This window comes from Thioalkalivibrio sp. AKL8 (assembly GCF_000380525.1).
Classification (GTDB): domain Bacteria; phylum Pseudomonadota; class Gammaproteobacteria; order Ectothiorhodospirales; family Ectothiorhodospiraceae; genus Thioalkalivibrio; species Thioalkalivibrio versutus.
Window position 1 is genome coordinate 510456 of the sequence record NZ_AQYF01000009.1, and the last position, 56511, is coordinate 566966.

The 56511-nt window shown below is 66.8% G+C and carries 55 protein-coding genes and 2 tRNA genes (2 of these 57 running past the window's edge); 15 read left to right on the forward strand and 42 right to left on the reverse strand.

The genetic code is table 11. The features are described from left to right. Window positions 1-770 carry the 3' portion of a RibD family protein gene (locus G335_RS0111730; RefSeq protein ID WP_018176872.1) on the forward strand. The gene continues 16 nt to the left of window position 1, outside the view, so the window shows 770 of its 786 coding nt (coding positions 17-786); its start codon lies off the left edge, out of view; it ends in the stop codon at window positions 768-770. Between the two features lie 52 nt (window positions 771-822). On the opposite strand, the gene thrC is transcribed toward G335_RS0111730, so the two are convergent. From thrC to alaC, 3 genes are all read right to left on the reverse strand, one after another. After that, window positions 823-1965: a threonine synthase gene (gene thrC, locus G335_RS0111735; RefSeq protein WP_026304833.1), complete on the reverse strand. Its 1143-nt coding sequence runs from the start codon at window positions 1963-1965 to the stop codon at window positions 823-825. A gap of 39 nt (window positions 1966-2004) precedes the next feature. Then, window positions 2005-3318, reverse strand: coding sequence for a homoserine dehydrogenase (locus tag G335_RS0111740; protein WP_018176874.1), 1314 nt, complete (start codon window positions 3316-3318; stop codon window positions 2005-2007). Between the two features lie 73 nt (window positions 3319-3391). Continuing rightward, window positions 3392-4615 (reverse strand): alanine transaminase, encoded by a 1224-nt coding sequence (gene alaC, locus G335_RS0111745; protein ID WP_018937712.1) that lies wholly within the window; start codon window positions 4613-4615, stop codon window positions 3392-3394. A 189-nt stretch (window positions 4616-4804) separates the two neighbouring features. Between alaC and G335_RS0111750 the strand changes: the two genes are divergently transcribed. Next, window positions 4805-5179, forward strand: coding sequence for an Mth938-like domain-containing protein (locus G335_RS0111750; RefSeq protein ID WP_018176875.1), 375 nt, complete (start codon window positions 4805-4807; stop codon window positions 5177-5179). Window positions 5180-5234: 55 nt separating this feature from the next. On the opposite strand, the gene rpoS is transcribed toward G335_RS0111750, so the two are convergent. Genes rpoS through surE form a run of 5 tightly spaced genes read right to left on the reverse strand, consistent with a single transcriptional unit; the run spans window position 5235 to window position 9176 of the window. Next, window positions 5235-6311 carry an RNA polymerase sigma factor RpoS gene (gene rpoS, locus G335_RS0111755; protein ID WP_018176876.1) on the reverse strand — a complete coding sequence of 359 codons (1077 nt, stop codon included), beginning with the start codon at window positions 6309-6311 and terminating at the stop codon, window positions 5235-5237. 23 nt (window positions 6312-6334) lie between these two features. Then, on the reverse strand, window positions 6335-7105 hold the full coding sequence (locus tag G335_RS0111760) for a peptidoglycan DD-metalloendopeptidase family protein (RefSeq protein ID WP_018176877.1): 771 nt from the start codon (window positions 7103-7105) through the stop codon (window positions 6335-6337). Between the two features lies 1 nt (window position 7106). After that, window positions 7107-7691 (reverse strand): YqaA family protein, encoded by a 585-nt coding sequence (locus G335_RS0111765; protein ID WP_018145816.1) that lies wholly within the window; start codon window positions 7689-7691, stop codon window positions 7107-7109. Between the two features lie 59 nt (window positions 7692-7750). After that, window positions 7751-8416 carry a protein-L-isoaspartate(D-aspartate) O-methyltransferase gene (locus tag G335_RS0111770; protein ID WP_018169643.1) on the reverse strand — a complete coding sequence of 222 codons (666 nt, stop codon included), beginning with the start codon at window positions 8414-8416 and terminating at the stop codon, window positions 7751-7753. Beyond that, on the reverse strand, window positions 8406-9176 hold the full coding sequence (surE, locus tag G335_RS0111775) for a 5'/3'-nucleotidase SurE (protein ID WP_018176878.1): 771 nt from the start codon (window positions 9174-9176) through the stop codon (window positions 8406-8408). Before surE ends, G335_RS0111770 begins: the two co-directional genes overlap by 11 nt. 110 nt (window positions 9177-9286) lie before the next feature. Here surE and G335_RS0111780 point away from each other — a divergent pair, with 110 nt between their 5' ends. The 3 genes from G335_RS0111780 (at window position 9287) to G335_RS0111790 (ending at window position 11359) form a co-directional block, all read left to right on the forward strand. Beyond that, window positions 9287-9844 carry a Smr/MutS family protein gene (locus G335_RS0111780; protein WP_018176879.1) on the forward strand — a complete coding sequence of 186 codons (558 nt, stop codon included), beginning with the start codon at window positions 9287-9289 and terminating at the stop codon, window positions 9842-9844. 252 nt (window positions 9845-10096) lie between these two features. Next, a complete protein-coding gene (locus G335_RS0111785; RefSeq protein ID WP_018176880.1) occupies window positions 10097-10705 on the forward strand; it encodes a DUF3365 domain-containing protein in 609 nt (202 codons plus the stop codon). Window positions 10706-10927: 222 nt separating this feature from the next. After that, a complete protein-coding gene (locus G335_RS0111790; RefSeq protein WP_018169641.1) occupies window positions 10928-11359 on the forward strand; it encodes a PAS sensor domain-containing protein in 432 nt (143 codons plus the stop codon). Between the two features lie 7 nt (window positions 11360-11366). Here G335_RS0111790 and truD read toward each other — a convergent pair whose 3' ends face one another. Genes truD through mrcB form a run of 5 tightly spaced genes read right to left on the reverse strand, consistent with a single transcriptional unit; the run spans window position 11367 to window position 18015 of the window. Beyond that, a complete protein-coding gene (truD, locus tag G335_RS0111795) occupies window positions 11367-12422 on the reverse strand; it encodes a tRNA pseudouridine(13) synthase TruD (protein WP_018176881.1) in 1056 nt (351 codons plus the stop codon). A gap of 14 nt (window positions 12423-12436) precedes the next feature. Next, complete coding sequence (gene tsaB / locus G335_RS0111800) at window positions 12437-13120, reverse strand: tRNA (adenosine(37)-N6)-threonylcarbamoyltransferase complex dimerization subunit type 1 TsaB (protein ID WP_018176882.1); 684 nt, start codon at window positions 13118-13120, stop codon at window positions 12437-12439. Beyond that, entirely contained in the window at window positions 13111-15072 is a 1962-nt protein-coding gene (locus G335_RS0111805) for an ATP-dependent DNA helicase (protein WP_018176883.1), read from the reverse strand. The genes tsaB and G335_RS0111805 overlap by 10 nt, the downstream gene beginning before the upstream one ends. 19 nt (window positions 15073-15091) lie before the next feature. Next, complete coding sequence (locus G335_RS0111810; RefSeq protein WP_018176884.1) at window positions 15092-15664, reverse strand: tetratricopeptide repeat protein; 573 nt, start codon at window positions 15662-15664, stop codon at window positions 15092-15094. Continuing rightward, window positions 15661-18015 carry a penicillin-binding protein 1B gene (gene mrcB / locus G335_RS0111815; protein WP_155986720.1) on the reverse strand — a complete coding sequence of 785 codons (2355 nt, stop codon included), beginning with the start codon at window positions 18013-18015 and terminating at the stop codon, window positions 15661-15663. The genes G335_RS0111810 and mrcB overlap by 4 nt, the downstream gene beginning before the upstream one ends. A 140-nt stretch (window positions 18016-18155) precedes the next feature. Here mrcB and G335_RS0111820 point away from each other — a divergent pair, with 140 nt between their 5' ends. From G335_RS0111820 to G335_RS0111835, 4 genes are all read left to right on the forward strand, one after another. Beyond that, on the forward strand, window positions 18156-19718 hold the full coding sequence (locus G335_RS0111820; RefSeq protein ID WP_018176886.1) for a bifunctional aminoglycoside phosphotransferase/ATP-binding protein: 1563 nt from the start codon (window positions 18156-18158) through the stop codon (window positions 19716-19718). A gap of 117 nt (window positions 19719-19835) precedes the next feature. Then, window positions 19836-20636: a hypothetical protein gene (locus G335_RS0111825; protein WP_018176887.1), complete on the forward strand. Its 801-nt coding sequence runs from the start codon at window positions 19836-19838 to the stop codon at window positions 20634-20636. Beyond that, window positions 20614-21165 (forward strand): C40 family peptidase, encoded by a 552-nt coding sequence (locus G335_RS0111830; protein WP_231368507.1) that lies wholly within the window; start codon window positions 20614-20616, stop codon window positions 21163-21165. The genes G335_RS0111825 and G335_RS0111830 overlap by 23 nt, the downstream gene beginning before the upstream one ends. Window positions 21166-21264: 99 nt before the next feature. Next, a complete protein-coding gene (locus G335_RS0111835) occupies window positions 21265-21783 on the forward strand; it encodes a DUF302 domain-containing protein (RefSeq protein WP_018145830.1) in 519 nt (172 codons plus the stop codon). A 115-nt stretch (window positions 21784-21898) separates the two neighbouring features. On the opposite strand, the gene secF is transcribed toward G335_RS0111835, so the two are convergent. The 5 genes from secF to queA form a co-directional block, all read right to left on the reverse strand. After that, window positions 21899-22846, reverse strand: a complete 948-nt coding sequence (gene secF, locus G335_RS0111840) for a protein translocase subunit SecF (RefSeq protein WP_018145831.1) — start codon at window positions 22844-22846, stop codon at window positions 21899-21901. Between the two features lie 14 nt (window positions 22847-22860). Continuing rightward, window positions 22861-24729 (reverse strand): protein translocase subunit SecD, encoded by a 1869-nt coding sequence (gene secD, locus G335_RS0111845; RefSeq protein ID WP_018176889.1) that lies wholly within the window; start codon window positions 24727-24729, stop codon window positions 22861-22863. 21 nt (window positions 24730-24750) lie between these two features. Further along, on the reverse strand, window positions 24751-25080 hold the full coding sequence (yajC, locus tag G335_RS0111850) for a preprotein translocase subunit YajC (RefSeq protein ID WP_018145833.1): 330 nt from the start codon (window positions 25078-25080) through the stop codon (window positions 24751-24753). 83 nt (window positions 25081-25163) lie between these two features. Next, window positions 25164-26279 carry a tRNA guanosine(34) transglycosylase Tgt gene (gene tgt, locus G335_RS0111855; protein ID WP_018145834.1) on the reverse strand — a complete coding sequence of 372 codons (1116 nt, stop codon included), beginning with the start codon at window positions 26277-26279 and terminating at the stop codon, window positions 25164-25166. Then, window positions 26269-27345, reverse strand: coding sequence for a tRNA preQ1(34) S-adenosylmethionine ribosyltransferase-isomerase QueA (queA, locus tag G335_RS0111860; RefSeq protein WP_018176890.1), 1077 nt, complete (start codon window positions 27343-27345; stop codon window positions 26269-26271). The genes tgt and queA overlap by 11 nt, the downstream gene beginning before the upstream one ends. A 104-nt stretch (window positions 27346-27449) precedes the next feature. On the opposite strand from queA, the gene G335_RS0111865 reads away from it, so the two are divergent. Then, window positions 27450-27536 (forward strand) — tRNA-Leu (locus G335_RS0111865). Window positions 27537-27604: 68 nt separating this feature from the next. Next, window positions 27605-27680: transfer RNA gene (locus G335_RS0111870), tRNA-Thr, on the forward strand. Window positions 27681-27731: 51 nt separating this feature from the next. Here G335_RS0111870 and G335_RS0111875 read toward each other — a convergent pair. From G335_RS0111875 to G335_RS0111905, 7 genes are all read right to left on the reverse strand, one after another. After that, window positions 27732-28295, reverse strand: a complete 564-nt coding sequence (locus tag G335_RS0111875; RefSeq protein WP_018145836.1) for an RDD family protein — start codon at window positions 28293-28295, stop codon at window positions 27732-27734. A gap of 85 nt (window positions 28296-28380) precedes the next feature. Next, window positions 28381-28875: a tRNA adenosine(34) deaminase TadA gene (gene tadA / locus G335_RS0111880; protein WP_018145837.1), complete on the reverse strand. Its 495-nt coding sequence runs from the start codon at window positions 28873-28875 to the stop codon at window positions 28381-28383. Beyond that, window positions 28865-29374 (reverse strand): glutathione peroxidase, encoded by a 510-nt coding sequence (locus G335_RS0111885; RefSeq protein ID WP_018145838.1) that lies wholly within the window; start codon window positions 29372-29374, stop codon window positions 28865-28867. The genes tadA and G335_RS0111885 overlap by 11 nt, the downstream gene beginning before the upstream one ends. Beyond that, entirely contained in the window at window positions 29371-30042 is a 672-nt protein-coding gene (locus tag G335_RS0111890) for a membrane integrity-associated transporter subunit PqiC (RefSeq protein WP_026182119.1), read from the reverse strand. The genes G335_RS0111885 and G335_RS0111890 overlap by 4 nt, the downstream gene beginning before the upstream one ends. Window positions 30043-30046: 4 nt before the next feature. Beyond that, entirely contained in the window at window positions 30047-31060 is a 1014-nt protein-coding gene (locus G335_RS0111895; protein WP_018145840.1) for an MlaD family protein, read from the reverse strand. Next, window positions 31057-31860, reverse strand: a complete 804-nt coding sequence (locus G335_RS0111900) for an ABC transporter ATP-binding protein (protein ID WP_018176891.1) — start codon at window positions 31858-31860, stop codon at window positions 31057-31059. Before G335_RS0111900 ends, G335_RS0111895 begins: the two co-directional genes overlap by 4 nt. Window positions 31861-31863: 3 nt before the next feature. Then, window positions 31864-33012: an MlaE family lipid ABC transporter permease subunit gene (locus tag G335_RS0111905; RefSeq protein ID WP_018176892.1), complete on the reverse strand. Its 1149-nt coding sequence runs from the start codon at window positions 33010-33012 to the stop codon at window positions 31864-31866. A 121-nt stretch (window positions 33013-33133) separates the two neighbouring features. On the opposite strand from G335_RS0111905, the gene G335_RS0111910 reads away from it, so the two are divergent. From G335_RS0111910 to G335_RS0111920, 3 genes are read left to right on the forward strand one after another with little or no spacing between them, the layout of a single operon-like run. Then, window positions 33134-34072 (forward strand): MoxR family ATPase, encoded by a 939-nt coding sequence (locus tag G335_RS0111910; protein WP_018145843.1) that lies wholly within the window; start codon window positions 33134-33136, stop codon window positions 34070-34072. Beyond that, window positions 34054-35076: a DUF58 domain-containing protein gene (locus tag G335_RS0111915; RefSeq protein WP_018145844.1), complete on the forward strand. Its 1023-nt coding sequence runs from the start codon at window positions 34054-34056 to the stop codon at window positions 35074-35076. Before G335_RS0111910 ends, G335_RS0111915 begins: the two co-directional genes overlap by 19 nt. A 44-nt stretch (window positions 35077-35120) precedes the next feature. After that, on the forward strand, window positions 35121-37127 hold the full coding sequence (locus G335_RS0111920; protein WP_018176893.1) for a transglutaminaseTgpA domain-containing protein: 2007 nt from the start codon (window positions 35121-35123) through the stop codon (window positions 37125-37127). A gap of 115 nt (window positions 37128-37242) precedes the next feature. Here G335_RS0111920 and iscR read toward each other — a convergent pair whose 3' ends face one another. The 17 genes from iscR to leuC form a co-directional block, all read right to left on the reverse strand. Next, the gene (gene iscR / locus G335_RS0111925; RefSeq protein WP_018145846.1) at window positions 37243-37722 is read right to left on the reverse strand and encodes a Fe-S cluster assembly transcriptional regulator IscR; all 480 of its coding nucleotides are present in this window, start codon (window positions 37720-37722) and stop codon (window positions 37243-37245) included. A 362-nt stretch (window positions 37723-38084) separates the two neighbouring features. Next, the gene (locus G335_RS0111930; RefSeq protein WP_018176894.1) at window positions 38085-38672 is read right to left on the reverse strand and encodes a L,D-transpeptidase; all 588 of its coding nucleotides are present in this window, start codon (window positions 38670-38672) and stop codon (window positions 38085-38087) included. Window positions 38673-38685: 13 nt separating this feature from the next. Continuing rightward, window positions 38686-40194 (reverse strand): amidophosphoribosyltransferase, encoded by a 1509-nt coding sequence (purF, locus tag G335_RS0111935; RefSeq protein WP_018145848.1) that lies wholly within the window; start codon window positions 40192-40194, stop codon window positions 38686-38688. A gap of 95 nt (window positions 40195-40289) precedes the next feature. After that, window positions 40290-40841, reverse strand: a complete 552-nt coding sequence (locus G335_RS0111940) for a CvpA family protein (protein ID WP_018145849.1) — start codon at window positions 40839-40841, stop codon at window positions 40290-40292. Between the two features lie 82 nt (window positions 40842-40923). Continuing rightward, the gene (locus G335_RS0111945; RefSeq protein WP_018145850.1) at window positions 40924-41523 is read right to left on the reverse strand and encodes an SPOR domain-containing protein; all 600 of its coding nucleotides are present in this window, start codon (window positions 41521-41523) and stop codon (window positions 40924-40926) included. A gap of 110 nt (window positions 41524-41633) precedes the next feature. After that, window positions 41634-42971, reverse strand: coding sequence for a bifunctional tetrahydrofolate synthase/dihydrofolate synthase (folC, locus tag G335_RS0111950; RefSeq protein WP_018145851.1), 1338 nt, complete (start codon window positions 42969-42971; stop codon window positions 41634-41636). A gap of 8 nt (window positions 42972-42979) precedes the next feature. Continuing rightward, a complete protein-coding gene (gene accD / locus G335_RS0111955) occupies window positions 42980-43945 on the reverse strand; it encodes an acetyl-CoA carboxylase, carboxyltransferase subunit beta (protein ID WP_018145852.1) in 966 nt (321 codons plus the stop codon). 36 nt (window positions 43946-43981) lie between these two features. Next, a complete protein-coding gene (gene trpA / locus G335_RS0111960) occupies window positions 43982-44815 on the reverse strand; it encodes a tryptophan synthase subunit alpha (RefSeq protein WP_018145853.1) in 834 nt (277 codons plus the stop codon). Beyond that, window positions 44812-46020, reverse strand: a complete 1209-nt coding sequence (gene trpB, locus G335_RS0111965; RefSeq protein ID WP_018145854.1) for a tryptophan synthase subunit beta — start codon at window positions 46018-46020, stop codon at window positions 44812-44814. The genes trpA and trpB overlap by 4 nt, the downstream gene beginning before the upstream one ends. Next, a complete protein-coding gene (locus tag G335_RS0111970) occupies window positions 46007-46648 on the reverse strand; it encodes a phosphoribosylanthranilate isomerase (protein WP_018145855.1) in 642 nt (213 codons plus the stop codon). The genes trpB and G335_RS0111970 overlap by 14 nt, the downstream gene beginning before the upstream one ends. A gap of 71 nt (window positions 46649-46719) precedes the next feature. Beyond that, window positions 46720-47571 (reverse strand): tRNA pseudouridine(38-40) synthase TruA, encoded by an 852-nt coding sequence (gene truA, locus G335_RS0111975; RefSeq protein ID WP_018145856.1) that lies wholly within the window; start codon window positions 47569-47571, stop codon window positions 46720-46722. Between the two features lie 11 nt (window positions 47572-47582). Continuing rightward, the gene (locus tag G335_RS0111980; RefSeq protein WP_018176895.1) at window positions 47583-48245 is read right to left on the reverse strand and encodes a hypothetical protein; all 663 of its coding nucleotides are present in this window, start codon (window positions 48243-48245) and stop codon (window positions 47583-47585) included. Between the two features lie 197 nt (window positions 48246-48442). Further along, on the reverse strand, window positions 48443-50920 hold the full coding sequence (locus tag G335_RS0111985; protein ID WP_018176896.1) for a FimV/HubP family polar landmark protein: 2478 nt from the start codon (window positions 50918-50920) through the stop codon (window positions 48443-48445). Window positions 50921-51029: 109 nt separating this feature from the next. Further along, window positions 51030-52055, reverse strand: coding sequence for an aspartate-semialdehyde dehydrogenase (locus tag G335_RS0111990; protein WP_018145859.1), 1026 nt, complete (start codon window positions 52053-52055; stop codon window positions 51030-51032). Window positions 52056-52232: 177 nt separating this feature from the next. Beyond that, the gene (gene leuB / locus G335_RS0111995; protein WP_196799820.1) at window positions 52233-53306 is read right to left on the reverse strand and encodes a 3-isopropylmalate dehydrogenase; all 1074 of its coding nucleotides are present in this window, start codon (window positions 53304-53306) and stop codon (window positions 52233-52235) included. A gap of 399 nt (window positions 53307-53705) precedes the next feature. Further along, on the reverse strand, window positions 53706-54353 hold the full coding sequence (leuD, locus tag G335_RS0112005; RefSeq protein WP_018145861.1) for a 3-isopropylmalate dehydratase small subunit: 648 nt from the start codon (window positions 54351-54353) through the stop codon (window positions 53706-53708). Window positions 54354-54356: 3 nt separating this feature from the next. Further along, entirely contained in the window at window positions 54357-55769 is a 1413-nt protein-coding gene (gene leuC, locus G335_RS0112010; RefSeq protein WP_018176897.1) for a 3-isopropylmalate dehydratase large subunit, read from the reverse strand. 347 nt (window positions 55770-56116) lie between these two features. On the opposite strand from leuC, the gene G335_RS0112015 reads away from it, so the two are divergent. Continuing rightward, window positions 56117-56511 carry the 5' portion of a LysR family transcriptional regulator gene (locus G335_RS0112015; protein WP_018176898.1) on the forward strand. It continues 484 nt past the right edge of the window, so the window shows 395 of its 879 coding nt (coding positions 1-395); it begins with the start codon at window positions 56117-56119; its stop codon lies off the right edge, out of view.

Here is a 56511-nt window from a genome sequence, read left to right on the forward strand (position 1 = left end):
TAACCGAGGAGCAGGCCTGGCGCTGGCTGCTGGCACAGCGGGCCGATCCCGGGTGCTGCCCCCTGCCCGGCCCCCTGGCACCGGGTGCCCACGAGCTGCTGGATCTCTACGGCCCGATCGTCGAGGCCCCCAGCATCACCGTGGCCCAGCTCGGCCAGAGCCTGGACGGGCGCATTGCCACCGCGAGCGGCAAGTCGCACTACGTCACCGGCCCCGAGGACATCGAGCGCCTGCATCGCCTGCGGGCCCTGGTCGATGCCGTGATCGTCGGCGCCGGCACGGTCGTGGCCGACGACCCCCGCCTGACCGTGCGCAAGACCGAGGGCCCCAACCCGGTCCGCGTGATCCTGGACCCCGATGGCCGCATTCCCGCTGATGCCCATGTCTTTCGCAATGCCGAGGTCCGGACCATTGTCCTGCACGCGGCCGGGTATGGACCCTGCGGCCTGCCCGAGCATGTCGAATGCCTGGAGATGCCCACCGGGACCGACGACCGCTTCGACCCCGCCAGGATCCGCGGCCAACTCGCGGAAATGGGCCTGCATCGCCTGCTGGTCGAAGGCGGCGGCCAGACGGTCTCGCGCTTTCTCGAGGCGGATACCCTGGACCGGCTGCACCTGACCATTGCGCCCATGCTGATCGGCTCCGGGCGTCCGGGTGTGACCCTGCCGGAGATCGATTCGCTGGATCAGGCGTTACGCCCGCCTTGCCGTATCTTCCGCCTCGGCGGCGACACCCTGTTCGACCTGGACCTGCGCAGCAAGCCCTGACCCGACCCAGATTCGTTCGCCGCCATCGCGTCACGCGCGATGGCGGGGCACCTCAAACCAGGTTGTCGCGGATCGCGCGCGAGACCGCGTCCAGCTCCGCCGGGACCTTGGCTGGCTGAACCACGCTCTGGGCGATGGCTGTATCCGGGTCCTTCAGGCCGTTACCCGTAAGGGTGCACACCACGGTGGAGCCTTCCGGGATCTTGCCCTCGCGGATGTCGCGCAGCGCACCGGCCAGCGACGCGGCTGAAGCCGGTTCGCAGAACACGCCTTCCTTTTCCGCCAGCAGCTTCTGCGCAGCAAGAATCTCGTCGTCCTGGCACTCGTCGAACCAGCCACCGGATTCCTCGCGGACCTTCCAGGCCATGTCCCAGGACTGCGGATGGCCGATACGGATCGCGGTCGCCACGGTGTCCGGGTTATCGACCATCGCGCCACGCATGAACGGTGCGGATCCCGCCGCCTGATAGCCGACCATGTGCGGACGGTTACCCACCATGCCGCCACCGGCGTACTTGCAGTGGCCCTTGCAATAGGAACAGGCGTCGGTCACGTCGTCGCTGCTCTTGGCCGCCATCTCGCTGTACCCGATCCAGTGCGCGGTGATGTTCCCCGCGTTGCCCACCGGCAGGCAGTGGTAGTCCGGGGCGCGGCCCAGCTCCTCGACGATCTCGAAGGCGGCCGTCTTCTGGCCTTGCAGGCGATAGGGGTTCACCGAGTTCACCAGCGTCACCGGCGTATTGGAGGCAACCTCCTTGACCAGACGCATGCCGTCATCGAAGTTGCCCTCGATCTGGATCACCGTGGCGCCGTGCATCATCGCCTGGGCGAGCTTGCCCAGGGCGATCTTGCCGTCCGGGATCACCACGAACGCGGTAATGCCCGCACGCGCCGCATACGCGGCGGCAGCGGCCGAGGTGTTGCCGGTGGAGGCGCAGACAATCGCCCGCGAGCCTTCCTCGATGGCCTTGGTCACGGCCATGGTCATCCCCCGGTCCTTGAACGATCCGGTCGGGTTCAGCCCCTCGAACTTGACGTAGATCTCGACCTCGCGCGTGAGCTCGCGCGGGATGTTGTTCAGACGGATCAAGGGCGTGTTGCCCTCGCCCAGCGAGATGATGCGCGTGTCGTCGTGTACCGGCAGGCGGTCACGGTAGCGCTCGATCAGTCCGGTATAGCGATGTCCAAAGGCCATGGTGTTCTCTTCGTCGTTGCGAAAGGGATAGAGCGTCAACTAGCGCGCCAGTCCTTCCATGCGGATACGGGTAATCGGGGTCAACAGGTGATCCAGGGCCTCGATCGCGGCAATCGCCTCGTTCATCGCACCCTCGCGGACCTTGTGCGTCAGCATGATGATCGTGGCCTCGCCGCGCTCCGGGTCCGGCTCGCGCTGCAGGATCGCCTCGATGCTGATGCCGTGCTCGCCCAGGATCCGGGTAATGTCGGCCAGCACGCCGGGGCGGTCCTGGGTGCGCAGGCGCAGGTAGAAGGAGGTCTCCACCTCGGCAAGATCCAGCACCGGTTTGTCCGACAGGGCATCCGGCTGGAACGCCAGATGCGGCACGCGGTTCTCGGGATCGGTGGTCAGGGCGCGCACCACGTCGACCAGATCGGCCACTACTGCGGAGGCGGTCGCCTCGGCCCCGGCCCCGGCGCCGTAATAAAGCGTCGGGCCGACGGCGTCGGCATGCACCAGCACGGCGTTCATCACGCCGTCGACGTTCGCGATCAGCCGGCGCTCCGGGATCAACGTCGGATGCACCCGCAGCTCGTAGCCCTTCGGCGTCCGCCGGGCGATGCCCAGGTGCTTGATGCGATAGCCCAGTTCCGCGGCGAAGCCGACATCCTCGCGGGTGATATCGCTGATCCCCTCCACCGCGACACGGTCGAACTGGAGCGGGATACCGAAGGCAATCGAGGCCAGGATCGCCAGTTTGTGCGCGGCGTCGATCCCCTCCACGTCGAAGGTCGGATCGGCCTCGGCATAGCCCAGTGCCTGGGCCTCGGCCAGCACGTCCTCGAAGTCACGACCCTTGTCGCGCATCTCGCTGAGGATGAAGTTACCGGTACCGTTGATGATCCCGGCCAACCACTCGATCTGGTTGCCAGCGAGACCCTCGCGGATCGCCTTGATGATCGGGATGCCACCGGCGACTGCCGCCTCGAAGGCCACCATCACGCCCTTCTCCTGGGCGCGCTCGAAGATCGCGTTGCCATGCAGCGCGATCAGGGCCTTGTTGGCGGTGACCACGTGCTTGCCCGCGTCAATCGCGGCCAGTACCAGGCTCAGGGCGAGATCCGTCCCGCCCATCAGTTCGACGACGACCTCGACCTCCGGATCGTTGACGACCTCGGCCGGATCGGTGGTCAGGCGGATCTGCGAGCAATCGCATTCGCGCTCGCGCTGGATGTCGCGCGCGGCGGCCGCCACGACCTGAATGTCGCGACCCGCGCGGCGAGCGATCTCCGTGCCGTTGCGCGCGAGCACGTTGATCGTGCCGCAGCCGACAGTTCCCAGTCCCAGAATTCCGATCTTTACCGGCGTCATAGCCTTGCTGTCCTTGACGTCGGGCACCAGCGGCGCCCCGTGTTCATTGCGTTGAGGGTCTGCGGCGGTCGAACTAGCTGCCCGAACCCGGATTTTCCTCGGAGGCGTCGGCCAGGATCGAGTCCGCGCGGAACATCGCCTTGATCCCGCGCAGGGCCTGGCGCGTACGCTGCTCGTTCTCGATCAGGCTGAAGCGCACGTGGTCGTCTCCGTAGTTGCCGAAACCCACCCCCGGCGAGACCGCCACCTTGGCGTCGCTCAGCATTTTCTTGGCGAACTCCAGCGAGCCCATCTCGCGGTAGGGCTCGGGGATCGGCGCCCAGACGAACATGGTCGCCTTCGGCTTCTCGACCTGCCAGCCGAGCTTGTTCAGCCCCTCGCAGAGGACATCACGGCGCACCCGGTAGAGCTCGCGAATCTCCTCCACGCAGTCCTGCGGGCCCTCCAGCGCCGCGATTGCGGCGACCTGGATGGGGGTGAAGGTGCCATAGTCCAGATACGACTTGATCCGCGCCAGCGCCGCAACCAGGGTCGCGTTGCCGCACATGAAGCCGACGCGCCAGCCCGGCATGTTGTAGGTCTTGGACAGGGTGTAGAACTCCACCGCAATGTCCTTCGCCCCCGGCACCTCGAAGATCGAAGGCGCCTTGTAGCCGTCAAAACTGATCTCGGCATAGGCCAGGTCGTGCACAATCCAGATGCCATGTTCCTTGCAGATCGCCACGACCCGCTCGAAGAACTCTCGATCCACGCACTGGGTGGTCGGATTCGCCGGGAAGTTGAGGATCAGCATCTTCGGCTTCGGCCAGGAGTCCTGGATCGCCCGCTCCAGCTCGGCGAAGAAGTCGACATCCGGCGTCAACGGCACATGGCGCACATCCGCGCCGGCAATCACACAACCATAGGGATGAATCGGATAGGCCGGATTCGGCACCAGCACCGCATCGCCCGGCCCCAGGGTCGCCAGCGCAAGGTGCGCCAGACCTTCCTTGGAACCGATGGTCACGATCGCCTCGGTCTCCGGGTCCAGATCGACATCGAACCGGGTCTTGTACCAGCGCGTGATCGCCCGGCGCAGCCGCGGGATGCCCTTGGACACGGAATAGCGGTGGGTATCGCCGCGCTGCGCCGCCTCGCACAGCTTGTCCACGATGTGCTGTGGCGTCGGCTGATCCGGGTTGCCCATGCCGAAGTCGATGATGTCCTCGCCGCGGGCGCGGGCCTCGGCCTTCAACTGGTTCACGATGTTGAAGACGTAGGGCGGGAGGCGCTCGATACGGGGAAAGACGTCGGTCACGGATTCTGGGTCCTGGTTGGGGCCTTGGGGAACGCTTTGCAGGGCCAAAACGGCCCCTCCGGATGCCGCACCGGAAAGCGCGCCAAAGTATAACCCGGGCCCCCGGCTGTCAACGAACCGAGGTTCGGACACCCCGCCGGACGGGGATGGCATCTTGAGCCTTTCGCGGGCTCGGAGTAGCGTAAAGGGATGCTGTTTTCCGAAGTCACCAGCGAAGACTCCTACATCGTGACCGGCTACGAGTCGGGGCGCGTCGGAATCAACCAGATTGCGCACAGCCGCAGCCTGATCGTGCGCCCGCACGAACTGCGCACCGACTGGCCAGTCGACTCGGTCGAACAACTGGGCGTGGATCACCTGCAAGCAATACTGGACGCGCCGCCCGAGGTCCTGCTAATCGGCACCGGTACGGTCCAGCAATTCCCGGACCGCGCGGTCTGGCGTCATCTGCGCTCGCAGGGCCTGGGGGTGGAGATCATGGACACCGCGGCCGCCTGCCGCACGTACAACCTGATCATGGCCGAGGGCCGCGACGTCGTCGCCGCCCTGATCATTAACGGATAAGCGACACGTCATCCTCCAGCAAAGTGGAGGGCTCGGGCGCTTTTCGGCAACCCGCTCAGGAACGCGGCAGGACCTCGTCGCCCTTCATTCCACGCGACTCCAGTAGCTTGCGCAGCCGCTTCAGCGCATCCATCTGAATCTGCCGCACCCGCTCCCGGGTCACGCCGATCTCCGCCCCCACCTGCTCCAGGGTCGAGCGCTCGAAACCGTGCAGCCCGAACCGGCGCACCAGCACCTCGCGCTGTTTGTAGTCGAGCTCTTCCAGCCAGGCATCCACCAGATGATGAAGATCCTGATCCTCCAGCAAAGTGGAGGGCTCGGGCGCATTCACGTCGGCAAGGATATCGGCCAGCGAGCGATCGCCGTCCGGGCCCGACGGCAGATCCATCGAGGTGGAGGGCTCAGACATCGCGCGCAGCTTCTGGATCTCCGCCACCGGCCGGCCCAGGCGCTCCGCCAGCTCTTCCTCGGTGGGGTCGCGGCCCAGTTCCTGCGTCAGGTTGCGCGCAATCCGTGCGTGCATGCGCAACTCCTTGCTCACATGCACCGGAATGCGGATGGTCCGCCCCTGATTCATCAGGGCCCGTTCGATGGTCTGGCGGATCCACCAGGTGGCGTAGGTGGAAAAACGAAAGCCGCGCTCCGGGTCGAATTTTTCCACCGAATGCATGAGGCCGAGATTGCCCTCCTCGATCAGGTCAAGCAGCGGCAGACCCCGGTTCTGGTAGCGACGGGCGATCTTGACCACCAACCGAAGATTGCACTCGATCATGCGCCGGCGGCCACTCTCATCTCCCTCGCGCGCCAGACGCGCGTACTTGCGCTCTTCCTCGGGGGTCAGCAGCGGGCGGTATTCGATATCGCGCAGATAGATCTGGATCGCATCCAGTTCCGCGGGACGGGCGTCGCGCAGGGTTTTCGGCCGTACCGGAGCGCCTTCTTCCGGTTTCAAGCCGGCGGTAACGTCGGGTATCACCGCCTCCGAGACGTCTTCCGGATCCTCGGATTCCTCGATCTTTTCGACCGGATGGGCCAGATCCTCGGGCACCTGGACCGCCTCCTCCGGATCCGGATCGTGGGTCAGGTTGTCGTTGTGCAGTTCCGGAGCGGCCGGTTGCCGGGTCTTGGCCATGTAGTGTCCTGCTCTCGATCGAGTCAGCGGTCCGGGAGGTATCGCGCCGGGTCTACCGGCGTCCCGTCCACCCGGATCTCGAAGTGCAACATCGGGCGCTCGGCCCCCGATGACCCCAGACGCGCGATGGTGTCGCCCGCCTGCACCTGGTCACCCTCGCTCACCAGCAATTCATCGTTGTGCCCGTAGGCACTGAGGAACCGCGCGTCGTGCTTGAGGATGATCAATCGACCATACCCCACCAGGCCGCCACCTGCATAGACCACTTCCCCGGCCCGCGTTGCCTGTACGTGATCCCCCCGTTCGCCGCCGATCGCAAGCCCTCGGCGCGTGCCGCTGCTGGAGAATCCGCGCAACACCTCGCCCGCCGCCGGCCATTGCCAGCCCCCCGGATCGGAGGGCGGCGGACTCGAAGTCGACGAGCTTGAGGTGGAGCCGGACGAGGTCCCGCCACCGCTGTCGCGGCCAGAAGCGCCCGAGGATGGTTGCCGCGTGCTCGGCGCTGAAGAGGCCTGTGGCGCACTGGGCGGCGACGAGCGCGCCGCACCTCGCAGCCGCAGGCGCTGACCGGGATGGATGACATAAGGGGCACCGATGGCATTGCGCCGGGCCAGATCGCGCCATTCCACGCCGTAGCGCTGGGCAATGCGATACAGCGTCTCGTTGCGCTGCACCACATGGGTGTCCGGCATCGAGGCCCCGCTAGGCGCACGCGCCGCACAACCGGCCAGGACACTCGCAACCAGGACCAGCACCAACCCCGTCACCAATCCCTGAACCATGCGCCGGCGCATGTCAGTCCATTACCAGATAGATCGCCATGGCCACGGCCAGCAGGATAATGGCCGCCCAGCCCAGACGCTCCATATACGGTCGCAGATGACGTTCCGCACGCGGCCCGGCCCAGGCCATGAACAACGCGACCAGGAAGAAACGTAGCCCGCGCCCCACCAGCGACGCGATCAAGAACGGCAACAGGGCCATCGAAAGCGCCCCGGCGGTCACGGTGAACAGCTTGTAGGGGATCGGTGAAAAGCCGGCGACCAGGACGACCCAGACTCCCCAGGTGTCAAACCAGGCCTCGGCCTGGCTTAACTCCTCGCCGTACCCGACCTGATGCAGCCAGGGCCCGATCCACTCGAACGCCAGCCACCCGATCAGGTACCCGAGCAAACCGCCAAGCGCGGAAAACAGGGTGGTCAGCGCGGCCAGCCGCCAGGCGGAACGCGGCTGCGCCGCCGCCATCGGCGCAAGCATCACGTCCGGGGGGATGGGAAAGAACGAAGACTCGGCGAACGAGAGCCCAGCCAGATAGCGCGGCGCATGACGATGGCGGGACCAGGCCATCACCCGGTCGTAGAGCGGCTCGAAGAGCTTCATCGATGCCGTACCGCCGCGACCCGTTCAGTCACAAAAGCCTCGACCTGCACGGTCCGCCGTCATTGCTCGGCCCCCGGAAGCATCGGCACGAACATCACCGCGTCCAGGATATCGCGCACATAGGCCTCTTCCGTCCGGGTATAGCGCACCAGCTGCTGACGCCCGTCCGGGCCTTCCACGGGCGCGACCAGGCGCCCGCCCAGCGCCAGTTGGGTCAGTAACGCCTCGGGGACCTCCTTCGGCGCTGCGGTCAGGATGATGCCGTCGAACGGCGCCTTGTCCGGCCAGCCGTCGGCCCCGTCACTGTGCCGAAGATTGACGTTATTGATGCCCAGACGGCTCAACAGTTCGCGGGCGTTCCGGCTGAGCGCCTGAATGCGTTCCACCGAGAACACCCGATCCACGATCTGCGCCAGGACCGCCGCCTGATAGCCGGAGCCGGTCCCGATCTCCAGGACCGTCCGGGGGCGCTCGCCCTCAAGCAGTGCCTCGGTCATGCGCGCGACGATAAAGGGCTGGGAGATGGTCTGGCGATGTCCGATCGGCAACGCCGTGTTTTCGTAGGCGCGATGGCTCAGCGCCTCCTCCACAAACAGGTGGCGCGGAATCGAACGGATCGCCTCCAGTACTCGCGGGTCGCGGATCCCCTGCCCCTCCAGCAACCGCACCAGTCGGTCACGGGCACGTTGCGAGGTCAGGCCGGCGCCGGTGGCGTCAGGAACCATGTCCAGCCTCCGGAAGCGAGTCGTCCAGCCAGCGTCCCACCGTGTCGATGGCGTCAAAGCGCGTGAGGTCCACCTGGATCGGCGTCACCGAGACGTAGCCCTCGCGCACCGCGTGGAAGTCGGTACCCGGGCCGGCATCCTGCTCCGACCCGGCCGGCCCGACCCAGTAGATCGGGCGCCCGCGGGGGTCCTCGTCCGCGATCATCGGTTCCGCCCGATGGCGATGCCCCAGGCGCGTGGCCTGCACACCACGGATCTCCGAGCGCGGCAGATCGGGGACATTCACATTCAGGATCGTGGCCGCCGGCAGTGGCACACGGTTGATGCGGTCCAGCAATTCGACCACGACGCTTGCCGCAGCATCGTAGTGCTGCAGATCCGGACCCACCAGCGACACCGCAATCGACGGGAGCCCCAGAAAACGTCCTTCCATCGCAGCTGCCACCGTGCCGGAATACAGCACGTCGTCGCCCATGTTCGCACCGGCATTGATCCCGGAGATGACCACATCCGGCTCCTGCTGCAACAATCCGGTGATCGCCAGGTGCACGCAGTCCGTCGGGGTACCGTCGACCTGTACATCACCGCCCTGGAGATGACGCGCCCGCAGCGGCCGCACCAGCGTCAGGCTGTTGCTGGCGCCGCTGCGATCCCGGTCCGGGGCCACCACGTGCACCTCGGCAATCCGCCGCAGATGCGTCGCCAGGCACTGGATGCCCGGGGCGTGAATTCCATCGTCGTTGCTAACCAGAATGCGCATGCAGGAACAGGGCCGTTGGGAGGGCGTTCAATATACTGGAAACCGTCCAGGGAGACGCTCTCGAATCGACTCGATCGCGCCCGCCCCCCGAAAAGTGCGAGTATCCTGCCATGAACTCCGGGGATGATCCCAACGATTTCGACGAATTCCTGCAGGCCGTTGGCAACGTGCGACGGCTGCACAGTGATCAGGCCGATGTCCGTCCCCCGCCTCCCACAGCCCGGGCACGCCAGCGAGAGGCCGACGAGGCGCGCGCCCACGCCGACTGGCTGAGCGATCCGCTGAACGCCGCCGATCTGCAACCGGGCGATGAACTCCGCTTTGCCCGCCCCGGCATCAGCCCGCGCGTGTTCCGCAAGCTGCGGGGCGGACACTACCGCGTACAGGACGAGATCGACCTGCACGGCCTGTTCGCCGAGGAGGCGCGCCGCGCGATTGGCCTGTTCCTTGACGATGCCCGCCGGGGCGGCGCGCTGTGCGTACGGATCGTGCACGGCAAGGGCCTGCGTTCACGCCACAAGGGCCCGGTACTCAAGGGGCTGACCGACCACTGGCTGCGCCAGCGCGACGATGTCCTTGCGTTCTGCTCCGCGCGGCCGACCGACGGCGGCACCGGTGCCGTGTATGTCCTCCTCAAGCGGTCCCGGAGCCCGGATCCCGGGCGCTGAAAGCCGCATCCAGAGACCATCTTTCACCCGACAAACGGCGCCCTCACATGCGCCATTCGATATATTCGCATTTTGCGATTTGGATGCTTAGACTGGATCCAGACTCGCAAGGCGGACCCCGGAATCCTGACCCGGATTCATCTATCATTTGGTGAACACCGACCTTGCGCTTTATCCACGATCGGTCCATGATTTGTACAAGTCTTGTACAGACACAGGACGCAACGGACTCTGCACTACGAGGTATTTGCCATGAAGAACTGGAAGCTTGCCCCCCTGGCCCTCGGCCTGATCGCCTTCTCTGCCGCCAGCGGCCAAGCGGGCGCAGACAGCATGCCGCAGCTCTCTCAGGACGACCTGCAAGAGCGCATCGCTGCCAATCGCGACGCCATTCAGAAGTTTGCCAGCACGCTCCAGGGCGAACTGATGTCCGCCATGCAGTCCGGCGGGCCCACCGAGGCGATCCAGGTGTGCAACGAGCGCGCCCCCGCAATTGCGCGTGACATCTCGGCGGAAACCGGCATCGAGATCGGCCGAACCAGCCTGAAGCTGCGCAACCAGGACAACGCCCCCGACCGCTGGGAACGCCTGACCCTGCAGGGTTTCGAGGCCCAGCATGCGGCTGGCACTCCAGCCACGGATCTGCCGCCGCGCTTTGGCGTGGTCGAATCCGATGATGGTGACCCGAAATTCCGCTTCATGGCGGCCATCCCGACCGGCGGCGCCTGCCTGGCCTGCCACGGCTCCGACGTCAGTGGCGACGTGAAGCACGCGCTGGAACGTCTCTACCCCGACGATCAGGCCACCGGCTTCCGCGAGGGTGACGTGCGCGGTGCCTTCACCGTGACCCAGGAAATGTAGGCATTCCGGGACCATCGGGCCCGAGTCCCGGGTCCATCGGAAGAGGCCGCCTCCGGGCGGCCTTTTTTGTGGCCGGGACGATCCCGAAGCACCCGCCACAGGCTCCATTCTTGAGCACAACCGCACCGGAACGTGCTATTTTCGTGGCATGGAAGCCGAGAGGGGCGCCAGAAAAACGCCCCTCCGCGCGCACGACCCGCAGACCCGACCGAAACACCTTATATGACGCGAACCATAGATGCCGAACTGCTTGCCCTCGCCGTGGATGCCTCCAATGACGGCATCGTCATCGCCGAGCGCGAGGGCGACGACAACATCCTGATCTACGTGAATCGTGCCTTCGAGGAACTGACCGGCTATCGCTCCGAGGAGATCCTCTACCGCGACTGCCGCTTCCTGCAGGGCGAGGATACCGACCAGGACGTGCGCCAGGAGATTCGTGCGGCCATCGACGAAAACCGGCCCTGCCGCGTGACCCTGCGCAACTACCGCAAGGACGGCAGCCTGTTCTGGAACGAGCTCTCACTGACCCCGGTGTTCAACGACGAAGACCGACTCACCTACTACATCGGTATCCAGAAAGACATCACCGACCGCGTGGAAGCCGAGCAGCGCGCCGAACGCGCCGAACGCAAGCTCAAGAACTCCGCCTGACGCCGACTCAGGCGCGATCCGCTGCCCGCGGGACGCAGATCGCCTCAAGCACACCGGTCGCATACTCCCCGGCACCCAGCTCCAGCGTCAGCCACAGGTCATGCCCCTCCCAGCGCCACTCCACGGCGCCTGGCACCATGCGCAGCGCGCGCCGCGCCGCCTTCACGTCCGCCTTGGCCAGTCCTTCCGCCAACGCCGGCTCGCCAGCGGCCATCGCCGTCTCCAGTGCCTCGACCTCGCCTTCCGTCTGCATCGCACCCTTGCCCCATAGCGGCCCCGTCGGATGGAGATCCAGCCGGGCAGCGCGCGCCTCCAGCTCGGCATCCACCTCCGCCACCGGAAACACGCTGCCCGAGCCTTCGAGATTGGCCACGTCGCCCGGCAGCAACCGGTCCCAGTCGCCGCGGCGGACCCGCTCGGCCAGTACCGCGTTGAAGATCGCGGAACGGGCGGCGGACAAGAGCAGACTGCGTTGGTTGCGGCTGCGCGGCGCGCGACCGCCCCCCAGCCAGGCCCGCGCCTTGGCCAGGTTGTCGCGGCCAAAGCGTTGCGCCCCGAAGTAGTTGGGGATCCCCCCGCTACGGATCGCCTCGAGGATCTGTTCCGCGGCCGCGCGATCGCCCTGCACATCACCCAGACGGATCTCGAAGCGATTGCCCGCCAGGTGCCCAGTACGCAGCTTGCGCGCATGGCGGGCGATCTGCAGCACCCGCATCCGGCCCGCCTCCTCCCCGCCTTCCTGGGCGGCATTCCAGGCCTCGGCACGGGACGTCCAATCCAGCTCGGACTCCGGCGGGCATTGCACGCTGAACCACTGGCGCGTCACCGCCTGGCGGTCCTTGCGCCCGGCGTAGCTGACCTTGCCCCGGCCTGCGCCCGACTCGCGCGCCAGCCAGACCGCCACGTCCTCGCTGTTCAGCAGGCGCTTCTCGATCTCCAGCCAGACATGTTCCCCCTCACCTTCGGGCGTCGTTGCCGGCAATTCCTCAACCCGGAAATCTTCCGGGCACGCCTTGATCATCGCGGTCAGTGGCGGGCGCCAGGGGTAGGGTGTCGCGTTCATCTCGGGCTCCTGACTCATCGGGGGGATGCCGGCCGGGCAACATCGTCGCGCACATAGACCGGCTGCGCGTCTTCAGGCGCCACCGCCTCGCCGCGCTCCCAGGCATCCACTGCCAGCAGCGCAACCTCGCGCGCGTCGGGCAACGCGTCGGCGTCCACCGCCTCGCTCGCCAGCCCCTGCGCGGCGGCCAGATCGGGGAAGGTGGCGAAGGCCGACCCCAGCCCATAGCGCTCGCCCACCGGCCAGGCCACGACCAGGCTCTCCGGTGCGGCCACCTGCTCCGGCCCAAGGCCCACGCGCTCGCCCTGAACCGGACAAAGGCTCCAGTACACCTCCCCCATGCGTGCATCCAGCGCCGCAAGCACGGCCGCCGGCCGGCGATCGTCGCGCAGCGCCTGTTGGGCCAGCGCCTGCAACGTGGAGACGGGAACCACCGGGCGGTCCAGGGCGAAGGCAATCCCTTGCGCCACGCCCAGCCCCAGGCGTACACCGGTAAACGCACCCGGCCCCCGTCCGACGGCCACGCCATCCAGACTGCTGCGCGGCACGTCCGCCTCGCGCAGCAATTGCTCGATCTGCCCCAGGATCAGCTCGCCATGCCGGCGCGCCGCGCGCTCGCGCACACAATGGATCTCGCCATCAAGATAAAGGGCTGCCGAACACTGTTCGGAAGCGGTCTCCAGTGCGATCAAGCGCATATGTTGCGTCCCCGGGCATGCGCGAGAAAACGCAGCGCGGCGGCCGGCTCCCGCGTCCGGTGAAACGCCGGCAGGCTGGCCAGAAAGCGCCGGCCGTAGGATTTTCCGGTTAGCCGCGGATCACACAAGGCGAGGATGCCCGCATCGTCGGCGTCCCGAATCAGCCGCCCCGCGCCCTGTTTCAGCGCCAGCACGGCCTGCGGCAGGGTGAATTCCATGAACGGGGAACGCCCCTCCGCCTCCAGCGCGGACGCGCGGGCCTGCAGCACCGGGTCATTCGGCGCGGCAAACGGCAAACGATCAATGATCACCACCGACAGTGCCTCGCCGCGGATGTCGACGCCTTCCCAGAAACTGTGCGCCCCCAGCAGCCACGCATTGCCCGACTCGCGAAAACGCGCCAGCAGGTCGCCCCGCGGCTGCTCGCCCTGCACCAGCAGTTCGCGATCGGCCGGCAACTCCGCACGCAGGATCGCCGCCGCTTCCTGCAATGCGCGATGGCTGGTAAACAGGAAGAATCCGCCGCCCGGGTTGTCACGCAGCAGCGGCCAGGCCCAGGCGATGCAGGCGCGGGTATAGCCCGGGTCGTTCGGATTGGGCAGCGGGGGCTGTGGGTGGACCAGGCAGGCCTGATTGGGGAAATCGAACGGGCTGTCCAGGCGTTCGCTTGCAACATCGGCCGGCAGGCCGAGTCGGCGCGCCGCATGGCCGAAGTCCTCGCCCACCGCCAGGGTGGCCGAGGTAAAAATCCACGCCGCCGGCCGCGCGGCGCGCCGCTGTGCCAGCGGCCGTGCCGCATCCAGCGGTGTCCGGTGCAAGATCAGGCTCTGACTGAAACGCTCCGCCCAGGCCACCGTGTCCGGGGTCTCCTCGCGCCAGTCGCGCAGGCGTTCCAGCAACAGGGCGCTGCGCCCGCGCAGCTGCTCCAGGCCTGGTGCCCGTGCGGCCGCGGCCTCCAGCGCGTCGCCGACAAAACCGAGGTTCGTGTCGAGCCGATCCAGCAACGGATCGAGCTCGCCGCCGGGACTGACCGTATCCCAGCTGGAGCGGCCCTCCCAGGTGCGCGAGGCATCCAGCAACTCGGCCACACTCGCCTCCAGCTCCGCGATGCGCTGGCGGATATCCAGCATCTCCGGGGCATGCTGTTCCTGCTCGCGCCGGGTGTCCCGTGCCAGTTCGCGCAACGCGCGCGTGCCGACCGCAATGCCAAAAAACGACCCGGCGATATCCGGCAGCTGATGAGCCTCGTCGACAATCACCGCGTCGACCTCCGGCAGGAGTTCGCCGAAGCCCTCTTCTTTCAGGGCCATATCCGCGAGCAGCAGGTGATGATTGACCACCACCACGTCGGCCTCCTGTGCCCGCTTGCGGGCCTGCACCACGAAGCAGTCGTTGTAGCTCGGGCATTCCCCTCCCAGGCAGTTGTCCACGGTCGAGGTGACCTGCGGCCACAACCTGGAGTCCTCCGCGAGGATCCCGGCCTGCCCCAGGTCGCCGGTAGGGCTTGTACGCGCAAACCGCTGCAGGGCCTCGATGACCGGCAACTGCTCGCGGCGCACGGGGCTGCCGGTCGCACCCCCGGCCTCGGCCGCGGCCAGTTCCAGGCGGTAGTGGCACAGATAGTTGGCGCGGCCCTTCAGCAGCGCAGCCCGCGGGCGGTATCCCAGGGCCTCGCAGACCACCGGCAGGTCGCGCTCGAAGAGCTGGTCCTGCAGGGTCTTGGTTCCGGTGGAGATCAGGGCACGCCGGCGCGACTGCAGGATCGGCACGAGATATGCGAAGGTCTTGCCGACCCCGGTCGCCGCCTCGACCAGCAGGGCGGTGGGCGCTGTCGCCAGCGTCTCTTCCACCGCCACGGCCATGCGTTGCTGTGGCTCGCGCGGACGGAAGCCTTCGACCGCGGTGGCCAGATCCCCGCCCGGGCTCAGGGCCCGTACCGCCGCCGACTCCACCGTTACCGCGTTCGACGAGTCAGACAATGTCGGCTTCCAGGCGGCGGATCGCCTCGCGGGCCTCGTCGGCCCCGGCCGCGTCGCCCTGCGCCTCGCGGGCCTTCAGGATCAGTCGCCAATTCTGCAGGGCCAGTTCGCGGTCTCCAGCGCCCACCATCTGCAACGAACGACCGGCCAGCCGCTCGGCCTGCTGATAGCGCCCCTGTTCCATGCGCAGCGCGGCCATCTGGTGCCACAGCCCGGCATCCCGCGGCGCGATCCGCAAGGCGCGCTCTAGACGCTGCTCCGCTCGCGCGGTGTCCCCGGCCTGGCGCGCGGACTCGGCCTGCTGGGCCAGGTTCAGGGCCGCGGCGGGTGTCGCCGCGCGTTCCGGCTCACGGGGTTCGGCCCGATCTTCGCTGGGCGCTGCATCCTCCCCGGTGATATCCCCGTCGTCGGGCGCCGGGGCACTCGCATCCCGGGGCGCCGGCGTCGCACAGGCGGCGAGCAGCGCGGCCAGCGCAACAGCACCCAGCCACTGCGCCGGGCGCCATGCCGAACCAGCGGACAGCGCGCCGCGAAACGGGGATCGTGCGGTACACAACATCTTCACCGGAATAGCCTCTCGAACCAGCCTTGCGGGCTGGAATCACTGCGCAGATCACACTCGGCGCGTGTCTCGGGGCTCGAATTCTGCCAGAACGGCAGCCTCTTCACCGACTCGCAGGCGTGATCATCGCTTTCCACACGCAACCCGGAGGCAAGATCGACCCCCTGATAGTCGATGCCGGGGTGGCCCTCCAGGCGCAGGGATTGCACCCCGATCCCCGCCATGATCTCCGCCCACACCGGCGCGGCGGACACCCCACCGGTCAGGCCGGTGGGACGGTTATCGTCCATACCCAGCCAGACCACCGCCACATGGCGATCATCAAAACCCGCAAACCAGCTGTCGCGAAAGTTGTTGGTGGTTCCGGTCTTCCCGGCCACGACCTCACCGTTCAGGCGCGCATTGATCCGGCTCCCAGTACCTTCCCGGGTCACGTCATGCAGCGCGTGGGTCAGCAAACGCACCGCACCATCCGACACCGCGCCCTGCAGGGACAGCCCGTAGTGCGAGAGCATCTCGTCGTCCTGATCCAGCACGTCGCGGATCACCCGGGTTTCGGTCGCATAGCCACCGTTCGCCAGGGCCTGATAGAGCCCGGCCACCTCCAGTGGCGAGAGCTCGATCGCACCCAGCGCCAGCGACGGCAGCGGGGCCGGCGTGCGCTGCAGACCCAGCGTCTGCAGCAAGCTGACCACCTGCGAGATCCCGATATCCTCGGCCAGACGCACCGTAGCGATGTTGTAGGACTGCACCAGGGCCTCCCACGCGGTCACCGGCCCCCGGTGTTCGCGGTCGAAATTGCGTGGCGTCCAGGGCTCGCCATGCGGCAGCTGCAGGGTCAGCGGGCTGTCGTCGAGGAGCGTCGCCAGGGTGTATCGGTTCGGGTTGGTCAGAGCCGCGAGGTACACGAACGGCTTGATCACCGAACCGACCTGCCGCTGGGCCTCCACCGCCCGGTTATAGCCGGGATAACGCGGGTTGCGATCCCCAACCACCGCCAGCACCTCGCCAGCCTGCGGGTCGGTCACGACGGCCGCGGCCTGCAGATCTTCGAGGTCGGTGCCGCCCCCGCGACGCCGGACCAGGTCGTCCACGCCGCGTACCAGCCGTTCCTCGAGACGCATCTGGACGACCGGGTCCATGGTCGTGAAGATCCGCAGGCCCTCACTGCGCAGGTCCTCGTCCGCGTAATCCGTACGCAGCTCCCGGCGCACCAGATCCAGAAACGCCGGAAAGCGGCTGCGCCCTTCCGGCATGACCGGGGAAACATCCAGCGCCGTCGCCAGCGCCCGGTCCACCCGGTCGCGTTCCGCCAGTCCGGTCTCGGCCATCGCCTCCAGCACCCGGTCCCGGCGCTGCGTGGTACGCTGCGGATAACGTCGGGGGTCATAGTAACTGGCCCCGCGCGCCAGCCCCACGAGCAGCGCCAGCTGGTCCAGCCGCAACTCGTTCAACGGGCGCTGATAGTAGAACTGCGCAGCCTGACCGAAGCCGTGGATCGCCCGTTCACCGGTCTGCCCCAGAAACACCTCGTTCAGGTAGGCCTCGAGGATCTCCCGCTTGTCATAGCGGTGCTCCAGCAACAGGGCCATCACCGCTTCGTTCAGCTTGCGCGTCAGCGTCTGGTCACGGGTCAGGTAGAAATTCTTCACCAGCTGCTGGGTCAGGGTGCTGCCACCCTGCACCGTGCGTCCGGCCCGCAGGTTCGCGACCGCGGCCCGCCCGATGCCGACCGGGTCCACCCCCCGATGGGACATGAAGCGGCGGTCCTCGATCGCCAGCAAGGCCCCGATCAGCTCGCGCGGCACCTCGTCAATATCGACCAGGATACGGTCCTCCCCGTGGGTCGGATAGATACTCCCAATCAGCAGCGGCTCCACCCGCATCAGGTCCACATTGCGCCCACTGGACTGCTCGGCGACCGACTCTACGCGGCCCTCGGACAGGCGCACCCGCACCGAATGCGCCGGCTCCCGACCATCCCCAAAGGTAAACGGCCGGGTGGTCAGGCGCGCGCTACTGCCTTCGATGCGGAACTCGCCGGGCCCGGCGCCATCCGGGGTCTGGCGATAGTTCAGGGCGCGCAGCTCGGTCTCCAGCGCATCCGCGGTCAACGGCCGCCCCGCATAGAGCTCCAGGGGACGCGCATACACCCGCGCCGGCAGCGCCCAACGCTGCCCCTCGAACCGCTCACGAATCTCGCGGTCAAGTTGATGTACATAGATGCCACCCACCGTAAGGCCAGCGAGCAGCAGCCCCGCCAGGGTCCAGCTGCCCGCGCCGAACAGGCGCCGGAGTCGGCCCCTTCGGGGCGCGCTTCGCTTGCGGGGACGTGTAGTGGCTTTTCGCGGCATGGCGTGTGATGGGCGAGGTGACCGAAACGGCAGCAATGGTAACCTGATGCGTAAGCGAAAACGGGTGCATGGCCGGCGATTCCGGGAAAAAGACCCGGCTCCCGATGCCCAACACCCCCACGGCCTACTGCGGAGCCCCGATGACCGAACTGGAACAGCACCACAAGCGCCTGCACCAACTGGTCGCGGACCGCGGATTTCCCGCCCCGGTGCCGGATGCCGACACCGTGCGCACCATCGAAACCCACATCTCCACGGTCATCCTCGCGGGCGAGGACGCCTACAAGTTCAAGAAGCCGCTGAACCTCGGTTTCCTCGACTTCTCCACCCTCGAGGCTCGCCAGCACTACTGCGAGACCGAGCTGGAGGTCAATCGCCGTCTGGCACCCCAGATCTACCTGGAGGTTGCCACCCTCAATGGCGACGATGCCCACCCCGTCATCAACGGCGAGGGGCCCATCCTCGACTACGCCGTGCATATGCGCCGGTTCGACCGCAAACGGCAGCTGGACCACCTTCTGGACAAGGGCCAACTGCCCGCCGCCGCCATGGATGCCCTGGGCCACTACATCGCCGCCTTCCACGAACGCACCGAACGCACCGATGCGCAGTCCGAGTACGGCACCGCAGAGGCCGCCACCCAACCGATGCTGGACAACTTTCCGGCCCTGAACGAGACCGTTCGTGGTGCGTCGGACCGGGCACGCCTGGAACGGCTGGAACAGTGGACGCGATCGGAAATCCATCGATTGAAGGCTACACTTGACGCTCGGCATGACGCGGGTTTCGTGCGCCATGGCCATGGCGACCTGCACCTGGGCAACCTGGTCTATGTCGATGACGAGAACGGCGAGGAAGTGCCGGTCGCCTTTGACGCGATCGAGTTTGACCCCGCCCTGCGCTGGATCGACGTGATCTCCGAGGTCGCCTTCACCACCATGGATCTCCTGGCCCGTCAGTCGCGCGCCCACGCCTGGCGGCTACTCAACGCCTACCTCGACGGGCGCGAAGACTTCGACGGTCTCGCGCTCCTGCCGCTGTACCAGGTCTACCGCGCACTCATCCGGGCCAAGGTCCAGGGCATTCACGGGGCCGAGGCGCAGCTCCCTTCCGACGAACAGGCGGCCCACCAGGCGGAGATGGGCCGCTATCTAGCCCTCGCCGAGCGCCTGACCGAACCTGGATCCCCCCGCCTGATCCTGATGCATGGCGTCTCCGGCAGCGGCAAGACCGTGATCAGCACACAGATCATCGAAGCCCTGGGCGCCGTGCGCCTGCGCTCGGATATCGAACGCAAACGCATGTCCGACGCCGTCTCCTACAGTGCCGACGCCCGGGCCCAGATCTACGGCCATCTGCGCGAGCGCGCCCAACGCCTGCTGGCGCTCGGCCTGACCGTGGTGGTCGACGCCACCTTCCTGACCCAGGACCAGCGCGCCCCGTTCCAGCGTCTGGCACTGGAACAGGCGGCCGGCTTTGCGGTGGTTGCCTGTCGCGCCCGTGACGAAGTACTGCGCGAACGACTCGAGGCCCGCACCCGTGCGGGCCTCGATGCCTCGGATGCCGGCGTCGAGGTGATGGAACAGCAACAGCCGCAGCAGGAATGGCCCGCCCCCGAGGAGGGCCGCATCGATGTGGCCCCGGAGGCACCGCTGGATCCGGACGCGCTCGCCCGCCAATTGCTGCAACCCGTCGCAACCTGAGCGACCGCGTACAATCAGCGATAGACAGACCCCGGATACTCCGTCAACTTCGAGACACAGGAACTGGCACGCTCGCCCTCGAGCCCGGAACCCGACCAGGAACCCGCAGGAGCCCCCATGCATCATCACCGCCCCGGTCCGCTCGACCGAATCCGCCGCACCCTCACGCCCATTGCTGTCGGCGGGCTGCTAGCCATCGGCTCCACCGCCCAGGCCGATGCCCTGTTGCACTACGTCGACGACGAAGGACTGGAGAGCCAGATCCTGGTGCGCGGCGACATCGTGCGCATGGAGCTCAACGAGTCCATCAGCGGCACCTCCGGCTACATGCTCTTCGACGCCAGAACCGACCAGCTGACGGTCGTGGACGACACGGAACAGACCTACACCCCGCTGACTCGCGAGGTGATGGACCAGCAGATGCGCGCCATGACCGACATGGTCAGCGACCTGCGCCGGCAAATGGAGCAGCTCCCGCCCGAGGTGCGCCAGCAGCTCGAGGAGGAGCTGGGCATTGGGTCGGAGGGTTTCGATGCCGAGATCAACACCCGCCCCACCGGCGAACAACGCGAGATCGGGGACTTCGTCTGCGACGATTACGAGGTGCTGATCGACGGCCAGGTGCAAAGCACGGTCTGCGTAACGGAGCCGGATACCCTGGGCCTGGGCAGCGCGGATTTCGCGACCCTGGGCGCCCTGATGGATCGCCTGTACGAGCTGTCCCTGAACGCCCTTGAGGCCGGCGGGCCGATGGCCTCGCAGATGGGCGCCTCCCTGCTGCCGCGCGTCGACGGCATCCCACTGCAGGTCAGTGAAAAGGGCGGCGTGACCACGCGGCTTGCCGGCATCTCCACCGACGACCTCAGCGCCGCACTCTTCAGCGTCCCCGACAGCTATGCCGAACGCGATCTTTTCTGACACCCGGCGCCGACGGCTGCCGCTTGCCCTGGCCGGCCCCGGGCTTCTGCTGCTTGCGGCCTGCAGTGCGGGCCCCGAACCCCGCGGAGGGGACACCGCGCCCGTTGCCACACCCGAAGGCCTTGCGGACGGCCCAATGAGCCCCACGCCCGAGGCTGGCCTGGAACGCTCCGAAGTCGTGCTGACCGCCCTCGGTCACCTCGATACCCCGTACCAGTACGGCGGCACCGAGGCCACCGGGCTGGACTGCTCGGCCCTCGTCCAGCGGGCCTACCGCGAGGCCGGGCGCGCCGTCCCGCGCACGACACGCGACCAGGCCCGCGCCGCGACCCGACGCGAGGGACCGCCCACCCCGGGTGACGTGGTGTTCTTCGCCATTAACGGGAATCAAATCGACCACGTCGGGGTCTACGTGGGAGACGGCCGCTTCGTGCATGCGCCCAGCGCACGGGGTCAGGTTCGCATCGAGCATCTGGACAACCCGTACTGGGCGCCCCGAACCCGCTTTGCCGGTCATTTCTTCAACTGACCGCGATCAGAGCCCGCCCGTCGTCGCCGGATCCACCGCTGACGGCGCGCATACAACCCCATCCTGGCCAGGCCTGGAATCACAATAGAGGAAGGAACCATGAAACCACTCACCGGTATTTCGCGCACCTTGCGCCACTCCGCCCTGGCGATCGGCCTGGGCCTCGGTCTCGCCGTCGGCGGCACCGCCAGCGCCTATGAGACGTTCATGGAGACCGACGAACGCGTCATCTTCACGACCGAAGGCGAATACGACTTCTACTTCGAGATGGTCGAAGAGGCCATCGCCGCTGAAGGCCTGGTCATCAACAACGTCGGCTACATCGCCAACATGCTGGACCGCACCGGCGGACAGGAAAGCGGCGAAGGCATCTACCTCAACGGGCAATCGGTCGACTTCTGCAGCGCCACCTACTCGCGCGCGACCATGGAGGCCGATCCGCACAACATGCTCTTCTGCCCCTACATCATCACGGTCTACGAGCTCTCCGAGGAACCGGGCACAATCTACATGGGCTACACGCCAGTTCCCGAAGTCGGCGACAAGGACTCGAAGGAAAGCCTGCGCGCCGTGAACGAGCTGGTCGAGCGCATCATCAAGGAAGCCCTCGCCTTCTGATCCCAAGGGCCTTTGTCGCAACGAAAAATGCCCGGAAGCCTTGCGGCCCCGGGCATTTTTATGTCCCCTGTCCTGCATGGCTAGGACAGGGTGATTCGGACAGGCGTGACCCGGGTCAGGGCGTCTGATCCTCTTCCGCCCCTTCCTTCTTCACCGGCAGCAGGACCTGACGGTCCACACCCAGCATCAACGCCGCGGTCGCCGCGATGAAGATCGACGAGTACGTCCCGACGACCACCCCGATGATCAGCGCAATCGAGAAGTTCTGCAGGGCCGCCCCACCCAGAATGGCGAGCGAGAGCAACACCAGCAGGGTGGTCAAGCTGGTCACGATGGTCCGCGCCAGGGTCTTGTTCACCGCATTGTTCATCACCTGTTCCGTGCTCTGCTTGCGCAGCACACGGAAGTTCTCGCGTATTCGGTCGTACACCACGATGGTGTCATTCAGCGAGTAGCCAATCACCGCCAGCACGGCGGCGAGCACCCCCAGGTCGAACTCCATCTGCAGCAGCGAGAAGATCCCCAGCGTGATCAGCACGTCGTGCACCAGCGCCAGCACCGATCCAATGGAGAAGCGCCACTCGAAACGCACTGCCACATAGATCAGGATGCCGGCCAGCGCATAGATCATCGCCAGACCGCCCTGCTCGCGCAGCTCCTCGCCGACGGCCGGACCGACGAACTCCACGCGGCGAAGGTCCGGATCAGACGGCCCACCTTCCTGCAGGGCGTTCAGGACCCGGTTGGACAACATCGCCGGGTTGTCGTCGTCTTCGCTTGGCGGCAGGCGAATCAGCACATCGCGCGAGGTGCCGAAGGTCTGAACCTGCGCCCCCTCATAGCCGCCCGCCGACAGGGTCTCGCGGATCGTATCCAGCTCCACCGCTTCGGGGTAGCCCACTTCCACCAGGGTCCCCCCGGTGAAGTCGATCCCGAAGTTCAGCCCGCGGGTGGCCAGCAGCGCTACCGAGATAATGATCAGGACCAGCGAGATCGCGATCGTGATCTTGCGCTTGCCGAGGAAATCGATGTGCGATTCAGCGAAATTCAGATGCGGAAGCATGGTTTTCTCCGCGCTCAGATGGACAGGCGCGTCAGTCGACGCTGGCGCCCGTAGGTCAGATTGACGATTGCGCGGGTCACGATGATCGCGGTGAACATCGATGCGATGATCCCGATCGACAACGTGATGGCAAAGCCCTTGATCGGCCCGGTGCCGAACAGGAACAGCACCAGGGCCGCGATCAGCGTGGTCACGTTGGCGTCCGCGATGGTAGTGAACGCTCGGTCATAGCCCGACGAAATCGCCGCCTGGGGTGACAGTCCGTTGCGGATCTCCTCGCGTATGCGCTCGAAGATCAGCACGTTGGCGTCTACCGCCATGCCGACGGTCAGCACGATCCCCGCGATCCCCGGCAGGGTCAGGGTCGCCTGCAGCATCGACAAAACCGAGACGATGAAGATCAGGTTCAGTGCCAGCGCCACGTTCGCGATCAGTCCAAAGGCGCGGTAGTAGAGGATCATGAAGATCATCACCAGGATGAATCCGATCACCACCGACTGCATGCCGCGATCGATGTTCTCCTGGCCCAGGCTCGGACCCACCGTGCGTTCCTCGACAATCGACATCGGCGCGGCCAGCGCACCGGCGCGCAGCAGCAGCGCGAGGTTGCGCGCCTCACGCGTGGTATCCAGACCCGAGATCTGGAAGCGTCGGCCCAGCGGCTCGTTAATGCGCGCAACGTTGATGACCTCTTCGCTGCGCGAGGTACGCATGACCTGCTCGCCGTCTTCCTCCACCGTCTCGGTGGTCGTCTCGATGAACACCGACGCCATCAGGCGGCCCACGTTATCCGAGGTCACGCGCGAAAAGATGCGCGCCCCCTGGCCATCGAGATTGATGAACACGGCCGGGCCGCCGCTATCCTGGGCAATCCCGGAAGAGGCGTCGGTAATATAGTCACCGGTGAGCATCACCTGACGCTGCAGCAGCACCGGGGTCCCGTCACGCTCGTGGTACAGGCGCGTCCCGGACGGTGCGCGGCCGGTTTGGTCGGCCTCCATCGGGTCGCCGGCCTCGGAGACCAGGCGAAACTCCAACGTGGCGGTCGCACCCAGTACTTCCTTGGCCCGCGCGGTGTCCTGCACGCCCGGCAGCTGCACCACGATCCGGTGCTCGCCCTGCTGGGCAATGATCGGCTCGGCCACGCCCAGCTCGTCCACGCGCGAACGCAGGGTGGAGATGTTCTGCTGCAGGGCCTGGCGGCGTAGCTCGGTCAGGTGGTCATCGCTCAGGGTGGCCACCATGCGGGTGGTTTCGCCGCTCCCACGGATCTCCCATTCCAGCTCGCCGCGATATTCGCGGGTCAGCCAGCTCTCGGCCGCCGCGAGGCTTTCCTCGTTCGCGAACATCACGGTCAGGTCACTGGAACTGCGCTCGATCGTGCCGAACGTCAGACGTTCGTCGCGCATCCGCCCGCGCAGCTCGTTGGAGTAGCGCTCCATCGCCGTGCCGATCACGGCATCCAGATCGACTTCCATAAGGAAGTGCACCCCGCCGCGCAGGTCCAGACCCAGCGCCATCGGCTGGCCATTGATTGCGCGCAGCCAGTTCGGCGTCGCCGGGGCCAGATTCAGGGCGACGGTGTGGTTGTCATCCAGGGCATTGCGCAGGATCTCCGCGGCCAGCGACTGCTCGTCGGTGGTCTCGAAGCGCAGGAGTAGCTGCCCATCGTCCTGCTCCTCCACCTGTTTCGGCGTCACGCCCTGGGCACCCAGGATGGTGCCCATCAGGTCACGGATGTTCCCGTCGATCTCGCCGGTGACCGGATTGCCGATCTGCACCGACGGGTCTTCCGGGAACAGGTTGGGCGCGGCATACAGCCCCGCGCCCAGAACGACCACGACGATCAGGGCGTACAGCCACGCCGGATAGGAATTGCGCATATCAAAAACCCTGGAGGGCGTTTAGAGATCTTTCAGCGTGCCCTTGGGCATCACGGAGGCGACCGACTGCTTCTGTACCGCCACGTTCACGCCGTCGGCAATGTCGACCTTGATGAAGTCGTCGCTGACTTCGGTAATCTTGCCGGCCACACCGCCATTGGTGACGATCTCGTCGCCCTTGGACAGGGCCTCGACCATGGAGCGGTGCTCCTTGGCGCGCTTGCTCTGCGGGCGGATGATCAGGAAGTACATGATCGCAAAGAAAATAACGATCATGATCAGGAACTCGATCATGCCGCCGCCGGCCGCTCCACCTTCCTGGGCATGCGCTGCAGAAATCAGAAAGTCCATCGAAACACTCCGTCTTCGGTTCAGATTCGGACGCTACCGGGGAGCTCGGGCCACACCCGGCGAGCGAAAAAATACCGCGCGGATTATGGCACAGGCGGGATTGCCATGCCGCGTCGACTGTAGAAATCGGCGACGAACTCATTCAGGGCGCCGGCCGCGATCGCCTCGCGCAATCCGCGCATCAAATCCTGGTAGTAATGGAGGTTGTGGGTCGTCGCCAGGCGCGAACCGAGGATCTCGTTGCACTTGTCCAGGTGCTTCAGATACGCCCGCGAATAGTGGCGACAGGTGTAGCACCCGCATTCCGGATCGACCGGGCCGACATCGTCGCGGAAGCGCGCATTGCGGATGCGCAGCACGCCCTCGCGGGTATAGAGGAACCCGTTGCGGGCATTGCGGGTCGGCATCACGCAATCGAACATGTCCACGCCGCGTCGCACGGCCTCGACGATGTCCTCCGGCCGGCCCACCCCCATCAGGTAGCGCGGACGATCCTGCGGCAGCAGCGGCAGGGTGGCATCCAGCGTCTGCAGGCGCTCGTCCTCCGGTTCGCCCACCGACAGCCCGCCGATCGCGTAACCGTCAAAGCCGATCGCCTGTAACCCCTCGGCCGACTCCCGCCGCAGGTCCGGGTACATCCCGCCCTGCACGATGCCGAACAGCGCCGCCGGGTTGTCACCGTGTGCCGTGCGTGAACGCGCCGCCCAGCGCAGCGACAACTCCATCGACTGGCGCGCCGCTTCCTCGGTCGCCGGATAGGGCGTGCACTCGTCGAAGATCATCACGATGTCCGAGCCCAGCTCGCGCTGCACCTGCATCGAGGACTCCGGCGTCATCAGCACCTTCGAGCCATCCACCGGCGACTGGAAACGCACACCCTCCTCGCTGATCTTGCGCATCTCCGCGAGGGAGAAGACCTGGAATCCGCCGGAATCGGTCAGGATCGGGCCCTCCCAGTGCATAAAGTCGTGCAGGTCGCCATGCGCCCGGATCACCTCGGTGCCCGGGCGCAGCATCAGGTGGAAGGTGTTACCGAGGATGATCTCCGCGCCCAGCTCGCGCAGCTCCTCCGGCGTCATCGCCTTGACCGTGCCGTAGGTTCCCACCGGCATGAAGGCCGGGGTCTCCACCGTCCCGCGCGGGAAGTGCAGACGGCCGCGGCGCGCCGCGCCATCGGCGGCCAGATTCTCAAACTCCATCGGACTCTCCCGCGGCGGTGGCCATACTCGGGGGCAGATCATCGCCCTGCCCCGGCGCCAGCCACATCGCGTCGCCGTAACTGAAAAACCGGTAGCGCTGTGCCACCGCGTGGGCATACGCATCCAGGATCCGGCGATAGCCGGCAAATGCCGCCACCAGCATCAACAGCGTGCTCTGCGGCAAATGAAAATTGGTCACCATCCGGTCCACCACCCGAAATCGATCCCCCGGCTGGATGAATAGCCGCGTCTCGCCCTGGAACGGCGCCAGTTCTCCCCCCGCGGCCGCGGTCTCCAGCGAGCGCACGCAGGTCGTACCGACCGCGACCACACGCCCGCCACGCGCCTTGCAGGCCGCTACCGCCGCGCAGGCCTCGGGCGACACCTCCAGCCACTCCGCATGCATCTCGTGCGCCGCGGTGTCCTCGACCTTCACCGGCTGGAAGGTCCCCGCCCCGACGTGCAGGGTCACCGTCGCGGTCTCCACCCCCGCCGAGCGCAGGCGCCCCAGCAGGGCATCATCGAAATGCAGGCCCGCCGTGGGGGCGGCAACCGCGCCCTCGCGCGCCGCGAACACCGTCTGGTAGCGATCGGCATCATGCGCCTCGTCGGCGCGCTCGATATAGGGCGGCAGGGGGATGTGCCCATGCTCGCGCAACAACGCGAGCACATCGTCCGCATCAACCAGGGCCAGGCGGAAGAACGGGCCGTCGCGGCCGGTTACTTCGACGGTAAAGGCATCCGCCAGGCGTAGCCGGGCCCCGACCTTCGGCGCCCGGCTGGCGCGGACCATCGCCAGCACTTGGCCGGGCGACTCGATTCGTTCGACCAGAACCTCCACCTGCCCCCCGCTCTCCTTGCGCCCGAAGACACGCGCCGGAATCACCCGGGTATCGTTCAGCACCAGCAGGTCACCCGGCCGCAGAAGATCCTCGATCGCTGCAAAGCGAGCGTCCCGCGGCCGCTCTTCCTCCAGGACCAGCAGGCGCGAACCCGCCCGGTCCGGTAGCGGATACTGTGCAATCAGCTCCGGCGGGAGCTCGTAATCGAAATCGGCGACACGCATGGCGCGCGATCCTACCACGCACCACTCGACGCGGCGCGGAGTGCCGAAGATCGCTCTGCCCCGTTTGTGCCGCAGAGAACCTGCGCTACACTACGGCCCCACAAGCCGGGATGGCGGAACTGGTAGACGCGCCGGATTCAAAATCCGGTTCTGGCAACAGAGTGCGAGTTCGATTCTCGCTCCCGGCACCAAATTTTCTCGGGCCCGCCGCCAGGCCCAAACCCCAGGGAAGCATCCAATGATGCTTCCCTGGCACCAGGCCGGTGTAGCTCAGTTGGTAGAGCATCTGATTTGTAATCAGAGGGTCGCAGGTTCGACTCCTGTCGCCGGCTCCATTTTTCTCGGGGAACACCCCGGCACCGGCCGGATCGCCCGCAATCCGCACCTCATTGCCGGGCCGGTCGTACTACCAGAGTGGATGCCACCATGTCGTGCAGTCCTTGCTTGCGTTCGGTGAACGCGACCATCAGAAAGCCGATGTAGAGGGTCATGGCGGAGAGGATCTTGGACCAATAGCGAGCGTTGGCTCGCCCGAAGCCGATCCGCTGGCCATCCGCATCCGTGACTCGCAGGCCCAGCATCCGCTTGGCCGGTGTCGCCTGCCAGCCGGACGACTCGAAAACCGTGAAGTAAAGCCAGAACACAGCCGTCCCCATCACGATCCCCAGCAAGGCCCCGGCGCCAGCAATCACCTCGGGTTCATGGCCCACCATCGTCATGCCCAGGACAAAGCTCAGGGGCAGCACGACCAGCATCCCCAGGATGTTGGCGAGCACCCAGTCGATCAACAACGCCAGCGCCCGATACCAAAAGCCGGCGTATTGGGCGCAAGCCCGGGGCGTCGCAACCTCGCACTCGACGCCCAACGCCTGCGGCTTTAGCGCCGTCCCGCACCCGTGACAGAACCGCGCTTCCTGGTGGACTTCCTGTCCGCATTGCATACAGAACATCTCACTCTCCTTGTGTCATGCCCGTTCCCGGGCCCATCTGAAGGCCTTCTCCTTGGTCTGGCATCCGCCTGAAACGCGCGCGCCATCACTTGTCCCGCCGTGCGCGGAAGAAACGGCGCAGTCGCTCTCCGGCCACATCCCCGAGCACTCCACCTGTCACATCGATGCGGTGGTTGTGCGCGGGGTGGCCGAACAGCTCCAGGGCGCCTCCGGCGGCCCCGGTGCGGGGGTCGCTGGCACCGAATACCACGCGCGCTAAGCGGGCGTGGATCATCGCGCCGGCACACATGCTGCAGGGTTCAAGGGTCACGTAGAGCGTCACACCCGGGAGCCGGTAGTTCTCCAGGCGCTCACCGGCGGCCCGGAGCGCCCGGATTTCGGCGTGCGCGGTCGGGTCGTGCAGCCCGATCGGCGCGTTGTGGCTGGCCGCCAGGCATGTGCCATCGGCGGCCACCAGCACCGCCCCCACCGGCACCTCGCCGACCTGTGCCGCTTGTTCGGCCTGTTCCAGGGCCTTCTCCATCCAGTAGTCATCGGCCCCTGCGTGATCCGGCGCGGGGCCGGCGCCGCTAGGATCCATTCGCCGCGCTCGGGCGTGGTTCGTCCAGCGCCGCCTCGATCGCGGGCGCCAGGTCGGCCGGCTTTTTCTGCGGGGCGAAGCGGTCGATCACGCGGCCGTCGCGCCCGACCAGAAACTTGGTGAAGTTCCACTTGATGCCCTGCGTGCCCAGGGCACCCGGCGCCTGGGCCTTGAGATACCGGTAGAGCGGATGCGCACCGTCCCCGTTCACCTCGATCCTGGCGAATACCGGGAACGCGGCCCCGAATTTCACCCCACAGGCCCGAATCTGGTCCGCGTCTCCCGGTTCCTGCCCGCCAAACTGGTTGCAGGGGAAGCCCAGCACCCGGAACCCCTGTTCAGCGTAGCGATCGTGCAGGGCCTGCAGGCCCTCGTACTGGGGAGTAAAACCACACTGGCTCGCGACATTCACGATCAGCAGGACATCGCCCCGCCAGTCCGCCAACGGCTGCTCGCCTCCCTCCGGCAACGGCGCGGAAAAGTCGAAAACGTCGCTCATTCGCGGGCCTCCCCTTCAGCTGCACGCAGCAGTTCGTGCTCCAGCTCCGCGAGGACATCAGCGGTCGCCTGCGACAACGCGGAGACCAGGCGCGCCGCCGAACGCCGGTCGATGGTGTGTTGTGCCTCCATGTGGACCAGGCGGGAACGCTCCGCAGTGCGCAACTGGGTGCGCAGGCCTACACGACCGACCCCGCGCACCGGGTCATCGGGACCCACCTCGCCCAGCTCTTCCAGATTCGCGGTATCGAGATCGCCATACAGGGCCGTCACCAGGATGTGCAATTGCACGGCCGGACGCCCCTGCGCGCGCGCAGCGGAGGCGTTGTCGACCAGCTCGATGGCCGCCCCGTGGCGCGTCCAGCGTTCCCGCAGCAGCTGCTCGAGCTGCTCCGCCGGCGCCAGGAACCATTCGTTGTAGTAGTCCGACTCGTAGCGGTGATCTCCCAGTCGGTAGACCAGCCCCTTCCCGCCATACGCCGGCGCCACCCGCACCGACCCCAGCTCCACGGCCAGCGGTTCGCTCGTCTCGGCCATTCGCGGGGCCGGATCGGGCGGGAGTTCCAGCAGGAACCACGCGCGGTCCACTGCATCGCGCTCGGGAATCAGCGTGCAGCCGCCCAGCGTCCAGGCCATCAGTAGAAGCGCGGGAAGGGTCCATCGGGTCATCGGTTTACTCCTCGTCCATCGAACTGCGCGGCGGCGGGGCACCGAACAGCGCACCTCCGGGATTGCGGCGAACATCGTCCGACAGGCTGCGCAAGCCGGTGATCGTAGCCTGCAGCTCGTCCAGAGTCTCCAGCAACTTGCTCTCACTGACGTCCATCCCCCTGTCCAGTCGCTCCACCATGGCATCCATCCGGTCCACCAGGCGCCCGACATCGGCCGCCTCGGCGGTCTCGCGCAGTTCGCGCAGCGCGGCGCGGGTCTCGCTGGGCAGGGCCTGGGTATCCGGATGCTCGACCAGACGCTCGACCGACTCCATCACCCGGGTCGCCGTGCGGGTCGTGGTCTTCAGTTCGTCGATCATTTCATCGGCCTGCTCCGCCAGGCGCCCGGTATCCAGTTCGTTAAGCGTGGTATCCACGGTCACCAAGAGGTTGGTCAGGTTGTCCACGACGCCCTCGATATCCAGCTCGTCGATGCGCTTGAGCAGGTTCTCCGCGTATTCGAGGAACTGCATTGCGGTGCTGGGCGCAGACGGCACATAGATCGAGTGTGGCTCCCAGTCATGGGCTAGTGGCGGATGGGTTCCCGGCTCGGAGAAATCCGTCTCCAGGTAGCTCATGCCGGTGATTCCCTGTGCCGCCATGCGCACGCGCAGCCCGGCCTCGACCAGATTCTCGAGAATACGGGTCTCGAACTCGCCTTCCCGCGCACTGGCGGCAAAACGGTCCGGGTACAGCCGCGCCCGCACCATCACGTAGCGCCGGCGATCACGCGGGCGCACATCGGATTCGTAGACCACCGAGGTAAAGGTCAGGTCGGTCACCTCGCCGATGTTCACGCCGCGAAACTTGACCGGCGCCCCGATCTCCAGGCCCTGGATCGAGGAATCCATGTAGGTCTCGATCTGGATGGACGGGCGCAGCAGGTTACCCGCCGTCAGGATCAGCAACGCCGCCACCAGGGCCGCCAGCCCGCCGAGGATGAACAACCCCAGTCGGAAATGATGTCGGGCACTCATGCGGACCTCTCTTGGTCGGAATCCGTCCGCCGCAGGAAGCGCTGCACCCACGGATGATCTGATGTGTCACGCAGGGTGGCCGGGTCGCCCTCGGCGGCAATCCCCTGACTCTCCTTGTCGAGCATAATCACCCGGTCGGCAATCGCAAAAATGCTGGCCAGTTCGTGACTCACGATCACGATGGTCATGCCCAGGGTCCGGGCCAGGCGCTGGATCAGCCGATCCAGATCCGCCGAGGTGATCGGGTCGAGGCCGGCAGAGGGCTCGTCCAGGAACAGGACCTCCGGGTCCAGCACCATGGCGCGGGCGATGGCCGCGCGTTTCTGCATGCCGCCGCTGATCTCCGAGGGCATGAAATCGGCGAAGGCCCCCAGCCCCACCAATTGCAGACGGGCGCGCGCGACCGCATCCATCGCCTCGCGCGGGAGATCGGTGTGCACCTCCAGTGGCAGGCGCGCGTTCTCCAGCAGCGTCATTGACCCGAACAGCGCCCCCATCTGGTACATCACCCCGACCCGGCGCAGGATCGCCTCGCGCTGCGCGCCCTCCGCCTCGGTGATATCCGCACCGGCGACCCAGATATGCCCGGCCTGCGGCCGGTTAAGCCCGATCATGTGCTTGAGAAGCGTGCTCTTGCCACTACCGGAGCCTCCCAGGATGACGAAGATCTCGCCCCGGCGAACATCGAAGTTCAGATCGCGCATCAGCACAAGGTCATCGAAACCCATGGTCAGCCCGCGAACACGGATAACCACTTCGCCTTGCGTGCCATCCGGGACGGTCATGCCCGCGTCGGTCATGCCTCAGACCCCCAGATGGTAGAACAGCACGGCGAACACGCCGTCCAGCACCACGATGAGAATGATGGATGTCACTACCGCGCTGGTGGTGGAAAGCCCGACCGAGGCAGCCCCGCTGCCGGTCTGCAATCCGCGCAGACAGCCTACCCCGGCGACCACCAGGCCGAACACCACCGCCTTGACCAGCCCGGAAAACAGGTCCGAAAGTGACAGTGCGGACGTCACCTGATTGAAGAACGCCACCCAGGGAATGCCGAAGCCTTGCATCACCACTGCAGCGCCGATCAGCCCGATCATGTTCGCGTACAGGGCCAGCAATGGCGCAACCAGCAACCCCGCGAGCACCTTCGGCAGCACGAGAAAGCGCACCGGATCCAGCCCCATCGTCTTCAGGGCGTTGACTTCCTCGTTCACCTTCATCGTGCCGATCTCGGCCGCAAAGGCGGCGCCCGAGCGGCCCGCCAGCAGGATCGCCATCATCAACGGCCCCAGTTCGCGGAACAGCGACACCGCCACCAGGTTGGCGACGAAGATCTCGCCCCCGAACTGGCGCATCGCGATCGCCGACTGAAAGGCCAGGATCACGCCCAGCAGGAAGGCAATCAGCGAGACGATTGGCAGGGCCTGGAAGCCCGCCGCCTCCGCCACCCGCAGGGTATCGCCCCACCGCACCTGGCGCGGGTGGCGCAGGGCACTGCCGACGGCCTGGGTCAGCTCGCCGACAAAGCTGAACTGCAAGTGCGCCGCACGCCCCACCCGGTCCACGCCGTCCATCCACCCCTGCCACCAGCCACGCCCGTCCGCAGCCCGAGCCGGCTCGACCGCATCCAGCTCCCGATAGGGGGCAAGCTGCTCCTCGACCATGCGGCTCATACCCTCGAACTGGACCTCGGCGTCTGCGCGCGCGAAGTCTTGCTCCAGCGCATGCAGCAACGCCGCCCCCGCCCCGTCGCAGTACTCGACGCCCCGCAGGTCAACCAGCACCGCACCCGCCGCCTGCTGCCCCAGATCGCGGGCGCGGCGCCGCAGCGAGCCCCAGTGTTGCTCCACGGCATGCACGTCCAGCCGCCCCGACAGGCGCAGCCGGGGTGCGGGATCGACTGTGGCATCATATTCGAACGGGGGTTCCGCACTGGCGGCCGTGGAATCCATCGCGTGACTCGCGGAGAACGAACCTTCATGGTAGCCGCATCCTGGACCCTGGAACCATTCGCCGGTGAAGAACTCAAGGCAAACTGCCAATCCATCCGCAGCAACCCACAACGAGGCTCGAATGTCATCGGCCAAGGACGCCCTGCAACAGGTAGAACGCGCACTGAACGAGGTCCTCCTTGGCAAACCCGAGCCGGTGCGCCTGGCGCTGGCCTGCCTGCTGGCCAATGGGCACCTGCTGATCGAGGACGTGCCCGGGGTGGGCAAGACCACCCTGGCCCACGCCCTGGCCCGGGCGATGAACCTCGAGTACCAACGCGTGCAGTTCACCAGTGATCTGCTGCCCGGCGATGTCCTCGGTGTCTCCATCTTCGAGCAGGCCAGCGGCCAGTTCCGCTTCCATCCCGGGCCGATCTTCACCCAGGTCCTGCTCGCCGACGAGATCAACCGCGCGCCCCCGAAAACGCAGAGTGCCCTGCTGGAAGCAATGGAAGAGCGCCAGGCCAGTGTGGAGGGCGCCACCCGCGAATTGCCGGTGCCGTTTTTCGTCATCGCCACCCAGAATCCGGAGGAGCAGGTTGGCACTCACCCGCTGCCGGAATCCCAGCTCGACCGGTTCCTGATGCGCATCCAGCTTGGCTACCCGGACGCCGGCGCCGAACGGGCCCTGCTGGAACGCAGCGGTCCCGCCCCCGCGGCCGCACCGGTGGCGGAGAGCCACCCCACTCCGCCCAGCCTGGTGGCCCCGCACCAGCTGCGGGAGTGGCAGGACCGGGTAGCCGAGGTCCATGCCGGTGCGGAGGTCCTCGACTATCTCCAAGGCCTGATCAGTGCCAGCCGCGACCGAGCGCGCTTCGCCCACGGCCTGTCACCGCGTGCCGGGCTGGGACTACTGCGTGCGGCCCGGGCCCACGCCTTCCTGGAGGGCCGTGACTACACGACACCCGACGATATCGCCCTCGTATTGCCAGCCGTTGCCGGACATCGGGTGCGCGCACGCGAGCCGGAGCCCCCCGAACGCACGGTCGCGCGCCTGATGGAATGCGTCCCGACTCCGTGACCGGACCGGCCCGCTCGCGCGGCCGAATGGCCCGCCTGCGCGACGATGCCATCCGCTGGATCACCCGGCGCCACGCACACGATGGCGACCAGGCGCACCTCGGGCGCGACCGCATCTACATCCTGCCCACGCGTGCCGGGTACACCCTGTTCGGCATCATCCTGGTGATGCTCCTGGGGGCGATCAACTACTCCAACAACATGGCGTTCCTGCTGACCTTCCTGCTGGTGGGCATCGGCCATAACGCCATGTGGTATACCCATCGCAACCTGCTGGGGCTGCAGGTCTCCACCCTGCCCGTCCCTGCGGTATTTGCCGGTCAACCGCTGCCCCTCCCGCTACGCCTGAGCGAGACCGCTGGACGGGCCCGCGAGGCCCTGGTCCTGCGCATCGGGGCGCACTCCAGCGCCCCCTTCCCGGTCCCGGCACAGGGGACCCATACCGCACAGCTGGAACTCCCCGGACTCGCGCGCGGCGTCTACCGCCTGCCACGCCAGCGGCTGGACACACGCTACCCGCTGGGCATCCTGGAGGTCTGGAGCTGGCTGACCCTGGCGCCGGAGATCGTGGTCTACCCGGCGCCGATCGATCCGGGACACACCGCCGGGGACGATGGCGAAGAAGCCGCAGGGGCACACGACCGGCGCGAGGGCGATGCGCCCGACCAGATCCGCCCCTACCGTGCGGGGGATCCACCCGGTCGCATCGTCTGGAAGGCCTTCGCCCGCAGCGGCAAGCTGCATGTCCGTGAATTCGCCAGCGGCCAGGGTGATCGCCTGTGGCTGGAATGGGGGGCCATGCCCGCCTCCGATACCGAGACCCGCCTGTCCATGCTGTGCCATCAGGTACTCGCGGCCCACGCGGAGGGCCGCGTCTTCGGCCTGCGCCTGCCAGACCAGGCCCTGGAGCCGGCCCAGGGAGTGATTCACCGCGATCACTGCCTGCATGCCCTTGCGCGATTCCGCAGCAACCCGGTCGAATTGAACCCGGAGCCGGGCTCATGAGAGACAAGACCACCAGGCCTGCAGACCACACGGATCTGCGCGGATTGGAGCTGGCCCTGGTCGCCCTGCCGGTCGCCGCCCTGCCACACGTCTGGCATCAGCCACCGTGGATCACCGCGCTGGTCGTGCTCGCGATCGCCGCGCGGGCGTGGCTGCTGGGCACGGGCCGCCCCGCCCCTTCGCTGGGCGTGATGAGCGTGCTGGCCGTGATCGCCGGTGGCCTGACCTTCGCGCAGTTCGGCACCGTATTCGGCCAGGAGGCCGGCACCGCGCTGTTGCTGGTGATGATCGCCTTCAAGCTGCTGGAGACCCGCAACCGCCGCGACATCGTGATCGCACTGTTCCTCGGCTACTTCGTGGTGGTCACCACCTATTTCTTCGACCAATCCATCCTGATCGCGGCCTATTCGCTCCTGGCCACCTGGCTGCTCACCGCCGCACTGATCCAGGTGCATGCCGGACGCGTGATCCCCCGCCCGCGCCTCGCGCGGCAGGCGGGCGCCATGCTGCTGCATGCCCTGCCCTTCATGCTGATCCTGTTCTTCGTCTTTCCGCGCGTCGAGGGTCCGCTGTGGGGCGACCCACAACGCGAGCAGACCGCGCGCACCGGGTTGTCCGGCGAGCTCAATCCCGGCGATATCGCCAACCTGCTGCAGGACGAATCGACCGCGCTGCGGGTCGAATTCGACCGCCAAGTGCCGCCCCTGCGGGCGCAATACTGGCGCGCCCTGGTCATGACGGACTTCGATGGCCGGCGCTGGTCCGCGGACGAAAATCGCTCGGTGATCCAGCCCACGGCCGCCGACACCGACAACGTCATCCGCTACACCGCCACCCTGGAGCCCACCCGAGCGCGCTATCTGCCGATGCTGGATTACCCAAGCGCCCTGCCCGAGGATGCCGAGCTGCGCGCGAACTACCAAGTCCTGCGCGATCGCCCCGTGACCAGCCGCATCCAGTACAGCGCCGAGGCCGCCCTGACCACCCCACCCGGAGCGGGCGAACCCACACTGGATCCACAGGAGCGTACCCGCGCACTGCACCTGCCGACTTCCGCCGCGCCCCGGTCGCGGGCCGAGGTTGCCCTGTGGCGCGCCACCCACGGAGACGACGATCGCGCCATCATCCAGGCGGCGCTGCAACGGTTCAGCGCCGAGCCATACCGCTACACCCTCCAGCCCCCACGACTCGAAGACGACACCACCGACACCTTCCTGTTCGAGACCCAGGCCGGTTACTGCGAGCACTATGCCTCCGCGTTTGCAGTGCTGATGCGCGCGGCCGATATCCCGACCCGCGTCGTCACCGGCTACCAGGGCGGAGCATGGCAGGCCCGTGGCGAATACCTGCGCCTGCGCAACGCCGATGCCCACGCCTGGAACGAGGTCTGGCTGGATGGCGAAGGCTGGATCCGGGTCGACCCCACCGCCGCCATCGCACCCGAACGCATCGAACAGGGGCTGCCCGGGCTGGCCAGCGACACCGGCGAGGAGATACCCGGCTTTCTTCGCCGCGGGGAGGGGCTCTCCTGGCTGCAGCGGGCGCGCTTCGGGATGGACGACTGGGGCGACTTCGTACGCTTTCGCTGGGAAAGCTGGGTGCTGGCCTTCGACCCCGAACGCCAGCGCGAGCTGTTCGCTCGCCTCGGGCTGGATTCGCAGGACTGGCGCTCGGTCCTGATCGCGCTGGGGGTTGGGTTCGGCAGCCTGGCGCTGATCGCCCTGACCTGGGTAGGGCTGCGCCGGCCGCGCCAGCGGCACGCGCCCGCCGATCGCGTGCTGCAACAACTATCGCGCCGCATCGCGCGCCACGACCGCCGCCTGGCCCGCCAGGCCCACGAGCCTGTGGATGCCTGGTCCCGCCGCGTCGCACGGGCGCGCCCGGATCTGAGGGAATCCTTGAAGGCCTTCGCAGAGGCCTACAACCGCCAGCGTTTCGCCCCGTTGACGCCCGAACAACGCCGAGAAGATTTGCGTCACCTGCGCGGCCTGCAGTACACGGTACCGCGAGGGAAGCCGCCCGCGCCCGGACCGGACCCCGTCCAGGCGTAGTGCGCGCTCGTGTTTCCGGCGCCCCAAACGAGTCGGGGCCGTCCGGTCTGTCTGACCCGGACGGCCCCGTTTTCTGTCCACGACCCGCGGTGAGCGAATCGTCCCGCGTGACGCCTTATGCCGCGTCGTTACGGAAGATGAAGTGGTGCCGCGCACCGCGCCGCTCGTCCTGACGCCGCGCGACCTTCTGCACCTCGGGACGGTTGGCAAACTGCGCCAGGGTAATCCCGTCGAGGAAGTCGTAGAGCTGCTGGCTCAGGTCGTCCCACAGCTCGTGGGTCAGGCAGCGATCGCCGTCCTGGCAGTCCTTGTGGCCCTTGCAGCGCGTCACGTCGACGGATTCATCCACCGCCGTAATGATGTTGGCAATGCTGATCTGGTCCGCACGCTTGGCCAGGCGATAACCACCACCCGGGCCCCGCACGCCTTCCACCAGATCGGCCTTGCGCAGCTTGGCGAACAGCTGCTCGAGGTAGGACAGCGAAATGCCCTGGCACTGCGAGATGTCGGCAAGCGTCACAGGACCGATCCGGTCGTGAATCGCCAGATCCATCATGGCCGTCACTGCATAGCGGCCCTTGGTTGAGAGTTTCATGCTTGTTGCCTCCGAATAACCTTGAGTATGTGTCCTGCTCGACATCCGTTCGCAGGCTGGCATCCATTCTTAATTCCTGACAACGCCTGTCAAGAATAATTCCTTACTTACCTGACAATGGTAGTCGGGAATAATTCCCTCATTCTAGCAGGCGAATGAAGAAAGATCACGGAATGCTAACGTAGGTATTCAGAACCGTTCCATGCAACGGAGTTCCCCGGCACAAGAGCGAATCGGCAACGGGCCAGCCCTGGCAGAAGGCAGGGGGGAGGAAGGACGAAGAGACGATATGCCCGAGCGGAGACGCGCTTTTCCGATGGGTACCGGAGATGACGGACGTGCCCGTCCGGGCACTTGGCTTGTCAGCCGGACGGCCGACTGAGCTCCGGCACGGCCGGACCCTCGAGGATCATCACCAACGTCCCGACCGGCAGGCGCGGGAACAGCTCGATCACTTCATCGTTGCGCATGCGCACACAGCCCTCCGAGGCCGGTTCGCCAATGCGTCCCTCCTCGTCGGTCCCGTGGATGTAGATGTACCGGCGCAGCGAATCCACATTGCCGCCCCGATTGATGCCCGGCTCCAGCCCTTCCAGCCAGAGGATCCGCGAGGTGATGTTATCGCGCGGGCTTTGCGCGCCCGGTTCGGTCAGGATTTCCGCGATCTGGCCGGTGTTGCCGCGGGCACGGAAGATCGTGCCACGCGGCGCGCTGTCACCGAAGCGCTCGGCAATCCGATGCAGGCCCAGCGGCGTCTTGAAGGTTCCCTCTTCGAAACCCACCCCGCGCGCCGAGGTCGACACATCGAAGATCTCCGTCACCCGCCCGGCCTCCCAGACGTACAGCCGCTGCTGATCCACCCGGACCACCACCACCGGGACATCATCCGCATTGGGGGCTCGTTCGCGGGCATCCCGGACGACGGGTTCGATCCATTGGAGACTGGGCAAGAGCACCTCGCGTCTACTTCTTGTTGGCCAGATCCAGCACCTCGCCGGCGACCGGCGTGTTCACCAGCCCGTCACCGCGCAGCGCTGCGAGGTGTTCCAGGTAGTCCGGAGGCAGTCCAGTCACGTACTCCCCGGTGAAGACCGAGCAGTCGAACTCCTGAATGTTCCGGTTGCCGCGGCGCACGGCCTTTTGCAGGTCTTCAAGGTCCTGGTAGATCAGGCGGTCGGCGGCAATCGCCTCGCACACCTGGGCCTCGTCCCGACCGTGGGCAATCAGCTCGTCGGCGGCCGGCATGTCGATCCCGTACACGTTGGGATAGCGCACCGGCGGCGCGGCCGAGGCGAAATAGACCTTCTTCGCCCCGGCCTCGCGCGCCATCATCACGATCTCGCGCGAGGTCGTGCCGCGCACGATGGAGTCGTCCACCAGCATCACGTTCTTGCCGCGGAACTCCAGCGAGATCGCGTTGAGCTTCTGGCGCACGGATTTCCGCCGCTTGGTCTGGCCCGGCATGATGAACGTACGCCCGATGTAGCGGTTCTTGATGAACCCCTCGCGGTACTTGATGTTCAGTTCGTGCGCCATCTCCAGCGCTACGGTACGGCCGGTGTCGGGGATCGGTACGATCACGTCGATGTCGTGATCCGGCCAGATACTCCGGATCTTTTCGCCCAGCGCGGTCCCCATGCGCATGCGCGCGCGGTGGACGAACACGTTGTCGATCACCGAGTCTGGGCGCGCGAAGTAGACGTGCTCGAAGATGCACGGGTTCAGGCGGGTCCCCTCGGCACACACGCGCGTGCTGACCTCGCCGTCCGGCGTGATGAACACCGCCTCGCCCGGTGCCAGGTCCCGCTCCAGATCAAAGCCCTGGGACTCCAGCGCGGCACTTTCGGAGGCGACCATCCATTCGCGCCCGCCCTCTTCGGCCTCGCGCGAGCCATAAACAATGGGCCGAATGCCGTGCGGATCGCGGAACGCCAGCAGACCGCCCCCGGCGATCATCGCGACCACCGCGTAGGCGCCTTCGGCCCGCTGGTGCACGCGCTCCACCGCATCGAACACGGAATCCGGCGTCAGCCCGTTGTCGAGGAAGCGCAGCAGCTCCTGGGCGAAGACGTTCAGGAGGATCTCGGAGTCCGAGTCGGTGTTGATGTGCCGGCGATCCGTGGCGTACAGCGCCTGCTTGAGCTCGCGCGCGTTGGTCAGGTTGCCGTTGTGCCCCAGCGTAATCCCGAACGGCGAGTTCACGTAGAACGGCTGCGCCTCGGCCGAGCTGGACGAACCGGCCGTCGGGTAGCGCACATGGCCGATACCCATATGGCCCGTCAGGCTCTGCATGTGCTGGTTGTTGAACACATCGCGCACCAGACCGTTGTCCTTGCGCAGATGCAGCCGCCCGTCATCGTCACAGGTCACAATGCCTGCGGCATCCTGGCCCCGATGCTGCAAGACCAGCAGGGCGTCATAAAGGGGCTGGTTCACCGGGCTGCGCCCGACGATTCCGACAACTCCACACATACGGTTTCAGGCTCCAGGGTTTTGCAAACGCTGACCAAAGCCGTTCACGGCCTGTCAGCACACGTTGCGCTGCAAATGCCGTTTGCAGCTCGCTTCTAGGGCGTCGCCGGCTCGTCGGCGTCGGGGATTACTTCTTCGACCGGCTCGTCACTCGCCAGCAGATCATGGATCTGTTCCTGCCAGCCTTCCGGCAATTGGGCAATCAGCCAATCCACCAGGCGCTCGAACTCCGGGATCAGGCGGCTGTTTTCCCACCAGGACTCGTCCGGCATCAAGGTCAGCGAGGCAAGGAAGATCAGCACCGCCACCAGCAGCACACCGCGCAGCAGCCCAAAGATCACGCCCAGCGAGCGGTCGGTACCGGTCAGCCCGGTCCCCTTCACCAGGCGATTGGCCACCACGCCGAGAATGCCGCCCACAATCAGGACGCCAATAAAGATCAGAGCGAAGCCAATGCCCAGGCGCAGGGTGGCATCCGACACCGCCTGGGGGACTTGTTCCGCCACCTCGGCCGCATAGCGGATACCCAGCCACACGCCCACGATCCACGTGGCGAGCGAAAAGGACTCGCGCACGAAGCCACGGAAAAGGCTGATCAGCCCTGACACAACGATCAGGGCGATGATGATGAGGTCGATCCAGTTCACGGGGCCGGCATCGCGTGCTGAAAGGGCGCGTAGTTTACCCCAGCCATCGGTTCCTCGCAGGGTGCCCCGGTCGTCATGGCCATCAGGGGTGTGCCACCACGATACCGGACAACTCCAGCTCGTCCTGCAGGCGTTCGCCCAGCTTCACGGCCTCCTCGCGCTGCGCCAGCGGACCGACCTTCACCCGGTAAATCGGGCGGCCATCGGCCATGGAGTCATCGATGAAGGCGGGCCAGCCCGTGTCGCGCAGGCGGGCCGCCTGCTCGCGCGCGTTGTCCTCGCCGCGGAAGCTCCCCACCTGCACCGCCCACCCGGCCTGGACCGGCTCGTCTGGCTCGACCGAGCGCACCGGCGCATCCTGGCGGGCCGCGGAACCTCCCTGCTCCCCAGCGGCCGCGCGCGCGCCCTCGCCATTCTCCAGGCTGTGCAACTCGGCAACCGGCCTGTCGCGTTCCGCCACCGGCGCGGCGGGTGCCGTGTCCCGACGTGCAGCCGGGCGCTCCGATGGCAGGGCGATATCGGGCTCGGCAAAGGTGGGCGCCGCGGGCACCGGGTCATCGATCCCGCTCATGTACTCGTACCCTGCCCCGTCGAACAACCAGGGCAAAAAGATGACCGCCAGCACGATCAGGATGACCGCGCCAACCAGGCGAAAGCGGATGGGATTGTCGCTGCTGGTCATGCGGTCATCCGAGGGCGGCGCCAGGGCCAGTTAAGGAAACACTACACGCCTGTGACACTACGCTCGCTCGCGCCGGCGTCGCAAGCCGTCGGGCGTGACGCGCCTGACGCTCAAAGGGCATGCACAACCTCGCCCGCGCCACCAAGCGCCTCGGCCTGTCCGGACAGTGCCAGGTCGGCCAGGTCCTGCGACTGCTCCAGTACCGCCGCCACGGTGTAGAACGAACCGAACACCACCACCCGGCCGCAAGGTCCGGCGCAACGCGTTGCTTCTGCGATGGCCGCCGCGACGTCATCCACGCGGGACACCCGGCGTTGTCCGCTCGCCTCCAACTCGGTGGCCAGCGCCGCGGCGGGCAATGCCCGCGGCAGGTCCAGCGGGACTGGCACCCAGGCATCGACGAGGCCATCCAGACGACTCCACATGGCGGCCCGCTCCTTGTCCGCCATGACGGCGACCAGGGCCACCACCGCGCCCGGGACGGGATGCGCCTCCAGCCAGCGCGCCAGTTCGTTGACCGCATGCACGTTGTGGGCAACATCCAGCAGCCATTCCGGCTCGCCGTGTAGCCGCTGCAGACGCCCCGGCGCCGAGATCGCCAGGGCCCGACTGACGACACCATCGTCGAGCCCCCGGGCCAGTCCCAGTGATTCGACCACAGCGAGGGCCGTAGCCGTGTTCAGGAGCGCCGCACCATCAATCCGGGCGGCTGCGCCCTCGACCCGCCATTCGCGCGCCGTCCCCTGCCACTGCCATCGTAGCGTCGTCGCGTCGCGCGTCAGGGCGAAATCACGCCCACTGCGCAGGACCTGCGCCCCCAGTTGTGCGGCATGCTCCAGCACGCTGGCCGGCGGTTCGGGCTCGCCCAGCACTACCGGGCGATTGGGGCGCATGATACCGGCCTTCTCGCGGCCGATCGCCTCGCGACTGTCGCCCAGCCAGGTCTGATGATCGAGGTCCACCGCGGTGATCGCAGCGACGTCGGCATCCCAGATGTTGACGGCGTCCAGGCGCCCGCCCAGCCCCACCTCCAGCACCTGTACCGCGACTCCCTGCTCGCGGAACAGCCAGACCGCGGCCAGTGCACCGAATTCGAAATAGGTCAGGGAATCCTCGCCGCGAGCCTGGTCGATCGCCTCGAAGGCACGGCACAGGGCGGCATCGGAGACGGGCTCGCCGTCGATGCGGATGCGTTCGTTGTAGCGCAGCAGGTGCGGCGAGGTGAACAGGCCGACCTTCAGCCCCTGCGCCTGCAGCAGGGCCGCGGTGCGCGTCGCCACCGTCCCCTTGCCGTTGGTCCCGGCCACGATCACGGTGGGCGGTCTGCCGGCCCCACGCAGCCCCAGGCGGTCGGCCACCAGGGCAATGCGCTCCAGGGTCAGATCCATTCCCACGGGATGCAGTTGCTCCTGGAAGGCGAGCCACTGCGCCAGGGTCGTGAAGCGCACCGGCTGCCTCAGGCGGGGCGCGGCGCGTCGACGCGCTCGCCGTCCGCCCCGTTTTCGGGACTGATAACCTCGACGGACCCCTCACCCTCCGCCTCATCCGCGGTTGGGTCGGCGCCCGGCGCCGGGGCGTGGGTCAGCATGCCCAGCACCGCAGCCAGACGGCTGCGCATGTCACGGCGATCGACGATCATGTCGATCGCGCCATGCTCGAGCAGAAACTCCGAACGCTGGAAGCCCTCGGGAAGGGTCTCGCGCACGGTCTGCTGGATCACGCGCGGCCCGGCAAAGCCAATCAGGGCATTCGGCTCGGCCACGTTCAGATCACCCAGCATGGCCAGGCTCGCCGACACACCCCCCATGGTCGGATCCGTCATCACCGAGATGAACGGGATGCGTTCTTCCTGCATGCGCGCCAGTACCGCGCTGGTCTTGGCCATCTGCAACAGCGAGAACAACGCCTCCTGCATGCGCGCACCACCGGAGGCACTGAAGCACACCAGCGGGATGCCCTGTTCCAGCGACCGGTTGGCCCCACGCACGAAGCGCTCGCCCACCGCGGAGCCCATGGAACCGCCCATGAAGCGGAAGTCGAAGGCAGACGCCACCAAGGGGCGCCCCAGAAGCTGGCCCTGCATCACGACCAGGGCATCGCGCTCGCCGGTGGCCCGCTGGGCCGCCACCAGGCGATCCTTGTACTTCTTGGAATCGCGAAATTTCAGGACATCGGAGGATTCGATATCCGCCGCGATCTCCTCACGGCCCTCGGCATCCAGGAAGGTTTCCAGGCGCCGGCGTGCGCTCATGCGGCGGTGATGACTGCATTTCGGGCAGACATCGAGGTTGCGTTCCACCTCGGGGCGATAAAGCGTCGCGTCACAGCCCTCGCAACGGACCCACAGGCCCTCCGGGACCCCCCGCTTGGTCGCATTGTCGGTGCGGATGCGCGAAGGCATCAACTTCTCGAACCAGCTCATGCCGTCTCCCCGTAATTCGAATCGGCGCCGCGCATTCTACACCGTGGCTGCCGCGCCCGGGGAGCGCGCCGCATCCATGGCACGACGCATCTCACTGACCACCGCCGCCGCCGCACGGGCGAAGCCGTCGGCATCGCCGTCGTGCTCCTCGGCCAGGCGCACGATTGCGCTGCCCACCACCACGGCATCGGCCACCTGCGCGACCCTCCCCGCGGTCTCCGCATCGCGAATGCCGAAGCCGACGCCCAACGGCAGCCCGGTGTGGCGACGCAGACCCTCCAGGCGCGCGGCCAGTGCCGAGGTATCCAGGGTCTGCGAACCGGTCACGCCCTTCAGCGATACGTAGTAAACGAAGCCGCGCGCCGCCCGGGCCACATGATCGATACGCGCCTCCGAGGTCGTGGGTGCGATCAGGAAGATGGGATCGATGCCGGCCTGCTCCAGCAGCCCCACCACGTCCTCGCTCTCCTCCGGCGGCAGGTCCACCGTCAGCAACCCATCCAGCCCGGCCGCCTTCGCGGTCTGGGCAAAGGTCTCGTACCCCATGCGCTCCACCGGATTCAGGTAGCCCATCAGGACCACCGGCGTGGTGGTGTCCTGCTTGCGGAACTCCGCCACCATCGCCAGCACGTCGCGCAACCCGGTGCCAAAACGCAGGGCCCGTTCGCAGGCCTTCTGGATCACCGGGCCATCGGCCATCGGGTCGGAAAACGGGACGCCCAGCTCGATCAGGTCGGCCCCGGCCTCCACCAGTGCGTGCATCAGGGGTACGGTGGCCCCCGGCTCCGGGTCGCCCGCCGTCACGTACGGGATCAACGCCGCGCGATTCTGTTCGCGCAGTTCGGCAAAACGCTGCTCGATGCGGCTCATAGCGTAATCCCCTCGCGTTCGGCCACGGTGTTCAGGTCCTTGTCGCCGCGCCCGGACAGATTGATGATGATGCTTTGATCGGGACGCATCTGCGGGGCCAGGTCCAGCACATGGGCAATCGCATGACTGGTCTCCAGCGCCGGGATGATGCCCTCGGTGCGGGTCATGCGGTGGAAGCCAGCCAGCGCCTGGTCATCCGTTACCGACACGTAGTTCACCCGGCCGATGTCCTTCAGCCACGCATGCTCCGGCCCGACGCCCGGGTAGTCCAGGCCCGCCGAGACCGAGTGCGTGCCGATGATCTGGCCATTCTCGTCTTCCATCAGGTACGTCCGGTTGCCGTGCAGAACGCCCGGCTGCCCGGCGCACAGCGGCGCAGAGTGGCGTCCGGTCTCGACCCCGTCGCCCCCGGCCTCGACCCCGATCATCGCCACCGACTCGTCGCCAAGGAACGGATGGAACAGCCCGATGGCATTGGACCCGCCGCCAACACAGGCGACCAGGGTATCCGGCAGGCGGCCGGTCATTGCCAGGTGCTGCTCGCGGGCCTCGCGGCCGATCACCGCCTGGAAGTCACGGACCATCGCCGGATACGGGTGCGGCCCTGCCACGGTGCCAATGATGTAGAAGGTGTCGTCGACGTTGGTCACCCAGTCGCGCATCGCCTCGTTCAACGCGTCCTTCAGGGTGCGGGTGCCGGACTTTACCGCCACCACCTCGGCGCCCAGAAGGCGCATGCGATAAACGTTCTGAGTCTGGCGCCGGGTGTCCTCCTCGCCCATGTAGACCACGCATTCCAACCCCAGCCGCGCGGCCACGGTGGCCGTCGCGACGCCGTGCTGTCCGGCACCGGTCTCGGCGATGATTCGCTTCTTGCCCAGGCGCTTGGCCAGCAGGGCCTGGCCGATCGTATTGTTTACCTTGTGCGCCCCGGTGTGGTTCAGGTCCTCGCGTTTGAGGTAGATCTGCGCACCACCCAGTTCCCGCGACATGCGCTCGGCGTGATAGAGCGGGTTGGGCCGCCCAACGAACTGCTTCAGGTCATGATCCAGCTCCGCCAGGAAGTCGGGATCCTGCATGTACTGCTCGTACACCGCCTGTAGCTCGTCCAGCGCCCCCATCAGGGTCTCGGACACGAAGCGCCCGCCATACGGCCCGAAATGCCCACGGGCATCCGGGAAAGCCGCCCAGTCAATCTTGTTCATCAGTCTCCACCTCGCATTGACGCACCGCCTGCACGAAGGCCCGCATGCGTCGTGCATCCTTGACCCCGGGCGCGGATTCCACCCCGGAACTCACATCGACCCCGTACGGGCGCAGGTGTTCCAGCGCAGCGCGCACCGAGTCCGCATCCAGCCCCCCGGCCAGCAGCCAGGGCCGTTCCAGGGCATCGGGGACGCGCTGCCAGTCGAAGCGGTGCCCCGACCCGCCGCTGCGCCCCCCACCATGGCTATCCAGGAGAAACCCCTGGGCATCCGGGTGCTGCTCCATCGCCGGGCGTGGATCCTGCCCCTTGCCCATGGCGATGGCCTTCAGATAAGGCCGCCCGAAGCGCGCGCAAAACGGCGCCGTCTCGTGCCCGTGAAACTGCAGGCAATCCAGCCCTACCGTCTGCAACACCGTTTCGACTCGTGACGGATCCGGGTCCACGAACAGACCCACCGTGGTCACGAACGGCGGCAGCGCGGCCGCGATGGCCGCGGCCTGCGCCGGCTCAACCGCCCGCCGACTCGCTGCATGAAACACCAGCCCGATGGCATCGGCCCCGGCCGCCGCCGCGGCGCGTGCCTGTTCCGGGCTCGTCACTCCGCAGATCTTCACCCGATAACGCATGCGCCCGCCGGCCTCCTCTGTCCGGTCGCAAAGCCTACCAGAACCCGGCACGCGATCCGGCTTTCCCGCAATCACCCCGGCGCATTCCCCGGGACGCCATCGAGGACCGGCCCCGCGGTGATCGGCAGCTCGAACTCCACCGGATAATCCACATGCACGAAATAGAGCCCGCCGGCCGGCGCGGTGATCCCCGACGCGCGCCGATCACGCGCCGCCAGAACCTCCGCCGGCCAGCCGGGATCGGCGCGCCCATCCCCTACCGCCAACAGCACGCCGGCGATGTTGCGCACCATGTGATGCAGAAAGGCATTCGCGTGGATGTCCAGGATCACAAGGGCCCCGCGCCGGATCACCGACAACGAATGCACGCGCCGCACCGGCGATTTCGCCTGGCAAGCCGCCGCCCGCAGGCTGCTGAAGTCATGTTCGCCGACAAAGGTCTGACCCGCGCGATGCATGCGCTCCGCATCCAGCGGACGCCGCCACCAGGACACTCGTCCGGCCTCCAGTGCCGGACGCACCGCTCGATTCGCAATGACGTAGCGATACCGTCTGCCAAATGCGCCGAACCGGGCGTGAAACGCCCCCGGAACCGGTTGCGCCCAGGTCACGGCAATCGCGTCAGGCAGGCGACTGTTGGCGCCCAGGATCCATGCACGCGGCTCGCGCTCCGCCGGAGTATCGAAATGCACCACCTGCGCCGTGGCATGGACTCCCGCATCGGTGCGCCCCGCACAACTCAACGCGACCGGATGATTCGCCACAAACCCCAGTGCCGCCTCCAACTGCTGCTGCACGCTGGGACCGTCCTTCTGGCGCTGCCAGCCCAACAACCCACGCCCGTCATATTCGACCCCCAGCGCCCAGCGTTGTACCTGCTCACCCGCATCATTGAAGCCCGGTTGTGCGTGCGCCTCACTCAAATGTCCGCTCCTCAAAAAAACCACCAAGTGAGCCAGGCCGCCAGCACCCCGAACCACAAGCCGATGACTGCCCAGCGGGGCACTGCCCGATTCTCCGTCCCAAGGTCGGCCGGGCCGTCCTCCGCCCCGCTCGGTCCGGAAAGGGCCTGATCCAGACGCTGCACCAGCCACTCGCGCACCGCTTCCAGCCGAGCCTTTCTCGCCCCCCCAAGCGCCTCCCGGCGCGCCTTGATCGCCGCTCGATCCCCCTCGAAATACATCAGGGCGAGAAACAGTCGCCGGGCGAAACGCTCGCCCCAGGCACCGAACACCTGCCAAGGTCCGCCCAGAACCAAACCGAGACTGCGTACGAGCACAGGCCTTGAAAACCGCTCGGTGAGCCAGACCACCAGCAGCAGCACCAGGACCAGGGCGAGGATACGAGTCCCGGCCTCCTGGAGCCCAGCGGCAAGATCGCCACCCTCCATCGGCCACAGGCCATAGAAGACCAGCAGGGAGAGGTAGAACCACTTCATGCGCAGGATCAAGCGACCGGCACGGCCCCAGGCAAACCCGCCGGGCCACGCCAGCCCGCCCACGAGCACGGCCATCACCACGAGTACCCGTGGCTCGGCCGATACCAGCGCAGCAGAAGCAGCCAGCACCCCCAGAAACGCCCACACCGCCCACACCACGCCCGGCGGGTGCGGTACCGATTCTGGCGGCAATTCGGAGGTCTGAACCAAGCGTGAACCGCCCTCGCAGCGATTAATGAATCACAAAAAAGGCCCCGCCCGGGGTTTTGCCCCCGGGCGGGGCCGGTCTGCACATTCCGGGAGTCAGCCGAGACCGAACCGGGAACATCCGGTCCGGAACCCCGACTTCCCGATGGTCACGAGCCCTGAATCTGCTCGCGGATCCCCTCGGCCTCGCGTTTCTGATCATCGGTGCCCGAGGCCAGGACCTCGTCGATCAATTCCTGGGCACCTTCCTGATCTCCCATGTCGGCATAGGCCTGGGCCAGACTCAGACGCGTGACGTTCTCGTCCGCGTCCGCTCCTGCGGAACCATCGTCGGTTTCATCCTGACCGGCAACAGGCGCATCGGAACCACCCGGGCCAAGCAGGTTCTCGTCCAGATCCAGGCCAGCTTCCGGCTCCGCCTGTTCCCCGCCACTCGCGGTGGAATCTGTCTCCGGCAGCTCGTTCTCGTCGATGTCGAACGCAAGATCGTTCAGGTCCCCATCAGCATCCGCGCTGGAAACATTACCTTCCGCGGCGTTCGCCAGATCCGCTTCCAGATTCTCGTCGAGGTCGAACGACAGGCCCTGATCATCCGCAACCGGCTCGCTCCCCAGGCTTTCCGCCGCCTCGTCGGTCTCGGGAAGCTCCAGACCCGAGAAATCGATCTCATTGCTGTCGGATTCCGTCGCGCGGCTTCCTTCCGCCGAAGGCACATCACCGAGATCGCCGGCCATCGTGCCACCAGCTGCAGTGGCGCCAAGACCGGCCCCCTCCCCAATCCGGGATTCCAGATCGGACAGGCGATCACGCGTAGCCGTATCACCCGCATCCAGCCGACCGCGCAGCGCACCGGCCGCCTGCCTTGCGCTCTCTTCATCCTCAAGCGCGAGATGTGCCTCGACCAACTTCAGGCGGTACTGCTTGTTATCCGGATCGCGCTCGATCGCCGCATTGAGCGTCTCGACCGCCTGATCGTTCATGCCGTACGCCAGGCAGACATCTACCTCTGCCAGTACGTCATCTGTCGCCTCGCCTCCCTTCTGACTGGTGCTGGCGACCACGACCTCGCCAACCTCTTCCCCCGAATCGGCCGACAGATGGGAAGCGTCTTCCTGTTGCCCATCATCGCGTTCCGCGCCACCCGCCGCCGCGGCCGTGCCAACCACGGTGGCAGCGGCGGCACGGGTCGTCGAGCGATCTGGCGAACCCATCTCCCCGGTCTCGTAACTGCGGGCATCGAAGCCGGTCGCCTGCACCTTGCTGTTGTCCGCACGCGGCTTCAGGCCGGAACCGTGATCGTCGACCATCACCTCGCGGCGGCCGCCGCGGGCAAAAGCCAGCAACACCAGCAGCAGCAGAATGACCAGCGCAATCGCCATCATCAGCAGCAACGGGTCATTCATGATGCGTTCGTGCAGCGGGGCATTGCGTTCAGCATCCGCACGATCCAGACGGGTGCGCAGCTGTTCGCGCTCGGCGCGCAGCTGGCTCAGCTGTTCCTCGAGCCCAGCCATGTTCTCGCTGGAGATCTCGGCCAGACGCCCACGCTCGCCAAGCTCCTCGCGCAATTCGGAGAGCTCGGCGCGCATTCCGTCCATTTCGGCGCGCTGGGACAGCAGGGCTTCCTGCAGCAGCTCCTCGGAACCCCCCTCGGTTGCCCCGGCTTCGGCATCTTCCGGCAGCAGATCGGCGACGATCTCCAGGCGATCCTCGGGCGCCACCGCCTCGGTCGCGGCCTCGTCGCCCACCGCCGTTTCGTCCTCGGTCACGGCCGAGTCCGATTCGGCCACTGCGGATTCGTCGTCCGCAACCGCCGCGGCAGCGTCCTCCGTAACAGCCGATTCTTCGTCCTCGGCGAGCGCCTCGCCCTCGACACCCTCCTCAGCCGCGGCCGGAGCCGGCTCCGGTTCTTCGCGAGCCGCGCGAGTGGATTCCTGCCAGGAGCGCGTCTGATCGGCAACCTCGGCCCGCGCCTCGGCGGTACTGCGCGCGTCCAACTGTTCGCGGGACGGCGTACGCAATTCCGCGTCCGCGCGCAGCGAATTGATGTTGTTACCCATGAAGGCCTGCGGATTGGCGTCGAGGAACGCGAGCATGGCCTGCTCGTCGCTGTATCCCGAGACACCGCTGCGGCGCACGACCGCGTAGAGGGTGTCGCCACTACGCACCCGGATGGTTTCGCCTTCGCGGGTCGCACGCGGCGCTGCGCCGGGGTCCCCGCTCACGGCCGGCGCAGAAGTTCCGGAAGGCATCGTGCCGGGCGGATCCAGCAACAACGAGACCTCGCGCATGGCGCGCCCGCCATCCCAGCGCGCCTCCAGCAGCATGCCCACATAGGGCTCGCGCACCGGCCGGCGTGTGGTCAGGATGATGCGGTCACCCTCGACCTGGATGTTCAGGTCCCCCGGAACACCGCCACGGTTCAGACCGGCGCGGCGGTATGCATCCTCGGAAGCCTGGCGAATTCGCAGGGAATCGCCCGCAGCTGCCGCTCCCCGCAAGGGAATCTCCGCCCGCAAGGGCTGATTCAGGAAGGATTGAAGATTGATTTCGCCGAAGCCCACGGAACTCGAGGACGCCGGGGCCACCAGCAGCAAGAACAAAAACCCAACCAAAAACTTGCGCACGAATTCCCCCTGAAAATGCCACGTGGCCGTACTGCCTCGGCCAACACGGCCGATGACCCCCTGGCCACGGATGTACCGGGTAGTGTCCCCGGCGTTTTCCCGGATTAAATCACAGGTAATCGCGGATCAAAACCTCCGCGATCTGAATCGTGTTCAACGCGGCCCCCTTGCGCACGTTGTCCGAGACCACCCACAGGTTCAGTCCGCGGGGGTGGGAAATGTCCTCGCGGATGCGGCCGACGAACACCGCATCCTTGCCGGAACCCTCGGTCACCGCAGTCGGATAGCCCCCGTCCTCGTGCTTGTCCAGCACCGTGATCCCCGGTGCGCCGGAGAGGATTTCGCGCGCCTTCTCCGCACTGATCTTCTCGCGCGTCTCGATATGCAGGGCCTCGGAATGCCCGTAGAACACCGGAATGCGCACCGCGGTCGGGTTCACCAGGATGGACTCGTCGCCCATGATCTTCCGGGTCTCCCAGACCATCTTCATCTCTTCCTTGGTGTAGCCATTGTCCTGGAAGACGTCGATGTGCGGCAGGGCATTGAACGCGATCTGCTTGGGATACACGTTGCACTCCACCGGACGGCCATTCAGCAACGCCGCCGTCTGGTGCGCCAGCTCCTCGATCGCCTCTTTTCCAGTACCGGACACGGCCTGGTAGGTTGCCACGTTAATCCGTTCGATGCCGACCGCATCGTGCAGCGGCTTCAGCGCCACCAGCATCTGAATGGTGGAGCAATTCGGGTTCGCGATAATCCCGTGTTTCGTGTAATCGCCCACCGCGTCCGGGTTCACCTCCGGAATCACGAGCGGGATCTCCGGGTCGTAGCGGAACTGGGAGGTATTGTCGATCACGACGCAGCCGGCCGCCGCCGCCTTGGGCGCATATTCCGCGGACACCGAGGCGCCCGGCGAGAACAGCCCGATCTGCACCGTGGAAAAATCAAAAGTCGCCAGGTCCTCGACCTCCAACTCGCGCCGGCCGTAGTCCACCGTCTTGCCCACCGACCGCGAGCTGGCCAGGGCATGCACGCGCCCGATCGGCAGGTCGCGCTCGGCCAGGATGGACAGCAGGGCCTCGCCAACGGCGCCCGTTGCCCCGACCACGGCCACGTCAAATTTGCGGTCACTCATCGTTAATTCCCGGTTTAATTTTGATCTTCAAGCTATTGATAGTTCTATTGAACCGTAGGATGCGACGAGCGCAGCGAATCGCATCAATCTCTTCCCCAGCGGAGGCAATGATGCGTTTCGCTGCGCTCAACGCATCCTACACTTGCGCGTGATACAAGCCCCGTTCGTGAGGCCGCCTCAATCGTCCAGCGCAGCCACCAGGGCATCCCCCATCCCCTGGGTACCCACCAGTGTCATGCCTTCACCGAAGATGTCCGGCGTGCGCAGGCCCTGATCCAGTACCCGACCCACAGCCGCCTCGATGCGTTCGGCCAGGTCGTTGCGGTCCAGACTATGACGGAGCAGCATCGCGACCGACAGCACCGTCGCCATCGGGTTGGCCTTGCCCTGCCCCGCAATATCCGGTGCCGAACCGTGGATCGGCTCGTACAGACCCACGCCCTCGCTGTTCAGCGAGGCGGACGGCAGCATGCCGATGGAGCCGGTCAGCATCGCCGCTGCATCGGACAGGATGTCCCCGAACATGTTGCCGGTCACCATCACGTCGAACTGCTTCGGGTCACGCACCAGCTGCATCGCGGCGTTGTCCACATACATGTGAGACAGCTCGACCTCGGGGAATTCCTTCCCGACACGCTCGACCACCTCGCGCCACAGCTCGGAGACTTCCAGCACGTTGGCCTTGTCCACCGAGCACAGACGCTTGCCCCGCTTCATCGCCGCCTCGAAGCCGACTCGGGCGATCCGCTCAATCTCCGATTCGCTATAGACCAGCGTATTGAAGCCGACCCGCTCGCCATTGCGTTCCTCGATCCCGCGTGGCTGGCCGAAGTAGATCCCCCCGGTCAGCTCGCGCACGATCAGGATGTCCAGCCCGCTGACCACCTCGGGCTTCAGCGTGGAGGCCGAGGCCAGCTGCGGATACAGGATCGCCGGGCGCAGGTTCGCGAACAGGCCGAGATCCGAGCGGATGCCAAGCAACCCACGCTCGGGGCGCAGGTCGCGCTCCAGCGACTCGTACTGCGGGCCACCCACCGCCCCCAGCAGGATCGCGTCTGCACGACGCGCCGCCTCGCGGGTGGCCTCCGGATAGGGGTGCCCGGCCGCGTCATGCGCCGCGCCCCCGATCAGGCCCTGCTCGATCTCCAGATCCAGACCGCCGATCTCGCCCACGCGCTCCAGCACCTTCAGCGCCTCGGCCACGATCTCGGGCCCAATCCCGTCCCCGGGCAATACCAGAATTCGGCTCACAAACCTCTCCCAAGTAACTATTATTCTTTACCTATACATTCCTAGTGGCAACGTCATTGCGAGGAGCCGCAGGCGACGTGGCAACCTCCGGTCGCAACCCCCGACGTTTACCCGAGCCAGCGCCGGGGCTGCCCTGGGAGATCGCCACGTCGCTGCGCTCCTCGCGATGACGGTGCTTCCTGCCCCCCGTCATTGCGAGGCCCCGCCAGGGGCCGTGGCACAAAAGCGCGAAGCGCGTTGAACGGCCGCAGGCCGGCCCGAAGGGCGAGCGCAGCGAGTAACCTCCCAAAGCTGCCAGAGCGCCGGTACGGGGATCCGGTGGTTCCGGACGGAGGTTGCTTCGTCGCTTCGCTCCTCGCAATGACGGTGCCCGGATCCAGGCCGTGCCAGACGCACCGTCTACCGTTGTTGTTCCGCCATCCACGGCCATTCGCGGCGCTGGCGCTCCTCGAAGGCGCGAATATCGTCCGCAAACTGCAGCGTCAGGGCGATATCGTCCAGCCCGTTCAGCAGGCGATGGCGGCGGTCCTCGTCCAGCGTAAAATCGAATACGGTACCGTCCGGCGCGGTCACGGTCAGCTCGTCCAGGTTCACCTCGACCTGGGCACCCGGGTTCGCCTCCACCTGGTCGAACAGGCTTTGCACCTCGTCCTCGGCCAGCACCACGGGCAGCAGCCCGTTCTTGCAGCTGTTGGAGAAGAAGATGTCCGCGAACGACGGCGCGATCACGGCGCGAAAGCCGAAGTCCGTCAGCGCCCACACGGCATGTTCCCGCGAGGACCCGCAGCCGAAGTTCTTGCGCGCCAGCAGGATGGTCGCCTGGTCAAACGGCGCCTGGTTGAGCACAAAGTCCGGGTTCGGCCGGCGCTTCGAGCCATCCATGCCCGGCTCGCCCGGGTCCAGGTAGCGCCAGTCGTCGAAGGCATTGGGGCCGAAGCCCGTGCGCTTGACCGACTTCAGGTACTGCTTGGGGATGATCGCATCGGTATCCACGTTGGAGCGGTCCAGCGGCGCGACGATCCCCTTGTGTACAGTAAAGGCCTGCATCGCTTACGCCTCCTTCAACGCGGACGGTTCAATGAAGTGCCCGGCGACGGCCGCCGCGGCGGCCAGGGACGGGCTGACCAAATGCGTGCGCCCACCCTGCCCCTGACGCCCCTCGAAATTGCGGTTCGAGGTCGAGGCGCAGCGCTCGCCCGGTTCCAGGCGGTCGGCGTTCATCGCCAGGCACATCGAACAGCCCGGCTCGCGCCACTCGAAGCCGGCATCCAGGAAGATGCGGTCCAGCCCCTCCTGCTCCGCCTGCTGCTTCACCAGCCCGGAGCCCGGCACCACCATCGCCAGCTTGATGTTGTCGGCCTTCTTGCGGCCCTTCACCACCTCGGCGGCGGCGCGCAGGTCTTCGATCCGGGAATTCGTGCAGGACCCGATGAACACCTTGTCCGGACGGATCTCCGTCATCGGGGTGTTCGCCTTCAGGTCCATGTACTCCAGCGCCCGCTGCATGCCCTCGGCGCGCACCGGATCGGACTCGGCCGCCGGGTCCGGCACCCGCCCGTCGATCGGCGCGACCATCTCCGGCGAGGTGCCCCAGCTGACCTGCGGGGCGATCTCGGCGGCATCCATCTCCACCACCGCGTCGAACTCGGCATCCGGGTCGGAGACCAGCGTGCGCCAGTACTCGGCCGCCCGCTCGAACATCTCGCCGGTCGGCGCCTGCGGCTTGCCGCGCACGTATTCGATGGTCTTCTCGTCCACCGCGACCATGCCCGCACGGGCCCCGGCCTCGATCGACATGTTGCAGACGCTCATACGGCCTTCGATCGACAGGCTGCGGATCGCGGAGCCGGCAAACTCGATCGCGTAGCCGGTACCGCCAGCGGTGCCGATGCGGCCGATGATGGCCAGCACCACGTCCTTGGCGGTGACGCCCGGGCGCAGCGCGCCCTCCACACGGATCTGCATGGCCTTGGTCTTCTTTTGCCACAGGCATTGCGTGGCCAGCACATGCTCCACCTCGGAGGTGCCGATGCCGAAGGCCAGCGCGCCCAGCGCGCCATGCGTGGAGGTATGCGAATCGCCGCAGACCACGGTCATCCCCGGCAGGGTCGCGCCCTGCTCCGGACCGATCACGTGCACGATGCCCTGGCGCACGTCCGCCATCGGGAAGAATCTCAGCCCCAGGCTGGTGACGTTGCTCTCCAGCGTGTCCACCTGGATGCGCGAGACCGGATCCGCAATCCCCTGGTCGCGGTTCTCTGTGGGCACGTTGTGATCCGGCACCGCCAGCACAGAATCGCCGCGCCACGGCTTGCGCCCGGCCAGCCGCAGCCCCTCGAAGGCCTGCGGGCTGGTCACCTCGTGCACCAGGTGGCGGTCGATGTAGAGCAGCGTCGAGCCATCCGGCTCCTCGCGCACCCCATGCGCCTCCCACAACTTGTCGTACAGGGTCTTGCCTGCCATTACCTACTCCCGCGATCGTTACATCGCCAAGGGCACCGTTATTGCACGGCGCCGCCACTGGCACCGTCATTGCGAGGCCCCGCAGGGGCCGTGGCAACCTCCGTCCGAAACCACCCGATCCCGATACTGGCGCTCTGCCAGCTTCAGGAGGTTGCCGCGTCGCCTTCGGCTCCTCGCAATGACGTCGTTTCATGGCGACCTTTGACGCAGAGTCTGCGGCCAGCCCGGTATTCTTTCAAATCCGATTTCTTATCCGTATCATTCCATACGGTTATATAAATGCCGAGTCATGCCGAGCCCGACCATCGAACGGATCATTATCTCACGCAGGGACTGGAGAGACATGGATGCGCCCTGAACAACTGAGCGTCGAATCCCTGCAGGCCTTCGTCGCGGTCGTCGACACCGGCGCCTTCTCCGCCGCCGCCGAACGCCTGCACCTGACCCAACCCGCGATCAGCAAGCGCATCCAGTCCCTGGAGGCCACGCTGGAGCGCCCGCTGTTCGAGCGCCAGGGCCGCCGCGTTCGCCCGACGGAGGTCGCGGAGCGCCTGCTGCCCGAGGCCCGCGAGATCCTCGCCCGCCTGCGCGCCATCGAGCAGCAGGTCGCCGACCTCGACCAGGTGGTGCGCGGCCGCATCCGCCTGGCCACCTCGCACCACATCGCCCTGCACCGCCTGCCCACGCCACTGTCGGCCCTGCGCGAGCGCTACCCGGAACTGGAACTGGAACTGGCATTCAT

Bases quoted from the DNA above. Each gene is read 5' to 3' on its own strand.
- thrC (WP_026304833.1), bottom strand. From the start codon at position 1,965: ATGGCCTTTGGACATCGCTATACCGGACTGATCGAGCGCTACCGTGAC.
- G335_RS0111740 (WP_018176874.1), bottom strand. From the start codon at position 3,318: ATGACGCCGGTAAAGATCGGAATTCTGGGACTGGGAACTGTCGGCTGC.
- G335_RS0111750 (WP_018176875.1), top strand. From the start codon at position 4,805: ATGCTGTTTTCCGAAGTCACCAGCGAAGACTCCTACATCGTGACCGGC.
- rpoS (WP_018176876.1), bottom strand. From the start codon at position 6,311: ATGGCCAAGACCCGGCAACCGGCCGCTCCGGAACTGCACAACGACAAC.
- G335_RS0111760 (WP_018176877.1), bottom strand. From the start codon at position 7,105: ATGCGCCGGCGCATGGTTCAGGGATTGGTGACGGGGTTGGTGCTGGTC.
- G335_RS0111765 (WP_018145816.1), bottom strand. From the start codon at position 7,691: ATGAAGCTCTTCGAGCCGCTCTACGACCGGGTGATGGCCTGGTCCCGC.
- G335_RS0111770 (WP_018169643.1), bottom strand. From the start codon at position 8,416: ATGGTTCCTGACGCCACCGGCGCCGGCCTGACCTCGCAACGTGCCCGT.
- surE (WP_018176878.1), bottom strand. From the start codon at position 9,176: ATGCGCATTCTGGTTAGCAACGACGATGGAATTCACGCCCCGGGCATC.
- G335_RS0111780 (WP_018176879.1), top strand. From the start codon at position 9,287: ATGAACTCCGGGGATGATCCCAACGATTTCGACGAATTCCTGCAGGCC.
- G335_RS0111785 (WP_018176880.1), top strand. From the start codon at position 10,097: ATGAAGAACTGGAAGCTTGCCCCCCTGGCCCTCGGCCTGATCGCCTTC.
- G335_RS0111790 (WP_018169641.1), top strand. From the start codon at position 10,928: ATGACGCGAACCATAGATGCCGAACTGCTTGCCCTCGCCGTGGATGCC.
- truD (WP_018176881.1), bottom strand. From the start codon at position 12,422: ATGAACGCGACACCCTACCCCTGGCGCCCGCCACTGACCGCGATGATC.
- tsaB (WP_018176882.1), bottom strand. From the start codon at position 13,120: ATGCGCTTGATCGCACTGGAGACCGCTTCCGAACAGTGTTCGGCAGCC.
- mrcB (WP_155986720.1), bottom strand. From the start codon at position 18,015: ATGCCGCGAAAAGCCACTACACGTCCCCGCAAGCGAAGCGCGCCCCGA.
- G335_RS0111820 (WP_018176886.1), top strand. From the start codon at position 18,156: ATGACCGAACTGGAACAGCACCACAAGCGCCTGCACCAACTGGTCGCG.
- G335_RS0111825 (WP_018176887.1), top strand. From the start codon at position 19,836: ATGCATCATCACCGCCCCGGTCCGCTCGACCGAATCCGCCGCACCCTC.
- G335_RS0111830 (WP_231368507.1), top strand. From the start codon at position 20,614: ATGCCGAACGCGATCTTTTCTGACACCCGGCGCCGACGGCTGCCGCTT.
- G335_RS0111835 (WP_018145830.1), top strand. From the start codon at position 21,265: ATGAAACCACTCACCGGTATTTCGCGCACCTTGCGCCACTCCGCCCTG.
- secF (WP_018145831.1), bottom strand. From the start codon at position 22,846: ATGCTTCCGCATCTGAATTTCGCTGAATCGCACATCGATTTCCTCGGC.
- secD (WP_018176889.1), bottom strand. From the start codon at position 24,729: ATGCGCAATTCCTATCCGGCGTGGCTGTACGCCCTGATCGTCGTGGTC.
- yajC (WP_018145833.1), bottom strand. From the start codon at position 25,080: ATGGACTTTCTGATTTCTGCAGCGCATGCCCAGGAAGGTGGAGCGGCC.
- tgt (WP_018145834.1), bottom strand. From the start codon at position 26,279: ATGGAGTTTGAGAATCTGGCCGCCGATGGCGCGGCGCGCCGCGGCCGT.
- queA (WP_018176890.1), bottom strand. From the start codon at position 27,345: ATGCGTGTCGCCGATTTCGATTACGAGCTCCCGCCGGAGCTGATTGCA.
- G335_RS0111875 (WP_018145836.1), bottom strand. From the start codon at position 28,295: ATGTTCTGTATGCAATGCGGACAGGAAGTCCACCAGGAAGCGCGGTTC.
- tadA (WP_018145837.1), bottom strand. From the start codon at position 28,875: ATGGATCCTAGCGGCGCCGGCCCCGCGCCGGATCACGCAGGGGCCGAT.
- G335_RS0111885 (WP_018145838.1), bottom strand. From the start codon at position 29,374: ATGAGCGACGTTTTCGACTTTTCCGCGCCGTTGCCGGAGGGAGGCGAG.
- G335_RS0111890 (WP_026182119.1), bottom strand. From the start codon at position 30,042: ATGACCCGATGGACCCTTCCCGCGCTTCTACTGATGGCCTGGACGCTG.
- G335_RS0111895 (WP_018145840.1), bottom strand. From the start codon at position 31,060: ATGAGTGCCCGACATCATTTCCGACTGGGGTTGTTCATCCTCGGCGGG.
- G335_RS0111900 (WP_018176891.1), bottom strand. From the start codon at position 31,860: ATGACCGACGCGGGCATGACCGTCCCGGATGGCACGCAAGGCGAAGTG.
- G335_RS0111905 (WP_018176892.1), bottom strand. From the start codon at position 33,012: ATGGATTCCACGGCCGCCAGTGCGGAACCCCCGTTCGAATATGATGCC.
- G335_RS0111910 (WP_018145843.1), top strand. From the start codon at position 33,134: ATGTCATCGGCCAAGGACGCCCTGCAACAGGTAGAACGCGCACTGAAC.
- G335_RS0111915 (WP_018145844.1), top strand. From the start codon at position 34,054: ATGCGTCCCGACTCCGTGACCGGACCGGCCCGCTCGCGCGGCCGAATG.
- iscR (WP_018145846.1), bottom strand. From the start codon at position 37,722: ATGAAACTCTCAACCAAGGGCCGCTATGCAGTGACGGCCATGATGGAT.
- purF (WP_018145848.1), bottom strand. From the start codon at position 40,194: ATGTGTGGAGTTGTCGGAATCGTCGGGCGCAGCCCGGTGAACCAGCCC.
- G335_RS0111945 (WP_018145850.1), bottom strand. From the start codon at position 41,523: ATGACCAGCAGCGACAATCCCATCCGCTTTCGCCTGGTTGGCGCGGTC.
- accD (WP_018145852.1), bottom strand. From the start codon at position 43,945: ATGAGCTGGTTCGAGAAGTTGATGCCTTCGCGCATCCGCACCGACAAT.
- trpA (WP_018145853.1), bottom strand. From the start codon at position 44,815: ATGAGCCGCATCGAGCAGCGTTTTGCCGAACTGCGCGAACAGAATCGC.
- trpB (WP_018145854.1), bottom strand. From the start codon at position 46,020: ATGAACAAGATTGACTGGGCGGCTTTCCCGGATGCCCGTGGGCATTTC.
- G335_RS0111970 (WP_018145855.1), bottom strand. From the start codon at position 46,648: ATGCGTTATCGGGTGAAGATCTGCGGAGTGACGAGCCCGGAACAGGCA.
- G335_RS0111990 (WP_018145859.1), bottom strand. From the start codon at position 52,055: ATGAGTGACCGCAAATTTGACGTGGCCGTGGTCGGGGCAACGGGCGCC.
- leuD (WP_018145861.1), bottom strand. From the start codon at position 54,353: ATGCAGGCCTTTACTGTACACAAGGGGATCGTCGCGCCGCTGGACCGC.
- leuC (WP_018176897.1), bottom strand. From the start codon at position 55,769: ATGGCAGGCAAGACCCTGTACGACAAGTTGTGGGAGGCGCATGGGGTG.